At 72.8% G+C, this 56,227-nt stretch carries 50 protein-coding genes (2 of these 50 only partly in view); 19 read left to right on the top strand and 31 right to left on the bottom strand.

Annotation, left to right across the window (positions count from 1 at the left end; all coding sequences use genetic code 11):
- On the top strand, positions 1-145 hold the 3' end of the coding sequence (cmk, locus tag BJ981_RS25665; RefSeq protein WP_239139622.1) for a (d)CMP kinase. 512 nt of this gene lie to the left of the window's left edge; only the last 145 of its 657 coding nucleotides appear in the window; the start codon falls outside the window, past its left edge; the stop codon is at positions 143-145.
- A 105-nt stretch (positions 146-250) separates the two neighbouring features.
- Entirely contained in the window at positions 251-1,675 is a 1,425-nt protein-coding gene (gene der / locus BJ981_RS25670) for a ribosome biogenesis GTPase Der (protein ID WP_184614512.1), read from the top strand.
- 37 nt (positions 1,676-1,712) lie between these two features.
- Here der and BJ981_RS25675 read toward each other — a convergent pair whose 3' ends face one another.
- From BJ981_RS25675 to BJ981_RS25685, 3 genes are all read right to left on the bottom strand, one after another.
- A complete protein-coding gene (locus tag BJ981_RS25675; RefSeq protein WP_184614514.1) occupies positions 1,713-3,257 on the bottom strand; it encodes an MFS transporter in 1,545 nt (514 codons plus the stop codon).
- 300 nt (positions 3,258-3,557) lie between these two features.
- On the bottom strand, positions 3,558-4,280 hold the full coding sequence (locus BJ981_RS25680) for an LppX_LprAFG lipoprotein (protein WP_239139620.1): 723 nt from the start codon (positions 4,278-4,280) through the stop codon (positions 3,558-3,560).
- Positions 4,281-4,356: 76 nt separating this feature from the next.
- Complete coding sequence (locus tag BJ981_RS25685) at positions 4,357-4,851, bottom strand: MarR family winged helix-turn-helix transcriptional regulator (RefSeq protein WP_184614524.1); 495 nt, start codon at positions 4,849-4,851, stop codon at positions 4,357-4,359.
- A 133-nt stretch (positions 4,852-4,984) separates the two neighbouring features.
- Between BJ981_RS25685 and BJ981_RS25690 the strand changes: the two genes are divergently transcribed.
- Positions 4,985-5,977: a cation diffusion facilitator family transporter gene (locus BJ981_RS25690; protein WP_184614526.1), complete on the top strand. Its 993-nt coding sequence runs from the start codon at positions 4,985-4,987 to the stop codon at positions 5,975-5,977.
- A gap of 52 nt (positions 5,978-6,029) precedes the next feature.
- Here BJ981_RS25690 and BJ981_RS39385 read toward each other — a convergent pair whose 3' ends face one another.
- Both BJ981_RS39385 and BJ981_RS25700 read right to left on the bottom strand, forming a co-directional pair.
- Complete coding sequence (locus tag BJ981_RS39385) at positions 6,030-7,388, bottom strand: amidohydrolase family protein (RefSeq protein ID WP_184614528.1); 1,359 nt, start codon at positions 7,386-7,388, stop codon at positions 6,030-6,032.
- A gap of 148 nt (positions 7,389-7,536) precedes the next feature.
- Positions 7,537-8,931, bottom strand: coding sequence for an aminopeptidase P family protein (locus BJ981_RS25700; protein WP_184614530.1), 1,395 nt, complete (start codon positions 8,929-8,931; stop codon positions 7,537-7,539).
- 181 nt (positions 8,932-9,112) lie between these two features.
- On the opposite strand from BJ981_RS25700, the gene BJ981_RS25705 reads away from it, so the two are divergent.
- The gene (locus BJ981_RS25705) at positions 9,113-9,541 is read left to right on the top strand and encodes a CBS domain-containing protein (protein WP_184614532.1); all 429 of its coding nucleotides are present in this window, start codon (positions 9,113-9,115) and stop codon (positions 9,539-9,541) included.
- A gap of 175 nt (positions 9,542-9,716) precedes the next feature.
- The gene (locus BJ981_RS25710) at positions 9,717-9,926 is read left to right on the top strand and encodes a hypothetical protein (RefSeq protein WP_184614534.1); all 210 of its coding nucleotides are present in this window, start codon (positions 9,717-9,719) and stop codon (positions 9,924-9,926) included.
- A 69-nt stretch (positions 9,927-9,995) separates the two neighbouring features.
- On the opposite strand, the gene BJ981_RS25715 is transcribed toward BJ981_RS25710, so the two are convergent.
- The 10 genes from BJ981_RS25715 to BJ981_RS25760 all read right to left on the bottom strand — a co-directional run bounded on the left by BJ981_RS25715 (position 9,996) and on the right by BJ981_RS25760 (position 21,059).
- Positions 9,996-10,892, bottom strand: coding sequence for a trypsin-like serine peptidase (locus BJ981_RS25715; RefSeq protein ID WP_184614536.1), 897 nt, complete (start codon positions 10,890-10,892; stop codon positions 9,996-9,998).
- A 10-nt stretch (positions 10,893-10,902) separates the two neighbouring features.
- Complete coding sequence (locus tag BJ981_RS25720) at positions 10,903-15,402, bottom strand: caspase, EACC1-associated type (RefSeq protein ID WP_184614538.1); 4,500 nt, start codon at positions 15,400-15,402, stop codon at positions 10,903-10,905.
- Positions 15,395-15,772 (bottom strand): effector-associated constant component EACC1, encoded by a 378-nt coding sequence (locus BJ981_RS25725; protein WP_184614540.1) that lies wholly within the window; start codon positions 15,770-15,772, stop codon positions 15,395-15,397. Before BJ981_RS25725 ends, BJ981_RS25720 begins: the two co-directional genes overlap by 8 nt.
- Before the next feature lie 230 nt (positions 15,773-16,002).
- Positions 16,003-16,704, bottom strand: coding sequence for an MBL fold metallo-hydrolase (locus BJ981_RS25730; RefSeq protein WP_184614542.1), 702 nt, complete (start codon positions 16,702-16,704; stop codon positions 16,003-16,005).
- A 10-nt stretch (positions 16,705-16,714) separates the two neighbouring features.
- On the bottom strand, positions 16,715-17,431 hold the full coding sequence (locus BJ981_RS25735; protein ID WP_184614544.1) for a DsbA family oxidoreductase: 717 nt from the start codon (positions 17,429-17,431) through the stop codon (positions 16,715-16,717).
- Between the two features lie 76 nt (positions 17,432-17,507).
- The gene (locus BJ981_RS25740; protein WP_184614546.1) at positions 17,508-18,005 is read right to left on the bottom strand and encodes a TIGR03618 family F420-dependent PPOX class oxidoreductase; all 498 of its coding nucleotides are present in this window, start codon (positions 18,003-18,005) and stop codon (positions 17,508-17,510) included.
- Between the two features lie 188 nt (positions 18,006-18,193).
- The gene (locus tag BJ981_RS25745; RefSeq protein ID WP_184616462.1) at positions 18,194-18,760 is read right to left on the bottom strand and encodes a hypothetical protein; all 567 of its coding nucleotides are present in this window, start codon (positions 18,758-18,760) and stop codon (positions 18,194-18,196) included.
- 214 nt (positions 18,761-18,974) lie between these two features.
- On the bottom strand, positions 18,975-20,009 hold the full coding sequence (locus BJ981_RS25750; protein ID WP_184614548.1) for an SMI1/KNR4 family protein: 1,035 nt from the start codon (positions 20,007-20,009) through the stop codon (positions 18,975-18,977).
- Positions 20,010-20,019: 10 nt separating this feature from the next.
- Positions 20,020-20,241: a DUF397 domain-containing protein gene (locus tag BJ981_RS25755; protein ID WP_184614550.1), complete on the bottom strand. Its 222-nt coding sequence runs from the start codon at positions 20,239-20,241 to the stop codon at positions 20,020-20,022.
- Entirely contained in the window at positions 20,232-21,059 is an 828-nt protein-coding gene (locus BJ981_RS25760) for a helix-turn-helix domain-containing protein (RefSeq protein ID WP_184614552.1), read from the bottom strand. Before BJ981_RS25760 ends, BJ981_RS25755 begins: the two co-directional genes overlap by 10 nt.
- Positions 21,060-21,365: 306 nt before the next feature.
- On the opposite strand from BJ981_RS25760, the gene BJ981_RS25765 reads away from it, so the two are divergent.
- Complete coding sequence (locus BJ981_RS25765; RefSeq protein ID WP_204070617.1) at positions 21,366-21,815, top strand: ATP-binding protein; 450 nt, start codon at positions 21,366-21,368, stop codon at positions 21,813-21,815.
- Between the two features lie 47 nt (positions 21,816-21,862).
- Here BJ981_RS25765 and BJ981_RS39390 read toward each other — a convergent pair whose 3' ends face one another.
- Positions 21,863-25,249, bottom strand: a complete 3,387-nt coding sequence (locus BJ981_RS39390) for a S8 family serine peptidase (RefSeq protein ID WP_204070616.1) — start codon at positions 25,247-25,249, stop codon at positions 21,863-21,865.
- 308 nt (positions 25,250-25,557) lie between these two features.
- Here BJ981_RS39390 and BJ981_RS25775 point away from each other — a divergent pair, with 308 nt between their 5' ends.
- Positions 25,558-25,812: a Smr/MutS family protein gene (locus tag BJ981_RS25775; RefSeq protein ID WP_184614554.1), complete on the top strand. Its 255-nt coding sequence runs from the start codon at positions 25,558-25,560 to the stop codon at positions 25,810-25,812.
- Between the two features lie 19 nt (positions 25,813-25,831).
- Here BJ981_RS25775 and BJ981_RS25780 read toward each other — a convergent pair whose 3' ends face one another.
- The 3 genes from BJ981_RS25780 to BJ981_RS25790 form a co-directional block, all read right to left on the bottom strand.
- The gene (locus tag BJ981_RS25780) at positions 25,832-26,467 is read right to left on the bottom strand and encodes a pyridoxamine 5'-phosphate oxidase family protein (protein WP_184614556.1); all 636 of its coding nucleotides are present in this window, start codon (positions 26,465-26,467) and stop codon (positions 25,832-25,834) included.
- A gap of 150 nt (positions 26,468-26,617) precedes the next feature.
- The gene (locus tag BJ981_RS25785; protein ID WP_184614558.1) at positions 26,618-26,881 is read right to left on the bottom strand and encodes a DUF6343 family protein; all 264 of its coding nucleotides are present in this window, start codon (positions 26,879-26,881) and stop codon (positions 26,618-26,620) included.
- Positions 26,882-26,997: 116 nt separating this feature from the next.
- Complete coding sequence (locus tag BJ981_RS25790) at positions 26,998-28,221, bottom strand: MFS transporter (protein ID WP_204070615.1); 1,224 nt, start codon at positions 28,219-28,221, stop codon at positions 26,998-27,000.
- Between the two features lie 132 nt (positions 28,222-28,353).
- On the opposite strand from BJ981_RS25790, the gene BJ981_RS25795 reads away from it, so the two are divergent.
- Complete coding sequence (locus BJ981_RS25795) at positions 28,354-28,686, top strand: ArsR/SmtB family transcription factor (RefSeq protein ID WP_184614562.1); 333 nt, start codon at positions 28,354-28,356, stop codon at positions 28,684-28,686.
- A 266-nt stretch (positions 28,687-28,952) separates the two neighbouring features.
- On the opposite strand, the gene BJ981_RS25800 is transcribed toward BJ981_RS25795, so the two are convergent.
- A complete protein-coding gene (locus BJ981_RS25800) occupies positions 28,953-30,371 on the bottom strand; it encodes a dihydrolipoyl dehydrogenase family protein (RefSeq protein ID WP_184614564.1) in 1,419 nt (472 codons plus the stop codon).
- A gap of 97 nt (positions 30,372-30,468) precedes the next feature.
- Positions 30,469-30,861: a dihydroxyacetone kinase phosphoryl donor subunit DhaM gene (dhaM, locus tag BJ981_RS25805; RefSeq protein ID WP_184614566.1), complete on the bottom strand. Its 393-nt coding sequence runs from the start codon at positions 30,859-30,861 to the stop codon at positions 30,469-30,471.
- An 842-nt stretch (positions 30,862-31,703) separates the two neighbouring features.
- On the opposite strand from dhaM, the gene BJ981_RS25810 reads away from it, so the two are divergent.
- Genes BJ981_RS25810 through BJ981_RS25825 form a run of 4 tightly spaced genes read left to right on the top strand, consistent with a single transcriptional unit; the run spans position 31,704 to position 36,335 of the window.
- Positions 31,704-32,720, top strand: coding sequence for an FkbO/Hyg5 family chorismatase (locus BJ981_RS25810; protein ID WP_184614567.1), 1,017 nt, complete (start codon positions 31,704-31,706; stop codon positions 32,718-32,720).
- Positions 32,717-34,291: an AMP-binding protein gene (locus BJ981_RS25815; RefSeq protein WP_184614568.1), complete on the top strand. Its 1,575-nt coding sequence runs from the start codon at positions 32,717-32,719 to the stop codon at positions 34,289-34,291. Before BJ981_RS25810 ends, BJ981_RS25815 begins: the two co-directional genes overlap by 4 nt.
- Entirely contained in the window at positions 34,288-35,229 is a 942-nt protein-coding gene (locus BJ981_RS25820; protein WP_184614569.1) for a DMT family transporter, read from the top strand. Before BJ981_RS25815 ends, BJ981_RS25820 begins: the two co-directional genes overlap by 4 nt.
- A gap of 26 nt (positions 35,230-35,255) precedes the next feature.
- Positions 35,256-36,335 carry a 3-deoxy-7-phosphoheptulonate synthase gene (locus BJ981_RS25825; protein WP_184614570.1) on the top strand — a complete coding sequence of 360 codons (1,080 nt, stop codon included), beginning with the start codon at positions 35,256-35,258 and terminating at the stop codon, positions 36,333-36,335.
- Here BJ981_RS25825 and dhaL read toward each other — a convergent pair.
- Together dhaL and dhaK are read right to left on the bottom strand one after the other, a co-directional pair.
- Entirely contained in the window at positions 36,327-36,962 is a 636-nt protein-coding gene (gene dhaL / locus BJ981_RS25830) for a dihydroxyacetone kinase subunit DhaL (protein WP_184614571.1), read from the bottom strand. The genes BJ981_RS25825 and dhaL overlap by 9 nt on opposite strands.
- Positions 36,963-36,999: 37 nt before the next feature.
- Positions 37,000-37,992: a dihydroxyacetone kinase subunit DhaK gene (gene dhaK, locus BJ981_RS25835; RefSeq protein ID WP_184614572.1), complete on the bottom strand. Its 993-nt coding sequence runs from the start codon at positions 37,990-37,992 to the stop codon at positions 37,000-37,002.
- A gap of 174 nt (positions 37,993-38,166) precedes the next feature.
- On the opposite strand from dhaK, the gene BJ981_RS25840 reads away from it, so the two are divergent.
- Genes BJ981_RS25840 through BJ981_RS25850 form a run of 3 tightly spaced genes read left to right on the top strand, consistent with a single transcriptional unit; the run spans position 38,167 to position 41,061 of the window.
- Positions 38,167-38,940, top strand: coding sequence for a cyclase family protein (locus tag BJ981_RS25840; RefSeq protein WP_184614573.1), 774 nt, complete (start codon positions 38,167-38,169; stop codon positions 38,938-38,940).
- Positions 38,937-40,583, top strand: a complete 1,647-nt coding sequence (locus BJ981_RS25845; protein ID WP_184614574.1) for a thiamine pyrophosphate-binding protein — start codon at positions 38,937-38,939, stop codon at positions 40,581-40,583. The genes BJ981_RS25840 and BJ981_RS25845 overlap by 4 nt, the downstream gene beginning before the upstream one ends.
- Before the next feature lie 52 nt (positions 40,584-40,635).
- The gene (locus tag BJ981_RS25850) at positions 40,636-41,061 is read left to right on the top strand and encodes a PPOX class F420-dependent oxidoreductase (RefSeq protein WP_184614576.1); all 426 of its coding nucleotides are present in this window, start codon (positions 40,636-40,638) and stop codon (positions 41,059-41,061) included.
- Positions 41,062-41,089: 28 nt separating this feature from the next.
- On the opposite strand, the gene BJ981_RS25855 is transcribed toward BJ981_RS25850, so the two are convergent.
- Positions 41,090-41,833: a TetR/AcrR family transcriptional regulator gene (locus BJ981_RS25855; RefSeq protein ID WP_184614578.1), complete on the bottom strand. Its 744-nt coding sequence runs from the start codon at positions 41,831-41,833 to the stop codon at positions 41,090-41,092.
- An 88-nt stretch (positions 41,834-41,921) separates the two neighbouring features.
- Between BJ981_RS25855 and BJ981_RS25860 the strand changes: the two genes are divergently transcribed.
- Positions 41,922-43,694, top strand: a complete 1,773-nt coding sequence (locus BJ981_RS25860) for an ATP-binding cassette domain-containing protein (protein ID WP_184614580.1) — start codon at positions 41,922-41,924, stop codon at positions 43,692-43,694.
- A gap of 754 nt (positions 43,695-44,448) precedes the next feature.
- On the opposite strand, the gene BJ981_RS25865 is transcribed toward BJ981_RS25860, so the two are convergent.
- The 4 genes from BJ981_RS25865 to BJ981_RS25880 all read right to left on the bottom strand — a co-directional run bounded on the left by BJ981_RS25865 (position 44,449) and on the right by BJ981_RS25880 (position 49,649).
- On the bottom strand, positions 44,449-46,131 hold the full coding sequence (locus BJ981_RS25865; RefSeq protein ID WP_184614582.1) for an alkaline phosphatase D family protein: 1,683 nt from the start codon (positions 46,129-46,131) through the stop codon (positions 44,449-44,451).
- Between the two features lie 169 nt (positions 46,132-46,300).
- Positions 46,301-46,891, bottom strand: coding sequence for an NUDIX hydrolase (locus BJ981_RS25870; protein WP_184614584.1), 591 nt, complete (start codon positions 46,889-46,891; stop codon positions 46,301-46,303).
- Positions 46,892-47,043: 152 nt separating this feature from the next.
- A complete protein-coding gene (gene pruA / locus BJ981_RS25875; RefSeq protein WP_184614586.1) occupies positions 47,044-48,723 on the bottom strand; it encodes an L-glutamate gamma-semialdehyde dehydrogenase in 1,680 nt (559 codons plus the stop codon).
- 8 nt (positions 48,724-48,731) lie between these two features.
- Positions 48,732-49,649, bottom strand: coding sequence for a proline dehydrogenase family protein (locus BJ981_RS25880; RefSeq protein WP_184614588.1), 918 nt, complete (start codon positions 49,647-49,649; stop codon positions 48,732-48,734).
- 95 nt (positions 49,650-49,744) lie between these two features.
- On the opposite strand from BJ981_RS25880, the gene BJ981_RS25885 reads away from it, so the two are divergent.
- Positions 49,745-50,830: a PucR family transcriptional regulator gene (locus tag BJ981_RS25885; protein WP_239139619.1), complete on the top strand. Its 1,086-nt coding sequence runs from the start codon at positions 49,745-49,747 to the stop codon at positions 50,828-50,830.
- On the opposite strand, the gene BJ981_RS39395 is transcribed toward BJ981_RS25885, so the two are convergent.
- On the bottom strand, positions 50,808-51,869 hold the full coding sequence (locus tag BJ981_RS39395) for a glycoside hydrolase family 16 protein (protein WP_184614592.1): 1,062 nt from the start codon (positions 51,867-51,869) through the stop codon (positions 50,808-50,810). The two genes, BJ981_RS25885 and BJ981_RS39395, sit on opposite strands and share 23 nt — an antisense overlap.
- A 110-nt stretch (positions 51,870-51,979) precedes the next feature.
- Here BJ981_RS39395 and sthA point away from each other — a divergent pair, with 110 nt between their 5' ends.
- Both sthA and BJ981_RS25900 read left to right on the top strand, forming a co-directional pair.
- Positions 51,980-53,383, top strand: coding sequence for a Si-specific NAD(P)(+) transhydrogenase (gene sthA, locus BJ981_RS25895; protein ID WP_184614594.1), 1,404 nt, complete (start codon positions 51,980-51,982; stop codon positions 53,381-53,383).
- Positions 53,384-53,479: 96 nt separating this feature from the next.
- Entirely contained in the window at positions 53,480-54,346 is an 867-nt protein-coding gene (locus BJ981_RS25900) for a neutral zinc metallopeptidase (RefSeq protein ID WP_184614596.1), read from the top strand.
- 65 nt (positions 54,347-54,411) lie between these two features.
- Here the strand turns inward: BJ981_RS25900 and BJ981_RS25905 are convergent, their stop codons facing one another.
- Positions 54,412-55,587: a glycosyltransferase gene (locus tag BJ981_RS25905; protein ID WP_184614598.1), complete on the bottom strand. Its 1,176-nt coding sequence runs from the start codon at positions 55,585-55,587 to the stop codon at positions 54,412-54,414.
- Between the two features lie 179 nt (positions 55,588-55,766).
- Positions 55,767-56,227 carry the end of a SpoIIE family protein phosphatase gene (locus BJ981_RS25910; RefSeq protein WP_184614600.1) on the bottom strand. The gene runs 1,441 nt beyond the window's last position, so the window shows 461 of its 1,902 coding nt (coding positions 1,442-1,902); its start codon lies off the right edge, out of view; the stop codon is at positions 55,767-55,769.

Below are 56,227 nucleotides of genomic sequence, written 5' to 3' on the forward strand. Positions count from 1 at the left end.
GATGGCCCGGCGCGACACCCTCGACTCCACCCGCAAGGCCGACCCTCTGGTGATGGCGGCCGACGCGGTCGAACTGGACACCACGGAGCTCAACCTGGACGAGGTCATCTCCGAGGTGCTTCGACTCGTGAAGGAGCGCACCTGACCCGTGGCCCGCGCGGGCCCCGTCAGGGCGCCCCGGCCCGCCGGTGAACCGGCGCGCCGAGGGCTGCGCCAAGGACTGTGCCAAGGACAACGGAACGGACGTGACGTGACGGGGGAGTACGAGGACGAGGGCGGCTGGATCGCCGCCCACCTCGCCGAATTCGAGGAGGACGGCGCCACGCCGGAGGCGGAGCCGGATTCCGGCCCCCTGCCGGTCGTCGCCGTGGTGGGCCGCCCCAACGTGGGCAAGTCCACTTTGGTCAACCGCATCATCGGGCGCCGTGAGGCCGTCGTCGAGGACGTCCCGGGCGTCACGCGCGACCGCGTGACCTACGAAGGGCTCTGGCGGGGCCGCAGGTTCACGCTGGTCGACACCGGTGGCTGGGACCCCGAGGCCACCGGCATGGGGCTGCGCATCGCCGAGCAGGCCCAGGTCGCGGTGGAGCTGGCCGACGTGATCCTGTTCGTGGTGGACGCCACGGTCGGGGTGACCGACGCCGACGAGACCGTGGCGTCGGTGCTGCGCCGCTCGGGCAAGCCGCTCGTGCTGGCCGCCAACAAGGTGGACGACCAGCGGCAGGAGCTGGAGGCCGCGGCGCTGTGGTCGCTCGGCCTCGGCGAGCCACAGCCGGTCTCGGCCCTGCACGGCCGCTCCAGCGGCGACCTGCTGGACGTCCTGCTGGACAAGATGCCCGAGGCGCCGCCGCAGCGGTTCGCCGCCGAGCGCGGCCCGCGCAGGATCGCCCTGGTCGGCAAGCCGAACGTCGGCAAGTCGTCGCTGCTCAACAAGCTCGCCGGCGAGGAGCGCGTGCTGGTCGACCCCATGGCGGGCACCACCCGCGACCCGGTGGACGAGCTGGTCGAGCTGGGCGGCAAGACCTGGCGTTTCGTCGACACCGCGGGCATCCGCCGCCGGGAGCGCCAGCTCCAGGGCGCCGACTTCTACGCGGGCATGCGCACCAAGGCCGCGCTGGAGCGGTCCGAGGTCGCCGTCGTGCTCATCGACGCCTCCGAGGTGCTCACCGAGCAGGACCTGCGCATCATCAGCATGGTGATCGAGTCGGGGCGCGCCATGGTGGTGGCGTTCAACAAGTGGGACCTGGTGGACGAGGACCGCCGGTACTACCTGGAGAAAGAGATCGACCGCCAGCTCGTCCGCGTGCCGTGGGCGCTGCGCGTGAACATCTCCGCCAAGACCGGGCGGCACGTCGACCGCCTCGTCCCGGCGATCGAGCGCGCCCTGGAGTCGTGGACGACCCGCGTCCCCACCGCCCGGCTCAACGCCTTCCTGTCGGAGCTCATCGCGGCCACTCCGCCGCCCGTGCGCGGCGGCAAGCAGCCCAAGATCCTGTTCGCGACGCAGGCGTCGACCGAGCCGCCCAAGTTCGTGCTGTTCACCTCCGGCTTCCTGGAGGAGACCTACCGGCGCTTCCTGGAACGCCGCATCCGCGAGGAGTTCGGCTTCGCGGGCTCGCCGCTGGAGGTCACCATGAGGATCCGCGACAAGCGGGGCGCCGCGAAGAAGAAGTGACGCCGACCGCGCCCCCCGCGAAGGGGGGCGCGGGCCTTCACGTCCGCTCGCGCCGCCGTCCCGGCAGGGTGAGGGCCGCCAGCGCGCCGGCCGCGCAGACGACCGCGGTGAGCAGGAAGATCTCGGTGTACTCCTGGTGCAGCGCCCGGGTGACCTCGGCGGTGTAGGCGGCCAGGCGCCGGGCGTACTCGGCGGGTTCCACGCCGAACGGCAGCGGCGTGTCCAGCCCGGCCGTCAGCGACTGGAAGCGGTGGAACCCCCACGCCGACAGCGCGGCGACGCCGAGCAGCATGCCCATCATGCGCGCCACCACCACCGCCGCCGAGACCAGCCCGTGCCGGTCGGCCGGGCTGAGGCGCAGCACGGCCGAGGACACCGGCGCGATCACCAGGCCCAGCCCGAGCCCGGCGACGGCCAGGTCCACATCGGTGCGGGCCAGGCCCAGGGGATAGTGGGCGTCGGCGAGCGCCACCGGCCACTGCGAGATCAGGACGTACCCGGCGGTGGCCAGCGCCATCCCGGCCACGGCCACAGCCCGCTCGCCGAAGCGGCGCACCAGCGGGCCGCCCGCGAACGCCGTCACGGCCAGCGCGACCAGGAACCGCGACAGCACCAGGGCTCCGCCCACGGCGTCCCTGCCGAGCAGGGTCTGCGCGACGAGCTGCGCGTCCACCAGCGTCACCAGCAGCGCGGCCCCGGCCAGGAAGCTCGTCACCAGGGCCCCGGAGAACGGCAGGCGCCGCACGCCGCTCATGTCCAGCAGCCGGACCGGGGCGCGCCGCTCCCACAGCACGAACGCCACGCCCACCGCCAGGCCCGCCCCGATCGCGGCCGGGCCCCACGCGGGCAGGGCCGCCTTGTCCGGCTCGGGGTTGTAGAGCCCGGCCACGAGCAGGCCGAGGGCCAGCGCGAGCAGCAGTCCGCCGACCACGTCGATCCGGACCCGGCCCGCGCCGCGTCCACCGGTCTCAGCGCCGGTCCCTGGGCCGGTCTTGGCGCCGGACCCGGGGCCGGTGCCTGGACCGGTCTTGGCTCCCGATCCGGGGCCGGTCCCGGGCAGCGTCCGGTGGACGGCCACGGCGGCGAGCAGGGCCAGGGGGATGTTGATCCAGAAGATGCCGCGCCAGCCGATCGCGGCGGCGACCCCGGCGCCGTACAGGGGGCCGAGGACGCTGCCGAGCTCCTGGGCCGCGCCGACGGCGCCGAGCGCGATCGGGCGGGCGCGCTCGTCCCACAGGTCGCCGATCAGCGCCATGGTGATCGGGAGCAGCGCGCCCCCGGCGATGCCCTGCAGGGTGCGGCCCGCCGTCAGCAGGGGGATCGAGCCCGCGAGCGCCGTCACGGCCGAGCCCGCCGCGAAGCCCGCCAGGCACGCCTGGACGAGCGGCCTGCGGCCGTACCGGTCCGACAGGCGGCCGAGCAGCGGCATCGCGGCGACGTACCCGAGCAGGAAGCCGGTGACGACCGGGGTGACGCGCTCCAGGTGGTTGACCGGCACCCCGGCGTCCTTGGCGATGTCCACCAGCACGGTGACCACGACGTAGGCGTCCAGGGCGGCGAGCAGCACCGCCGCCCCGCCCACCCCGAGCGCCGCCCGCCGGGCCGCGGCACGCGAGGGGAAGCCGTCCCCACGAGGCGGCTCACCCTGCGCGGAAGGCTCACCCGGCGTGGGGGGCTTACCCTGCGCGGAAGGCTCACCCGGCGTGGGGGGCTTACCCTGCGCGGAAGGCTCACCCGGCGTGAGCGGACCATCGTGCGGGGGCGTGCCCTCCTGAGGGAGTGTGCCCTCCTGTGAGGGCAGGCCGTGCTGCGGGGCCGGGTCGCCGGAGGGGCGGACGGCGTCGTGCGGGGCGCCGCCCGGTGCGGAGGGGCTCGTCATCGGCTACGTCGCCGGCGTGGCGATCGTGACCGGCGCGTCGTAGTCGGTCAGCGTGACCAGGACCGTGCCGGAGTTCGCCCCCTCGGAGATCGGCAGGCTCGCCTTCACCAGCCGCCCGCTCGCCGTGTCCACCCACAACGTGCCCTTGACCTCCTGCCGCACGCCCGGCACCACGGCGGTGACCACGTCCCGGGGCAGCGTGGCCGCGACCCGGTAGGCGCGCGAGCCCTCGACGTCCTCCGCGGCCTCGGTGGTGGCCCCGGTCGCGCCGGACAGCAGCCGCGCCACCCCCTTGTCGGGGTCGAGGATGGCCGACGGGTCGTAGATCTGCGCGAGCTGCGCCCGGGTCATGGTCTGGTACCCGCCGGTCGGGCCCTTGAAGTAGACGGTGTCGCCGGTCAGCACGAACGCGAGCTCCTGCAGCATGCCGAGCACCTCGATCTGGACCGTGCCCTTGGCGTCCCCCTTGGTGATCAGCGAGCCCTCGGCGCGCTTGAGCGGGACGGGCGGCTTGCCCTCGGTGGCGATCGCGAACGCCACGCTCTTGACCGACCGCATGGCCTCGGCCGACCTCTTCATGAGGTCGGGCCCGGCGGGCAGCTCGGCCTGCGACGAGCAGGCGGCGGCCAGGCAGAGCGCGGCCAGCAACGTCACGAGCGCGCGGACACGAGGAGTGCGCCGCCTGGCTGCGGGCGACGTCGGCGATTCAGCGGACCTGTTCGACACAGCCGGGATGCTAGCCACCATTCCCGGGTCCGCAGCCCTGTTCGCGGGTATCGGTTCGGGATCGCTCCAGGACCGGCTAGGCGCGCTCCTCGGCCCGCAACTTCAGCAGATGCGCCACGACCGGGGCGTAGGCGGCCTCCAGGGCCTCGATCAGCTCGGGGGCGAGCCGGTCGATGAAGTGGTAGCGGACGTTGGCGACGTGCGTGGGGGCGACCCGCTGGATCGTCTCCCAGCCGTGCTCGGTCAGCACGGCGAACGTGCCGCGCCGGTCGTCGGCGCAGCTCTCCCGGCAGACCAGGGAGGACGCCTCCATGCGGGCGATCTGGTGCGACAGGCGGCTCCTGGACTGGATCGTCGCCTCGGCCAGGTCGCTCATGCGCATGCGGTGCCCGGGGCTCTCCGACAGGTTGACCAGGATCTCGTAGTCGTTGATCGACAGCCCGAACTCCTGGAGCTCCCGGTCGAGCCGGTGTTCGAGGAGCTTGTGCGCGGACAGGTGCGCCCGCCAGGCACGCTGCTCACCGCTGCTCAGCCAGTGGTGGTCGAGTTCATCGGATTCCGCCGTGCTCATAGATGATCTATCTCTCGGGACTCCGCGGAACGAAGTGCGGTGGGTGGTGCGCTGCTTACCCCATTGTGACTGATGGAGGAGCTTTTCCGTGCCGAACAGATAACGAACGACAGCGCGGGGCAGGAGCCGCGAAATGAACGACGGACAGACCGCCGGCGCGGCGCGGCGGAACGGCGGCAAGGAAAGCTTCCTCACCGTTCTGGTCGCCGCCGGTGTCAACCTGGCGATCGCGGTGGCCAAGTTCGTGGCCGGGCTGCTCAGCGGCTCCTCCGCGATGCTGTCGGAGGCGGCGCACTCGGCCGCCGACACCGTGACCGAGATCCTCCTGCTGCTGTCGGTGCGGCGCGCCGAGAAGCCCGCCGACCCCCGCCACCCCTTCGGCTACGGCAAGGCCGGGTTCTTCTGGGCGCTCATGGCCGCCGGGGCCACGCTGGTCATCGGCGCCGGGTTCTCCATGACGCACGGCGTGCAGACGATCAGGGAGGGCGAGGAGCTCGGCGACCTGCGCGTCTCCTTCGCCGTCCTCGCCATCTCGTTCGTCCTGGAGGCGATCTCCTTCCTGCGCGCCCTGCACCAGGTGCGCGGCGAGGCGCGCCGCCTGCGCGTCAGCCCCGGCCGGTACGTCGCCCGGACCGCCGACACCGCCGTCAAGGCCGTGGTGTTCGAGGACGCCGCGGCGCTGGCCGGCATCCTGATCGCGGCGCTCGGCCTGGTCGGCGCCCTGCTCACCGGGTCCGCGCTGTGGGACGGCCTGGCCTCGGTGGTGATCGGCCTGCTGCTGCTCGGCGTCGCGCTGCACCTGATCCGCGCCAACGCCTCGCTGCTGATCGGCCAGGCGGCCTCGCCGCGGCTGCGCGAGGCGATCGAGGACGAGCTGACCTCCCACGACGAGGTCAGCCAGGTGGTCGAGCTGCTGACGATGATGCTCGGGCCCAACGACGTGCTGGTCGCCGCGAAGGTCGACTTCGTGGACGAGTGCACGGGCGCGCGCCTGGAGGCGGCGGCCGACCGGATGGAGAGCCGCCTGATGGAGCGCTTCCCCCGGGTCAGCCACGTCTTCCTCGACCCCACGCCCGGCCGCGCCGCCGGCACGGTCTCCCCGCCGCTCGCCGGCGGGGAGACCTGACCGGCGCCGCGCCGGCCTCACCGGTGGCCGGGGACGGCTTTCCTGGCGCCGGTCACGCCTGCTCGTCGCCGAAGCCGGACGCCATGCCGTCCAGTTCCGCGCGGTCGAAGAGCCTGCCGCCGTGGACGAGCGCCCGGATCCTCCGCGTATTCCCGATCTCGCGCAGCGGGTCGCCGTCCAGGAGGAGCAGGTCGGCGGCCTTGCCCGCCTCGACGCTGCCGAAGGCGCCGGTGACCCCGAGGAAGCGGGCCGGGTTCCAGGTGGCCGCGCGCAGCGCCGCGAGCGGCGTCAGGCCCGCGCGGACCAGCAGCTCCAGCTCGTCGTGCAGGCTGAACCCGGGCACGAAGGTGTCGGTGCCCGCCAGCAGGTCCACCCCCGCCTCGTCCAGGTCGCCGGTCACCTGGAGCTGGCGGTCGAAGAGGTCCCGGTTGCGCGCCCGCCGCTGCGGGTCGCCGCCCCACGCCCGGTGCGAGGTCCACGCGTCCCGCAGGCCGGGCTCGATGTAGGGGAGGTAGCCCTCCAGCGGGAAGTCGTCGCCGCCCGCGAAGGCCATCGCCTGGAGCGCGGCCAGCGTGGGGACGTGCCAGGTCTCGTTCCCGGTGAACGTCTCGTACAGGGCGGCGGCCCGCGCCGGGTCGGTGGAGGCGGCCGCGGCCGGGAGGACCTCGGAGAAGACCCGGAAGATCGCGGCCATGTCCGTGCCGTCGACCGCGGCGACCTCGCCGCGCAGCTCGGCCGCCCGGGCCGAGGTGTCCAGGAAGATCCCTTCCAGGTGTTCGATGCTGCGCTGCCCGGCGGAGGCCGCCTCGGCGGCCGTGACCCCGAACGGCACGTGCCCGGCGAAGGTGATGCCGAGTTTCGCGGCCTCGTCGGCGAGCGCGAAGTAGGCGTCCCGCGGCAGGAGGCTGTAGACCTTGAGGAAGTCGGCGCCTTCGTCCACGCTCGTCCGCACCGCCTCCCTGGCCTCCCGCTCGGTGCCGGCCGCGATCGAGTTCGGCCGCATCGGGTTCGGGCCGTCGATGATGCGGCTGGCGACCACCGTGCGCGGGGCGAGCAACTCTCCGCGCGTGAGCCGGTCGCGCCATTCGGTGTGGACGGGCGCCGCGCCCATGTGGCGGATGCCGGTGACACCGTTGGCGAGGAACAGCGGCAGGCGGCTCTCGTCGAACACGTGGACGTGCATGTCCCACAGGCCCGGGATGACGTGCGCGCCGCGCGCGTCCACCACGCGCGTGCCGGGCGGGAGCGGGGGCCGCGTGCCCACCGCCGTGATGAGGCCGTCCGCCACGACCACGGTCGTGTCGGGGAGGGACGGGCCTCCGGTCGTGTCGACCACCGTGACCCCGGTCAGGGCGAGCGGGGCGTCAGGGGCTCCGCTCTGCGACAGAAGCGATTGCTGTAAGGAGTTCACGAAGATTATTTGATCATTCTCGGGCCGGTACACCGACGCCACCGGGCCCGTACGGCCGCCGGCCGGCGCCCCCACGGCGTCGCCGGCCGGTGAACCGCCGCGAACAGGCGGGGACCGGGGCGGACGGCGCCCCGGTCCCCGCGTCCGCTCAGCCGCTCAGGGCGGCCATCCAGGACTCGATCTCGTCCGGGTGGCGCGGCAGGCCGGACGACATCAGGCGGGCGCCGTGCTCGGTGATCACCAGGTCGTCCTCGATGCGCACGCCGATGCCGCGCAGCTCCGGCGGCAGCGTCAGGTCGTCCGGCTGCAGGTACAGGCCCGGCTCCACGGTGAGCACCTGGCCCGCCTCCAGCACCCCGTCCAGGTACGCCGAGGCGCGGGCCTTGGCGCAGTCGTGGACGTCCAGGCCGAGCATGTGCCCGCTGCTGCACAGCGTGTACCGCCGGTGCAGGTCGCCGTCCGCGTGCGGTAGCACGCCCCACTCGCGCAGCCCTTCGGCGATCACCGCCATCGCGGCCCGGTGGAAGTCGCGGAAGCGCGCGCCCGGCCGCAGCGCCGCGATGCCCGCCTCCTGCGCCGCGTACACCAGCTCGTACACCTGCCGCTGGACCGGGCTGAACCGGCCGGACAGCGGCAGGGTGCGGGTGATGTCGGCGGTGTAGAGCTCGTCGGTCTCCACGCCCGCGTCGAGCAGCAGCAGCTCGTCCCGGTTCAGCCGCCCGTCGTTGCGGATCCAGTGCAGCACGCAGGCGTGCGCGCCGGAGGCGGCGATGGTCTCGTAGCCGGTGGCGTTGCCCTCCAGCCGGGCCCGCAGCCCGAACACGCCCTCGACGTAGCGCTCGCCGCGCGGGTGGGCGAGCGCCTGCGGCAGGGCGCGCACGACGTCCTCGAAGCCGCGGACCGAGGCGTCCACGGCGTGCTGCAGCTCGGCGACCTCCCACTCGTCCTTGACCAGGCGCGTCTCCGACAGGAACGCGGCCAGCTCGCCGTCCCCCTCGTGCGGGGTCACCCGGGCGTCCACGGAGTCGTCCACGCCGCGCAGCACCCGCGCGGGCCCGGTCAGCGCCTCGGACAGGCGGCCGATCGGCGCGCACTCGATCTGGTACAGCGTCTCGGCCTCGGCGAGGGTGGGCCGCGCGCCGACCCAGAACTCGCCGTACCTGCGGTCGCGGAAGAACTCCTGTCCGGCCGCGCCGTCGGCGGAGCGCGGCGAGCGGGGGCGGGTGAACAGCGTGGCGTGGCCGTCCGGGGCGATGACGAGCACGTCGTCCGGCTCGCGCCCGGCGGTGAGGTAGGAGAACGCGCTGTGCGTGCGGAAGCGGTAGTCGGAGTCGTTGCTGCGCACCTTGAGCGTGCCCGAGGGGATGACGAGCCGTTCGCCGGGGAACCGCTGGGCCAGGGCGGCGCGCCGCTTGGCGGTGTAGGCGGCGAGGGGGAGCGGGGCGTGGGTGGTCTCGCTCTCCTCCCAGCCGGTGGTCATGAACGCGGCCAGAGCATCGGAGAAGGGCAGGTCGTGGCTGCCGGTGTTCAGCTGATCGCTCATCGCAGTCCTTGGGAGAGGTAGTGGTATGTGGCATGTTACTCATGGCGGGCCTTCCGGGAAGAGCCCCTGATTTGGGTCCCCCTCACCCTCGCGGCTTTACCGCGCCGCGCGCTTAACGTTGACCGCAGGTGGGGAAGTCAGAGGTACTCTCCGGGTTCCCCAGCATCACGAGGTGATGTCGATGCTCATCAGCGCGATCCTGCGGCACAAGGGAAGCACGGTCGCCACCGTCCGCCCCCAGGCCACGGTGACCGAACTGCTCGCCACCCTCTACGACAACAACATCGGCGCCGTGGTGGTGTCGGAGGACGGCATGTCCATCCTCGGCATCGTCTCCGAACGCGACGTCGTGCGCCGCCTCCACCAGAACGGCCCCGAGGTCCTCGCCGAGCCCGTGTCCGCCATCATGACCACTCCCGTCCGCACCTGCGAGCCGGACGCCGACGCCGGCGACCTCCGCAAGACCATGACCGACCACCGCATCCGCCACGTCCCCGTCCTCAGCGACGGCCGCCTCGCCGGCATCGTCAGCATCGGCGACGTCGTCAAGAGCGCCATCGAGGAGCTGGAGGCCGAAAAGGCCCACCTCGTCGACTACCTCCACGGCTGACCCCCGCCTCCATCCACACCGCCTCGCGGCACCGCCCCATCGACACCGCCGGTAGGTGACGCCCCGTCGGTACCCCGGTACATGACGCCTTGCGGTACCGGCCCGTCCGTACCGGCCGACCCCGCCGACGCGGCCTCCCGAAAACCCGTGAGGCCGCGAGATGAAGGAGCGTGCGGTGACCAGAACCGCTTTCATCGTCGGCATCTCCATCCCGATGCCCGACTTCCGCGCCCACCTGACCACCGTCCCGGGCGCGGAGTTCCTCCGCGAACTCCCACCCGCCCGCGCCGTCGTGGCCGTCCCCTCGCGCGAAGCGGCCAGGGCCCTGGCCCGCCTCGACGGCGTCACCTGGGTTCGCGAGGACCGCCCGGAGCGTCTCCTGTGAGTCGATCGGGCGCGGGGTCGCGGGGAAGGGCCGGACGGTGCGCGGTCAGGGTCGCGGTCAGGGTCGCGGTCAGTCGTCGAACGTTTCGGGGAACGTGGAGAGGGATGGACGCCCGCTCCATTCCTTGGTGGCGCTCAGGTAGAGGTCGTGCGCCTCGTCGTCGAAGTAGGGATACAGCATCGCGTCCACGCGATGGTCTTCTGTGATGTCGACGATGCTCCCCATCACGCCCGTGACGTATCCGCGTCCGGTCCCAGGGGTGTAGCGGACGAGCACCGGTCCGCCGATCGCCTGCCGGCTCAGGTCGCACTTGATTCCCACTGCCACTTCGACGGCGGGGAAGCTTTGGCCGTGGCATGCTTGGAGCCGCCCGCCGGGAAGCAGATAGGGCTGGCCTTGCGGGCTTTCGGCGTAGCCGAACCCGGAAACGGGTTCGGCTAGTCTGCGATCCCAGGTGAATCCCAGACCTCCTACGTTGTCCCCGAGCCTTCCTACGTCCTTGGGGCGTCCCGCGGCATCGGCATCTATTCCATCGTAGACGGTGACGAAGGCGTAATTATAGGTGGCCTTTCTCGGATTTCGAAGGAAGCGGTGGTGAACGTAGACGCTCTTGAGCACGTACTGCCCATAGGGCGCCTTACCGGCGTCGTACCCTGGAACGAAGATCATATTGTCGAATGTCCTGCCGCTCCTGAAGTCGAAGACGCAGTCCGCCGTTGTGATGATCAGGTTCTTGTTCGGCGAGGACAGAGAGCTCGCCATGCAGCTCAGCTCTTGTCTCCCCTGCGTGCCGAACAGCCGTCCGACGGCGGGCAGTTCCCCGAAGCCATGGGCGGTGGGAGAGACGGCGGCCCTCGGCTCGCTCGACGCCCCGGACCGTGGGACGCCCGCGGACGGGATGGACATCACAGATATCAGGGCGCCGAGCGCCCACAAGAGCGAGGCGACTTTGTGCCGGTGCCGCATGTGCGTCCTTTCATGACCCCGACTTCGTGCCACAGGATTCCTGAACCGGTTCTCCGGAAAGGTATTGGTTCCACTCGTCTTCTCTGAGCGAACGCCCGGTGATCGCGCAGATGGCCGCGTACGGATGGGCAGGCAGGCCGACGTCCCACAGACGGACGGTCCCGTCCCGGCCCGCCGTGGCGAGCCTGCGCCGGTCCGAGCCGAACGCGACCGCCCACACCGTCCCGTGGTGGCCGCGTAGGGGTGGGCCGATCTGCTGGTGAGTGGCGGTGTCCCACAATCGCGCTGTTCCGTCCTTCCCCGCGGTCGCGAGCAGGGGGGCGTCGGCCTCTCCACGGTCTGGTGACCCTTGGCTCGGGCCGAACGCCACCGCCGTGACCGCCTTGTCATGACCGACGAGGGGCTGGAGTGTTTGGACGTATGTCCGCGTGTCCCAGAGCCGGACGGTGCCATCGGCGCTCGCGGCCGCCAACAGACGTCCGTCCGGGCTGAACGCGATCGCCGTGACACTCTGCAGGCCCTGCCCGGCCAGGGTGGTCAGCAGCCGGGGCGTCGCCACGTCCCACATCTCCACCCGGTCCTCGACGGCGACCGCCAGCACCCGTCCGTCGGGGCGGAATGCGAGGCCGCTGACCATTCCTGTGCGGGAACTCAAGGCTTCGCCGATCATGGTCCGGGTCGCCACGTCCCATAACCGCGTGCTGTCGTTGCTCGCCGCCGCCAGCGTGCGCCCGTCGGAGCTGAAGGCCACGGCGACGACTGAGCCGCCGCCCCGGGCCAGCACTCCGAGCGACCGGCGGGTGGCGACGTCCCACAGTCGCACGGTGTTGTCGTCGCCGGCGCTCGTGACCGTGCGTCCGTCCGGGCTGAACGCCACCGCCCGCACGCGGTCCTCGTGGCCGGCGATCGTCACGTCGCGCCGGTGGAGAACGTCCCACAGATGGACGGTCCCATCGGTGCCCGCCGTGGCCAGCGTGCCGTCCGGGCCGAACGCGAGACCGTTCACCGTGTGGCCGGTCAGCGGCCGGTCGATCTGGCGCAGGATCGCCACGTCCCACAGTTGGACGTCGTTGCCCGCGAGCGTCGCCAGGGTCCGGCCGTCAGGGCTCAGTGTCAGGCCGGCGAGACCGGATCTCCATTCGAAGGCAGGCGTCAGAGGCCGTGAGGTTCGGGCGTCCCACAGTTCGACGTCCTCGCCCCGGCCGGTGTTGACCACCACCTCCCCACCGGGACTTGTGGTCATGGACTCACGGAGGGCCCTCTCGCCGGGCAGGTCCCGCCCTGCCCGGCGGCCGTCGAGGCGCCAGAGGCGGGTCACGCCGCCGTCGGTGGCGGCGAGGGTCCGTCCGTCGGTGCTGAGCGCCACGGACGAGACCGCCTCGCCGCGCATGCGAAGGGGGTGCCCGACGGCACGCCCTGTGGCGCGGTTCCACAGCCGGATCTCACCGCTCCGGTCGCCGGCGGCCACCACGTCGCCGCTGAGGGCCACGGCCGTGAACGGCCGCGAGCCGGTGAGCGGCTCGCCGGTCTCGACGCGGGCCGTCGTGTCCCACAGGCGCACGGACTGGTCCGCGCCGGTGCTGGCGAGAACGCCGTCGCGGTCGAACGCGAGCGCGTAGACGGGAGCCGTGTGACCTTTCAGGGTCCCGGTGAGCGTTCGGGTGGCGGTGTCCCAGAGCCGGATGGTGACGTCCTCGCCGTTCTGGCCCCCGTCGGCGGTGGCGAGTGTCTGGCCGTCCGGGCTGAACGCGATCGCCCACACCGCGCCCGCGTGACCGGTGAGCGGGGGGTTCAGCACGCGATGCGTGGTGATGTCCCAGAGGCGGGCCGTGCCGTCGCGGCTCGCGGTGGCCAGATAGTGGCCGTCGGGGCTGAAGGCGGTCTGGGTCACCGGGGCGGTGTGGCCGGTGAGCGTCTGGCGCATGGGGCGGGCCAGGGCGTCGAGCATGCTGTGCCGTGCCTCGGGGGTGTGCGCGAACTTCCAGCCCGCCGCCGCGAGGAGCTGGGCGGCGCGGGGGTCGCTGACGGCGAGGCCGTCGCTCTTCGCCGAGAGTTGTCGGGACAGGATCGCCGCCTTCTGCGCCTCGACCTCGCCGCGGGCCTCGGACTCCTGGACGGCCGCGCGGACGGCGGCGCCCGCGCCCGCCAGGGCCGCCAGCAGGAGCCCGACCAGGCTCACGATGACCCCTCTGCGTATCCGTGCGGCGCGGCTCGCGGCGGCTTCGCTCGCGGCCAGGAACTCTTCCGTCAGCTCGTGCAGGGGCACGTCGTGCAGAGGAGGGCCGTCGAGGGACGGGCCGTCGGGGCGCGGGTCGTTCAGAGAGGCGTCGTCGAGGGGACGGTCGTGCAGGGGTGCGTCTTGGAGGGGCGGGGCGTTCAGCGGTGCGTCGTGACGGGGTGGGGTGCCCGTGAAGGCGGCCGTCCAGCTCGCACGGTTGGACGCCAAGGCCTCCAGCCGTCCGCCCGAATACAGGTAGTCCGGCTTGCGGTCCCTGTCGCGCCACGTGGCGGCGTCCTCGGACACCTGCTGGTAGGCGAGCAGGTCGCCGCGGCGGGCGTCGATCCAGTCGCGCAGCCGCGGCCAGTGGCGGAGCAGCGCCTCGTGGGTGATCTCGGCCGTGTCGTCGTCCACCGTGACGAGGCGCGCGGCGACCAGCTCGGCCAGGACGTGCCGGGCGGCGGCGCTCCCGGCGTCCGCGGGGGACGGCATCAGATCCGTGAGCCGCGCCTTCCGCCGGGTGTCCTCCGTTCCCTCGCCGAGCCGTACCAGGCGCAGCAGCAGGCGCCGGGCGATCGGCTCGCCCGAGGGGCCGAGACGGCGGACGGTGGCGTCGGCCGTCTGGGCGAGGGCGCCGGCGAGGCCGCCGGTCGCCTGGTACCCGGCCAAGGTGAGCACGCCACGCCGTCTGCGCTGCCAGGTGGCCAGCAGCGCGTGCGACAGAAGAGGCAGGACGCCGCCCGGCCCCGTGGCGGTCTTCCCCATGCCTCCGCAGTCCCGCAGGAGGAGGTCGGTGAGCCCGTCCTCCAGGACCAGACCCGCCCGCGCGGCGGGTCGCTCGATGACGGCCCGCAACCGCTCGCCGGTCATCGGCGGCACGACCTCGGCGTGTTTCAGCGCCTCGATGAGCTCTGGGTACGGGGCGCAGTGCCCGAAGAAGTCCGAACGCAGTCCGAGCACCACCGATACCTGCTCCGCCTCGCAGATCGCGCACAGCGCGCGGATGAAGGCGTCCCTCCCCACCTCCTCGGCTGGAGTGAACACGTCCTCGAACTGGTCGACGACCACCGCCAGGCGTGCAGGCCTGGCCCGTCGCCGGCCGCGGTCCCGCAGTGTCCCGGCCAGCGTCTCGGCGAGGCCGCCGGGCTCCCACACGATGGCCGCCCGCGCGTCCGCCTCAGGCATCCCGGCCATCGGTGAGAGCCGGCGGGCGAGTCGGCCGACGCAGTCCGGGCCCGGCGTCAGGTACAGCCACGCCACGTCGGCGCCGAGGTCGGCGGAGCCGAGGGCGGGCAGCAGGCCGGCGCGGAGCAGGGACGACTTGCCGGAGCCCGATGGGCCGGTGACGAGCAGGGGGCCCACGCCGGGGGCGTGCCGGGCGAGCCGCTCGACCAGGGTGCGGGTGAGGTCCTGGCGGCCGTAGAAGTACGGCGCGTCGCGGGGGCCGAACGACGACAGGCCCTGGTAGGGGCTGAATCGCTCGCCACCGGGAGCCGGGTCGGGGTCCTCCGGGTCGTCCGGCTCCGGAGGCCGGTAGGCCGCGTTCTCGACCAGTGGACGGCGGTCGATCCGGTCGGCCGCCTGGCGGCGCGGTGCGGGGAGCCCCGTGCCGTCCAGCTTCCTGACCAGGCAGTCGTAGACGTCGTCGATGGTCAGCGCGGCGGGTGCGGCGGGGTCGCCCTCGGTGAGGAGCCGGATGAACGCGCCGGAGAACGCCGTGTGCCGGGCGCCCGGCTCGGCGTACGCGCTCTCGTAGGAGTTGGTGGCGGTCAGCAGGTAGGCGCCCTCCCAGCGCGCGCCGGTGAAGGCGTCGGCCGCGCCGCCGCCGACATCGCCGTCCGCGAGCCCGGAGAAGCAGCAGTCGAGAATGATCACGATGAGCCGGGCCGGGCACTGGGACAGGACCTCCCGTACCACCGAGTAGGGGAGGGCCTGGTAACCTGCCGCGCCTTCGGTCAGGTCCATCGTGGCCGCGGTGGCCAGGTGGAGCTCCCCTGCGGGGCTGATGAGGCCGTGGCCGACGTAGTAGAACAAGAAGACGTCGGAAGCGTCCCGGGAGGCCGAACGCAGTACGGCGGCGAACTCCGCGGGGGTCGGCGCGTCCACCGAGGTCGAGATGTTCTCCGGGGCCGTGCCCGCGAGGGAGGTCAGGCAGTCGGCCAGGTCCGCGACGGTCGTCGGGACGGCGGGCAGGGAAGTGAGGCGTGATCCGGGGCCGTACGTGCCCGAGCCGGTGATCAGGATCCTGCTGGCCGTTGACGACAATAATCGCGTTTGTCCGGTGTCAGCCATCTTCGGTTTTTCGGGAAGCGTCAAGGGCTTCCGTGATCTGGGTGATGAGCGCGCGCAGTTCTTCGGGCGACAGTGATTTCACGCCTTTGCTGGTGATCTCCAGATGGTCCTCGCCTCGGGTCAGTTTGACCGTCACCTCGCCCGGCCGTGAATTGAGCCAGGCGATCACCATGCCGGACAGGCCGGCGAGCGCGCCGCCCGAGCCCACGACGACCTGGAGGATCTCGGGGATCGGGCCGAGCCTGCCCGGTGCGGGCGCCGCCTCGATGATGCGGGTGAGGCCCCGGAGCGCGGGTTGCCGGCCCGTCCAGGCGTGCAGGTCGCGGAGATGACCGGCGTCGCCGGTCTCGACCTCGATGATGAAGCTCATGTCCCTGGGTTTCCTCCCGTCGGCGCGTCGTCATTGTGACGGGGGAAGGCGTGACCGGGATGGCGAATCCGGGATATCGATCTGGTCACTCGATGAACCGGCGTCCGCCCTAAAAGGCGGAATAAAAGGGCGTATCACCGGAATAACGGGATGGGCGAAATGCCCGCCGACGCTGCCGATAAGGGAACACGCGCCGGCCGTACCGGCAGCCGGTCCCGCCGTCCCCGGGCTCACCAGCCGCGGGCGGTCCAGGTCTCCAGGTGCGGGCGTTCGGCCGCCACGGTGGTGTCGGGGCCGTGGCCGGGGTGGATCCGTGTCGGGCCCGGCCAGGTCAGGAGCCGCCGGACGGAGCCGATGATGGTCGGGAAGTTCGAGAGGGGAGGGCCGGTCAGGCCGGGACCGCCAGGGAAGAGGGTGTCGCCGGTGAGCAGGTGGCCGTCAACCGAGAGGGTCAGGCCGCCCGGGGTGTGGCCGGGGGTGTGCAGGGCCGTGACCTCCAGCGGCCCCACCACGAGCGCCTCGCCGTCGGCGACCGGCGTGTACGCGCCGTCCCAGCGGGCCGCGCTCGCGGAGAAGGCCAGCGGCGCGGGGTCGCGGGCCAGCAGGTCGGCGGTGGCGGTGCCCGCGTCCCAGTGCCCGGCGCGGCGCGCGGCCTCGACCTCGTGCGGCCAGACCGGCGCCTCGGCAGGGTGCGCGAGGACGGGGACGCCGAGCGTCCCCGTCACGTCCGGGACCGCGAGCACGTGGTCGAAGTGGGCGTGGGTGAGCAGGACGGCCACCACGTCCAGGTCCGCGACGGCGGCCAGCACCCGGCCGGCCTCGTCCCCGGGGTCCACGACCAGGGCGCGGCGGTCGCCGCGGGCGTGCAGGACCCAGCAGTTGGTGTCCAGCACGCCCACGACGACGCGCCGCAGCACGGCCTCGGCGGCCATCAGGGCGCGGTCACGAGGCGGCGCGCTTGAGCAGGCCGTCGTACACGTCCGGGTCGTGGGACTCCACGACGGGGTAGCCCGACGCCCACGGACCCTCCCAGCGGACCGTGATGCCGGGATTGGCGACCGTGGTCCCGTCGGCGAGGCGGAAGGTGGGGCTGGCCGTGACGGCGTCCGTCCGCGCGACCGCGAAGTCGCCCATGACGGCGGACCGGTGCCGTCCGTCGTCCAGCGCGGCGGCCAGCGCCGCCACGTCGACCACGCCGTCCGGCAGCTCGCCCGCCACGTCCAGGATGACCTGGCGGTGGCTGATCGACCGGGAATGGGACCAGAACGCCCGGCGCAGCGCGAAATCGAGCTCTTCCCCGGCGTGCAGGCTCTGCGCGCTCGCGGCGTGCACGGCCTCGGCGGCGAGCAGGACGGTGTGAGGGTAGAGGGCCTCGTCGGCGGTCCAGACCCGGAACTCCGCCGCGGGCTCGATCTGCCCGAGCCCGACGGCCTCGGTGTCGGTGCCGCGGCGGGGGTGCGGGCCGTTGAAGAGTTCGAGGGGGAACGTCCGGTGCTCCAGCCGGACGGCCCCGCCGAGCCCGAGGCGCTCCCGGGTCCGGCGCAGGCGCACCAGGCCGACGTAGGCGAACGGGCACAGCAGGTCCGACCAGACCTGGATCGTGCCGCTCCGCACGGGTGGCACGGGGGGCACGGCCGGGACGTCGCCGGGGGTCGTCATCCCTGCTCCTCCGCTCGGTTCTCCGGCCGTTTCTTCGCCCGGCGCCGCGGGGGCCGGTCGTGGGCGATCGTCATCGTCACTCCTGGTGTTCGGCGCCGCGCGGGTTGGTGGTGAACCGGTCCGGGCGCAGCAGCACGGCGGTGCGCCGGTCGGCGGCCATCGCCCGGTCGTACTCCTCCAGGTCGGGATGCTCGCCGCCGGCCGCGTGGTAGATGTCGCGCAGCAGGCCGGGCACGCGATCGGCGTCCAGCCCGGGCAGGGGATCGTCCGGCCCGGCCAGCTCGGCGGGGCCGCGGACGGCGACCCATTCCCACCCGGCGCGGAAGACCAGCGTGGCGCGCGGGTCCCCGCGCAGGTTGTCCAGCTTGGCCGTGCCGCCGCGCGAGACGAACGCGACGGCCGGCGCGCCGGTCAGCGGGTGCGGCAGCACGCCCGCGTTGACCACGCTGACCGAGGGCTGCCCGTCCGGGCGCGTGGTCACCAGCACCGCGAGCCAGTTGTCCGCGCCGCCGTACGCGCGGACCAGCCGCAGGCCCTCCTCGGCGGAGACCCGCGGGCCGCCGGGCACCGTCATCTTCCCTCCCGATCGCTCCCCTGGGGACGGACCGTGATCCGATCCGTCTCTCACGATACGGACCTCGGTCCGGTTACGTCAATCGGGACATCCCGCGCGAGGACCGCCCGGAGCGGCTGCACGTCCGGGCGGATCCTGCGCCGTCCCGACCCGTCGAGGTGACGGGTCAGAGCGTGGCGGCGCTGCTCTCAGTACCGCCTTTCACTCTCTCGGCTCCGCCGGGGGCTGATCTCGCGGCCGCGCTCCATTTCCCGGCTACGCCTGGGGCTGATCTCCCGGCCGCGCTCTAGCTCTCGGCCGCGCCTGGGGCTGATCTCGCGGCCGCGCTCCATCTCGCGGCGTTCCATTTCCCGGCCGCGCCGGGGGCTGATCTCGCGCTCGCGCTCGGAGATCCTGCCGCGCCTGGAGCTCTCGCCGCGGTCGCGGTCACGGTCGCGGTCCCAGTCGCGCCTGCTCTCGCGGCCGCGCTCCATCTCGCGGCGTTCCATCTCGCGGCCGCGCCGGGGACTGATCTCGCGCTCGCGCTCGCGCTCGGAGATTCTGCCGCGCCTGGAGCTTTCGCCCCGGTCACGGTCGCGGTCGCGGTCCCAGTCGCGGTCTCTGTCGCGCCTGGAGCTGCCGTCACGGTCCCAGTCGCGGTCGCCGTCGCGGTCTCTGTCGCGGCCCCAGTCGTCCCCATCGTCCGCGGGAATCGACGTGGTGATCGGCTGCGTCGCCTTGTGCGTCGCCTGAGCGAAGGCCGGACTCGCCGCCATCTGAACCATTCCTGCGAGGCAACAGGTTCCCACGGCACCGGCGAGCACCCGGCGCACGGACTTTCTCGTCATCGCTGTCTCCCGTGTGAGCGCGTCTGGCTGACCTGCTTCTTTCGATCCCTTCTTCCGTGGACAGGGGGCATGCCCATCATCAGAAGCAGAGCGTCACTTCGGCGTGACGTGGATGTGATGACTCCGCGGCGCGCCGGGTACTTCACGACCAGCGTCGGTGCGAGGGTGCGGCGGGCGTAGGGGACGGCGTGGGAGGCGGACCTCCGGCGCACCCGCCGCGCTGCGGGCCGCCCGGATTCCTCGCCCAGCCGAGCTCGCACCCCGCCGTCACCACCGGATACCACCCGCGCAGCGGCCCGCCGCGTTCCAGCGCGTCCGCCAGCCCCTCCAGCAGGTCGGCGTACGACGGCCAGCCCATGGGCTCGCCGTAGTTGACCCGCGACAGCCACGACGCCTGACCGACGCGGCCGGTGCGGGGGTCGATGAAAAGGTTCCTGCCCTCGATCGAGTCCGCGAACGGCACCAGGCTGCCGTGCCACCTTCCGTTCTCCGCGTCGGCGTCCCGCGCGTCGCTCCAGAGGATGAGTTCCTGGCACCTTCTCCACAGCGCCGAGTCGATGGAGTACAGATCCAGCAGGTCATAAGCCGGTGGCGCCTGGAGTCCCAGGTTGGAGCCGGGCGATCCGTTGTGTCGCCGGAACGAGGCGTACAGGGCGTCGGGCAGCCGGCGTCCGCGGGTGGCCTCCCACTGGGCGAGATCTTCGGGCTTGGCCGGGTCGCCGAGCTTGCGGAGCGTCGCGGAGGCGTGCGCGCCCAGCCAACGTTCGATCCGGTCCCACGATCGGGCCACCCGTGCGGTGACGGCCGGATCGGGGGTCCGTGGCGCGTAGGTCGCTTCCGGCTCTCCGGTCGCGACCATCTGCGGCATGACGACGGCGTCGTCCGCTTCGCCGCCGTCCGCTTCCCAGTCGTCCGAGGCCCTCGTGATCGTGATGGGATCACAGCCGGCCGCCCGGGCCTGGGCGGGGGTCAGCATCCGATCGATGATGTCCGTCTCGACCGCGGGATCGCTACACGAGATGGACAGATGAGACCCGCCGCCCAGGTAGCTACAGGAGACGTACGACGCCCCTTCCCAGAACGCGCTGAACCCGGTAGAACTCCCGTTCGCCCCGCCCAGCACCATCACCACTATCAGAGCGCCCGATACCAGGCGGAGCCCTCGAAACTTGATCACTCACCGCACGCTAGCGGCGAACACCGACACCGGTGACGTCGAGCCGTCCCGCCTTGATGGCCTCGGTGAAGGCGCGCCATGCCCCCGGGGCGGTCAGGACGGCAGGAACGCCGGTGTCCTTGCTGTCGCGAACCGCGACCACTCGAGGCAGGTTGCTCGCCACCTCGACGCACTGTCCGCCGTTGTCGGATGAACGAGATGACTTTCGCCATTCCGCAGCGTTCAGGTCCATTCCCGCCTCGCTTCCTCGATCATTCGTCGCGATACGTGCTCAGGGTATGCCCACGCTCGTACCGATTCATATCGATTGCGGATGGATGTAACGAATTCGGAATCGCTGGTAATCAGCCCTTGGACCGGGGAATCCGCGTGGATCGTGTCCGGTTGGCCGTGTGGCAGTTCGGCGATCATGAATGCCCCCGCCAGCCCGGCGAGACATTCGGGATCGACGACTTGAATGGTCACCTTGGGGCGCCGCGACATCTCCAGAAGGTGGTCGAGCTGTTCACGCATCACCTCTGGGCCGTCCACGCGGCGCCGCAGCACTCCCGCGTCCATGAGCACGAGTACCAGGGGGGCGGGCTCTCTGTTCAGGACCTGCTGACGGCGTAGGCGGGCCTCGACCCGTCGCTCGACTTCTTCGGAGCTGATTCCGGGGCCACGGCTGAAGAGTTCGTGAGCATAGCGTTCGGTCTGGAGAAGGCCGGGGATCAGGAGTGGGTCCCAAGAGCGGAGGACCAGGGCGTTCGGCTCGATCTCTTCCGCCCAGCCCCTGAACCATATCGGCCCGCCCCGGCGCGTGCCGATGCGCCGGTACAAGCTCGCGAAATGGGTGCCGCCCGCCGACGCGAACAGGCGGTCCAGTCTTTCCGCGTCGGACTTCGACGGGGTGCGCGTGGCGGCCTCCAGGCGGCTGACCTGGGTCTGGGTGCAGCCGAGGCGGGCGGCCACGGCGGCCTGGGACAACTGGGCGGCCTCGCGCAGGCGGCGCATCTCGGCGCCGAAGAGCGCGCGGGGGGAACCGGGGTCGGGAAACGGTTCGACGCTCATTGCCTTTCCTCCCGAAACAGCGAAAAACGGGCCATTCGTATGCGGCTCGGTGATGTCGAAAGGCGGTTTCGATATACCGGAGTTCGGTATCGCGGGTCATCTTATGGATCGCCGATCGGTCGTGGATTCACCGGTCACGAGAGCAATCTAAGCACACGCCTTCTTTATTCGAACGCGAAATCAAAGCGGAGTGCGTGCCGCCGTAGCGAGGGACGGATGCGTGTGATGCCTCATCGAAAAGACGATCCTTTCCCGCCCGGTCGTGCCCTGTCCGGGTCGGGAGAAATGCGGCCTCAGGGGGATGACATGACCACGGGCGACCAGGTCGTGCGGCACGGCGGGGAGGTGGCGGCGGGAGGGTGGCGCAGGGCGTTGCCGGCGGTGGAGGCGTCGGTGCCGGTGGCCCGGGCCTGGGCGCGGGACCTGCTCGCGGTGTGGATCGTCGCGCCCGCGCTCGACGACGTGCTCCTGCTGCTGAGCGAGGTGGTCACCAACGCGGTGACCCACTCGGACTCGGGTCGTTCGCCCGACGGGCGGGTGAGGCTGCGCGTCGCCTTGCTGTCGCGGGTCCGGGGGGTGCACGTCGAGGTGGCCGACGACGGGGCGGCGGGAGAAGCGCCGGTCGCCCGTCCTGCGGAGGTCGGTAGCGCCGGTGGCCGGGGACTCTGGCTGGTCAGCGAGATCGCGTCGGCCTGGGGATCGTCGCCTCGGGACGACGGGCCGGGCCGGTCGGTGTGGTTCCAGGTGGTGGAGTAGGAAAGCGAAAGCGGGGCCGGTGGAGGCCGGCCCCGCATGGTGCTGTGTTACTGAACGGTGATCTTGTCTACTTCGACGGTGATGCCCTTCACCTCGGCGGTGGAGGTCGCCGTGGTGAGGGAGCCGACGCCGGGGGAGACGCCCTTGACCTTCAGGGTGTAGGTGAGCTTGCCGCCGGGGGCGCCGGGGGTGCTCTGGACGCGGTAGTCCTCGGTCGGGGGACCGGAGATCTGGCCGCCGGCCGTGCCTTCCGCGTTCTCGGCGCCGACGGTCAGGCCGTAGGAGGGACCGGGGTCACCGGGCAGGGCGGTGGGGTCGTAGGCGTAGGTGATGTCCTCGGACCCGTTGACGCCGATCCACTGCTGGAAGACCTTCAGGCCGGTCTGCCCGTACAGGTGGACGCGCCATTCGAGCACGAGCCAGGTGTCCACGCCGTCGGTGAGCGTGCCGGCGAGGATGCCCGGCGCGCCCGTGCCGTCCAGGTCGGTCCAGTAGGACGCCAGGACGTTGTTCGGCGGGGAGACGTTCGGCAGGGTCTGCGGCGTGAGGCTGACGTCGCCGGACCCGGAGCTGCCGCCGGGGATGCTGTAGCCGTTGGAGACGACGCCGATGCGGTTGTACGACTTGCCCGCGTAGACGAAGGGCGGAACGGTGAAGTTGATCGCCTCCTCGTCGCCGATCGGGGTCGGCGCGATGCCGAACACGTCGAGCGGGATGTAGCCCGCCGGGCCGACTCCGGGGGCGATGCCCGGCGTGTCGGGCTGGCGTGCCGCGAGCGTGGTCTTGGTCGTCGCGATCTGGGTGCCGACCTTGGTCGCGCCCGTCACGCTGTTCAGGCGCAGCTTGGCGTCGAGCGTGGTGAGCGCGGTGACCTCGGTGTTCTTCAGCGTGGTGTTCTCGACGGTGACCGTGCAGGTGGACTCGCCGGTGTTCCGCTGGATGGTGGCCGGGGCGCAGGTCTGGTCGACCGGCACCACGCCCTCCTTGCGGTAGAACGCCACAGGCAGGTGGAGGTCACGGGCGCCGCCGACCTGCTTCAGGTCGACCTGGCCGAAGTACTGACCGTCCGGCAGGTCCGCCGCGGTGATCACGACGCTCAGCTCGGCGGTCTTGCCGGGCTTGACGGTGAACAGCGGCGGCAGCACCGTCACCGAGGCGCCCTTCGGGGCGGTGCCGGTGGCGGTGTAGACGAGCGTCTTGTCGCTGACGTTGGTGACCTTGCGCTTGGCCGTGATGATGCCCGGCATGACCGGCGCGTTCACCGACGGCACGTTCAGGTCGATCCGGTTGAGCGGGTCGTTCGAGCTCGCCGCGTAGTTGGCCGCGGTCTCGTCCAGGGTCAGGCCCGGGTCGCCGGCCTTGGTGAGGTCGATGCGCCCGCCGCCGTAGTCGAACGGGTCGGCCGGGGTCGTGCGGTCCTCCTTGGTGACCCCTGCCGTCTTGGCGGTGGTCTCCAGCGCGGACTTGACCTGGCCCGGCGTCCAGTCGGGATGCAGCGCGAACAGCAGCGCGCCGGCCCCGGCCACGTGCGGCGCCGACATCGAGGTGCCCGCGATGACCTGGTAGTAGTTGCCCGGAGGGCCTTCGAGCGGCGACTCGGGCGTGGGCGTCGTGCCGGCGAGGATGTGCAGGCCGGGCGCGGTGACGTCCGGCTTGAGGAAGTCGCCGCCGGGACCGCGCGAGGAGAACGAGGTGATCACGTCGCCCTGCCACGTGGTCTTGGTGCCCTGGGTGAACTTCGCGGTCGCGGTGGGGTTGGCGGCGAGGAAGTTCAGCAGGGTCGTGCTGTCCGGCTGATCGATGTGGACGGTCGGCAGCCAGTGGTTGTCGGTCATCACGTCGAGCGGCGTCGAGTTGTAGAGGATCATGCCGGCCGCGCCGCCCTGCCGGACGGCGAAGCTCTTCAGGACCCGGTTCGGGCCCCGCTGGCATGCGACGATCTTGCCGGAGAACAGGCCCGGGGGAGCCGGGTTCTGGCACAGCGGGTCGGAGTACGGCGGCGCCGCGGCCGACACGATCCGCAGCGGGGAGTCGAGGCCCGCCGTGATCGAGGCGCCGGAGACGGTGGCCGTGGCCCCGCCCGTGCCGGTCAGCGTGACGGTCGACCGGTACGTCCGGGTCTGGGAGGAGGCGGCGACCGTGGTCACCCACGGGCCGCGGTGGTCGGTCGTGCCCGCGCCGGGGCCGGAGTTGCCCGCGGAGGCCGACACGAACACCCCGGCCGCGTACGCGTCGAGGAACGCGAGCTCGACCGGGTCGCTGTAGGGGTCGCCGCCGCCGGAGATCGAGAAGTTGATCACCCGGACGCCGTCCAGGATGGCCCGGCCCACGGCCGCGGCCGAGTCGGACGGGAAGCAGCCGTCCGCGCCGCACACCTTGTACACCGAGACCGCGGCGGCCGGGGCGATGCCGTGGATCGGTCCCCGGCTGATGCCGAGCGGGTTCGCGTCGGCCACGGGGCCGCCCGCGGTGGTGGTGGCGGTGTGGGTGCCGTGCCCGTTGGAGTCACGGGCGCTGTCGGGGTACACCTCGCCGCCGAACACGGCGTTGTAGGTGTCCAGGAACGGCCTGCCGCCGATCAGCTTGTTGTTGCAGACGAAGACGTCGGTGGCGGGGGTCAGCGGGTTGTCGCCGAAGTTGCAGACGCGCGGCGTGCCGTCCTTGGTGGGCGGCGGGGCGGGCAGGTTGCCCGGATCCTTGAACGACGGGTGCTCGGGCCACGCGCCGGAGTCCAGGCTGCCGAAGATCACGCCCTTGCCGGAGGACGGGCTGCCGCCCAGCTTGTTGTAGATCGTCGGAGCGCCGATGAAGTCGGGGCTGGAGTCGGTCAGCGGCTGCTGGAGTCTGTCCTCCTGCACCGCGGCGACGCCGGGCAGTTTGAGCAGTTGCACGGCCTTGTCGGCCGGCACCTTCAGCGCGATGCCGCCGTACACCGTGCGGAGACGCTGGCCCGCCTTCGCGCCGGGAACGTTCCTGGCCAAGGCGGCGAGGAACTCGTTCTCGACGCCCTCGATGTGCTTTTCGTACTTCTTCGCGGCGTCGCTCTTGACGTCCAGGCTCTTGCCGGTCACCGACGGGCTCGTGCCCTTGAGGCCGTCCACACCGCCCTTGTAGGCGGCCAGTGAGTCGTAGTCGAGCTTGACCACCACGTTCACCGGTGCGCTTCCGGTGGCCTTGAACAGCGCGGTGTCGCTCTTGGCCAGCTTGCCGCTCGGCGACTTGGCGCCCTGGACGCGGTCGGCCGGCGTCAGCGCGGTGGCCTTCCACTTGCTGGTGGACGCGGTCGCCGGCCCGGGGGTCGGGGCCGCGGAGGCCGGGACGGCGGGGCTGATCGTGCCGACGACGACGAGGCTCGCTGCGACGGCCAGGGCCCGGCGCGTACGGGATGACCGGTGTGTACGGGATAAAGGGGTGGGCGGGGGATTGCTTGGCACGGCACCTCCTGGAGGACCATTGGGACGTGCCGCCGCAAAAGGGCATGGAGAAGCCGTGCCGCCCGCGTACGACGACACGGGAAGGTGACCTCACCCTCCCCGTTGGGCGACACGTGCCGGCCGTCCGGCCGCCGCCGGATGGCCGAACACAGGGGGAGTCTAAATGCCAGCGGATGTCCGGCCTAGATCGATTTACAGACTGATCTGCGGCAATATCTGACCAAAAGCGGACAGTTCGCGGTTAGTTCGTGCGATCGGCGCAGTTGAAAGAACGTTCCAACGCCGGAGACGTACGTAGAATCACGATCGTGAAGCTGAAGCTCGATCTCCACGACATCTACAACAGGGGCGCCGAGATCGACCGCGCGCTGCACGGCATCATCCAGGAGGCGATCCGGAAGAAGGCCACCGAGGTCGAGATCATCCCCGGCAAGGGCTCGGGCCAGCTCAAGAAGAAGGTCCTGCGCTTCCTGGACCAGAAGGAGATCAAGGCCCTGTACCACCGCATCGACAAGGACGCCAAGAACCACGGCCGGCTGTTCGTGTACTTCCGGCACAAGTGATCGGCGGGCGCGTCCGGGCTCAGGAGCTGTAGAGGCGGGTGGCGTACTGTGCGCCGTAGTACTTCTCCAGCTCTTCGAGGGTCTCCTCGGTCTGCTGCACGCTCTTGACGATGGTGGCGTGCGACGGCAGGGCGTCGGGGTTCCAGGTCTCCGGCTTCCACAGCGACGAGCGCATGAACGACTTGCCGCAGTGGAAGAAGATCTGCTCGATCTCCACGACCAGCGCGAGCGCGGGGCGATGGCCCTTGACGATCATCTCGTCGAAGTACGGCGCCTCGCGCACCAGCCGGGCGCGGCCGTTGACGCGCAGCGTCTCGTTGCGCCCGGGGACCACGTAGAGCAGGCCGACGTGCGGGTTGGCCAGGATGTTCAGGAACCCGTCCACCCGCCGGTTCCCCGGGCGGTCCGGGATCGCGATCGTGGTGTCGTCGATCACGTGGGTGAAGCCGGGAGGGTCGCCCTTGGGGGAGACGTCGCACGCGCCGTCCGCTCCGGAGGTCGCCACCAGGCAGAACGGGGACGCCGCCAGCCACTCGCGGTCCCGCGCGTGCAGCGCCACCCGCTCCTTCGCCAGGGCCCGGGGAATCGGCGCGCCGAGCAGCGCCCGCAACTCGGCCTCCGAGGTGACCTCCACGACCGCAGGTCCCTCCGTCATGACGACTCCTCACCTCGCCCGATGATCATTCGCCGAATCAGCATACTTGCCACATTTCCCTCACCGAAGCCCACCTCCGGGCACGGCACTTCCCAACGACGCCCCAAGCCCCTTTCAGTCCGGCCTGGGCGGTCGAATGGGTGGGTGGGGTCAAGGAGGCGGGGGTTGGTCCTGGTGAGAACGCCGGCGGGCTCTGTGGCGGATCACCATGAGGTCTGTGGCGGCGATGAGGGCGACGGCGAAGGCCACGGCGGCCTCGGCGTACCAGATGCCGGCGCCGGTGCTGTTCCCCGCCACGATGAAGGCGACGCCGACGGCCATCGCCAGGGGCAGGGTCACGCCGGAGAGGATGGCGCGCAGGCCGAGCGGGCTGCGCGCCGTTCTCGGCTCGGTTCCTGATCGGTTCCCCCACATGGCTCTCACCTCGCCCGTGGCCGACGTCGTCGCTGGGCTCCGCCTTCGCGCCCTTCCTCCTCAGGGGCCCTACCCGCTGCGTCGAACGCGATTCGGCGGGCGGTCGGAAGGGTGTTTCAGACGGGTTCGGTGGCGGGGGCGGCCTGGGGCAGGGATTGGTCGGCAGTGGGGAGAGGGCGCTTCAGGAGGGGGCCGGCGGCCACGGCGACGAGGGCCAGGACGATGATCAAGACGCTGTACGCGGTGGCCGTCGTGGCGAGTCCGAGGACGGGGACGAGTTCGCCCGCGAGGACGGCGGGGAGGCTGAAGGCGAGGTAGCTGACCACATAGACGGCGGCGAACAGCTCCGCGCGCTCGCGGGGGGCCGCGAGGGCGGCGAGTGAGCGCAGGGTGCCGAGGAACGAGGCGCCGAAACCGGAGCCCGCGACGGCGGCGCCGGCGAAGAACAGCGGCGGCGACGTCAGGGCCAGGCCGGTCAGGGTGATGATCGTGCCGGCCGCCAGGGCCGCCGAGCCGCCGATCATGACCCGCCGCGGCGCGAGGTCGCGGGCCAGCACCGAGGCGACGGCCCCCGCGCCCGTGATCACGGTCACCAGGAGCCCGCCGACCAGACGGCCGGGGACGTGCAGGACGCCGACCACGAGCGAGGGCCCGAGCGACAGGTACAGCCCGCCCAGGGCCCAGGTGGCGATCAGGCACGGGACGGCCCCGAGGAACGCGCCCCGTGCCTGCCGGGGGACCCGCGCGCGGGGGCGCAGCGAGGCCAGGGCGCCCGGGCGCGGCGTGACCGTGTCCGGGAGCAGGGCGATCGCGGCGGTGATCAGCACGAAGACGGCCGTGAGCAGGGCGAACACGAGCGTGGTCGGCGCGGGCGCGTACTGGGCGAGCAGTCCCGTGCCGAGGGCGCCGATGGCGAGGCCGGTGGTCGGCGCCGCGGTGTTCACCAGCGGGCCGAGCCGCGAGCCGGGGGAGGGCTGCAGGTCCACGAGTCCCGCGCTGATGGTGCCGGTGGCCGCGCCGGTCGCGAGCCCCTGCAGGACGCGCGCCGCCAGAAGCTGCCCGACCCCGTCCGCCGTCAGGAAGGTCACCATGGCCACGATCTCGCCGATCAGGGCGGCCAGCAGCACCGGGCGGCGTCCCACGAAGTCGGAGAGCCCTCCGACCGTGAGCAGCGCGACCAGCAGGGCGAGGGCGTAGACGGCGAAGACGGCGGTCAGCGTGCCGGAGGAGAAGGCCCATCGCGCCTGGTACACGACGTAGAGCGGCGACGGCGCGCTGGACGCGGCCATGAACGCCAGTAACGTGCCCCCGAGCGTCCAGAACCCCGCGCGCCGTGACATTCGCGGCACGGGCCTGGCCCCCGGTGCGCGCTCGTTCCGTCTGGTCCTCATAGAAGCCCCCAATCGTTCCAGAATTTTCGAACGGTTAGAGGCTACGCCCGCCCGGGCGCACTGTTCAACTATTATCGAACCATGGTGTCCTCGACGCGGGAACTGGCGCACCCCGAAGCCGCCGACCTGGTGGTGACCGACGTGCTCTTCGCCCTGAGCGACCCCGCGCGGCTCGCGCTGGTGCGGCGGCTCGCCGAGGGGCCACTCGAAGTGGCCGCCTGCCAGCCCATCGAGGGCGAGATCCCCAAATCGACCCTCTCCCACCACCTCAAGACGCTCCGCGAGGCGGGGGTGATCCGCAACGTCCCGGCGGGCCGACAGCGCTACGTGAGCCTGCGCCGTGACGACCTGGAGGGGCGCTTCCCCGGCCTGCTCGCCGCCATCCTCGCCACGCCCGCGCCCTCGGACGTCTGACGGGCCCACCGGCGACGTCCCGCGCGGGCCGTCGATCGTGCCACGCTGGGCCGGGTGACCAGGGGTTATGCTCGGAGGGAGGAAGCGATCGAACGCCTGAACGCCTTTGGCCTCGCCGCACTCCTCCTCGCCGAGTTGTGCACGGACCCGGCCCTGCGCATGGCCGACCGCTTCCTCCCCTATGCCGTGAGGCTCCTCTCCCGTGATGTCGCACGCTTCACGGCCGTACGGCTCGAGGCCCCCGCGGGCTCACCTCCGGTCGCGGCTCACAGGCCGTACGCCTCCAGCAGGTGCAGCCAGAACTCGCTCATCGTCGGGAACACCGGGACGGCCTGCCAGAGACGGTCCAGGGGGACCTCCGCGGCGACCGCGACCGTGGCGGCGTGGAGGTGGTCCAGGACGGCGGGGCCCACGATGGTGGCGCCGAGAAGGACGCGGCGCTCCTCGTCGACGACGATCTTCACCCGGCCACGGTAGTCGGCGGCCTGGAGGCGCGCGGCCGCCACCGTGGCGAGGTCGTCCTCCACGACCCGCACCGGCAGGCCGGCCTCGCGCGCCTGCGACTCGGTGAGACCCACCGCGCAGACCTGCGGGTCGGTGAAGATGACCTGCGGGGCGCCCGCGTGGTCGGCGGTGTCGCGCGCCGGGTCGCCGGGCAGGTCCCGGGCGCGGGCGGCGATCGCGTCCCCGCACACCCGGGCCTGATATTTGCCCATATGGGTGAGTAGGTTCAGCCCGTTGACGTCCCCGGCGGCGTAGAGCCAGCCGTCCGGGACGGCGGTCGCCCGCATGGTCGCGTCCACCTCGATCGGACCGTCCGCCGGCACGCCCACCGTCTCCAGGCCGAGGTCGGCGACGGCGGGCCGGCGCCCGGTCGCCACGAGGATCTCGTCGGCCTCGATCCGCCCGCCGTCGTCGAGGTGGACGGTCACCGGGCCGTCGGGGAAGGGGCGTTCGACGCGGACGGCGGAGCGGCCGAACCGCACGTCCAGGCCGTCCCGCCGCAGCGAGTCCGCGAGAAGCTCCCCGGCGAACGGCTCGAACCGGCTCAGCAGGCGGTCGCCGCGCACGAGCATCGTCGTCTCCAGCGCCCCGAGCGCGTACAGGGCCTGCGCCATCTCGCAGCCGACGGCGCCGCCGCCGATCACGACCAGCCGCTTCGGCACCTGCTCGGCGACCGTGGCCTCCCGGTTGGTCCACGGCCGCGCCTCGCGCAGCCCGGGAACGCCGGGGACGCGGGGGTCACTGCCGGTGGCGACGACGACCGCGTGCCGGGCCCGGAGCGTCCTGACGTCCCCGTCCGGCCCGGTCACCTCGACGCGCAGCGGCCCCGCCAGGCGTCCCCGGCCCCGGAGGAACGTCGCCGGCACGTCCTCGATCCAGCGCACCTGGCCGGCGTCGTCGAGGTGTGACACGACCTCGTCCCTGCGGGCCAGCACCGCCGCCGCGTCGATCGGGCCGCGCAGCTCCACGCCCGGCAGCCTGCGCACCTCGGCGGCCAGCTCCACCGGCCGCAGCAGGGCCTTGCTCGGGATGCACGCGTAGTAGGCGCACTCGCCGCCGGCCAGGCGCTCCTCGACGACGGCCGCCGTCAGGCCGTCCCGCACGGCCCGCTTGGCGGTGATCTCCCCGACCGGGCCCGCGCCTATCACGATCACGTCGAACGCGTCGCCATCGTCAGCCATGGACACGCGGCCCCCCGTCGTCGCAGGTCGAACGCCTACGGGTGGCCTGCCCAGTCTTCACGCCGCCGACACGGGAGAACGAGGCCGGGGCGGCTCGTCAGAGCTTGCGGTAGACGCGGGCGTCCTCGGCGGCGGCCAGGACGTCCTGGAGGGTGCCGCCGATCCCGGCCTGGACGGCGGCGGCGATCGCGCCCTCGACGAAGGGGACGTCGGCGATGGCGACCCGGCCGGGCGATTCGAGCAGGCGGGCGGTGAGCACCGAGCTGCCGAGGTCGGGGATCAGCACCACGCCGGCCCCCTGGTCGACCGCTTCGATGGCCGCGGCGACCTTGTCGGGGCTGGTGCCGAGGCCGCCGTCCTCCGTGCCGCCCGCCGGGGCCACGCGCACGTCGGGCCCGGCGATCTGCACGGCGAGGGCCGCGGCCGAGGACGCGAGCGTGTCACTGTGCGAGACCAGGACGATTCCAACCAGACGCTGAGGGGTGCTCATCGGCGGAGGGTCTCCCGCTGTTTCGCTCCGGACCTGCCGGCCTCGTCTTCGAGGTCGCGCCGACAATACCCCGTGATCTCCGGCCGAACCTTGTGCCTGGTACCGGGCACGCGAGGCGGCCGCGCGCCGGCGAAGGGCGCGGACCCCGTTCCGTCGTGCCACCCGAGTCCGGCGGGCGGGTGCCACCCCTGTCCGCCGGGCGGGCGGCGATGGTTCGACTTTCAGAAGCTCGATGACTGTAACTTCTTGTTTCCGGACAGGTTATAAATTCATGACCTACGTGCCGCCCCTGTACCCGAGCCGTTGATCCATCCGGTCCGGCACCGGAGGTGGTGGCCGATTTCGCCGTGCCATAGGTGTCTCCGCCCGACGGCGATCGTCCGCTTTCCAGGGTCACGTACGCGTTTTCCGGATGTCCTCATCGGCTATGAAAGGCGTCCGGAAAATCCGCGCAGGTCAGACTCGCCCCATAGGGGTCGGCAACTTGGGGTTTGACATACATTACCTACCTGTATTACATGTTATTCGCGCATCGCGTTAAGTCCGGCCGCGCTCCTCCCGGCACCCCCTCACGACAAGGAGTGGTCGATTGCCCTGAGTGCGGGCGTTTCTCACCGGTGACACCCCATTCGCCGCGCACAGACCATTCCGCCGTGTGACCCCCCTCGACACCCCCTCGACCGCCATTCCCGCCTTTTCTCGTCTTGCGCCCGCACGGGCGGCCACGCCGTGACCCGGCCATCGCGGCCCCCTGTGGAAGGCGAGCATTCCCGAAATCCGGCGCGAAGGACGCACCCCCGTCCCGCGCTCGTCCATTCCCGGATCCAGAGAAAAGGAATGCCGTGCGTCAATCACTCCATGCCTCCGATCGTGGCCTGCGGTGCTTCTTCGACAAGTCCCTTTCCTCCGGCGTCGGCCACGCCGCGGGGAACGTGCTCGGGCGCGTCCACTACGGGCACGGCAGCGCATCCGCGCTCGACCAGGGCACCCCCCTGCTGTCCGTCCACATGGCCGGCCCCGGCACCGACCCCTTCACCGAGGTCTGGGTCACCGACCGGCCCGTGCGCGCCGGCGCCAGGGGAGACCTGCTCTACGCCGAGGACGGCGAGCACATCTTCTGCGCCACGCGCGTCCCGGCCAGGGACGTCTACCGGGACGCGGTCCACGAGGCGTACCACGAGGCCTTCGCGCTGATCGCCGGGCTGGGCTACACCCGGCCGTTCCGCATGTGGAACCTCGTCGGCTCGATCACCGGCGGCAACGCCGACGACATGGAGATCTACCAGGACTTCTGCGTGGGCCGTGCCAAGGCGTTCGAGGAGTGGTCGGACCGGATCGGCCCGATGCCCGCCGCCACCGGCATCGGCACCCTGAGCCCCGGCATCGACCTGTACTTCCTCGCCTCCCGCGACGGCGTGCCCCAGCACCTGGAGAACCCCCGGCAGACCCCCGCCTACAACTACCCCGACCGGTACGGGCCCAAGTCGCCGAGCTTCGCCCGGGCCACCTACCTCAGGGGGACCGGCGGCGACCCGGACACCCTCTACGTCTCCGGGACCGCCAGCATCGTCGGCGACGACACCGTGCGCCACGGCGACATCGCCGGGCAGTGCGAGGTCACGCTGGCCAACATCGAGGCGCTGATCGGGGCGGAGAACCTGCGCCGGTACGGCGTCGAGCACGGATTCCGGCTCACCGACCTCGACCACGTCAAGGTCTACGTCCGCGACGCCGAGCACCTGCCCGCCGTGCGCGCCCGATGCGCCGAGGCCTTCGCGGGCCACGCCGAGGTCGCCTACCTGAACGTCGACGTGTGCCGCCGCGACCTGCTGGTGGAGATCGAAGGGATCTGCCGATGACGGCGCGGCCGGCGACCCTTCGCCCCCTCCCCGAGCGGCCCGCGGGCCACCCCACCCCTGAGCGGCCCACCGGCCCGAGCGCCAACCTCGTCGAACGCCTGGAGGAGGCGGCACGGGACGGCGGCCGGCTGGACCGGCCCGCCTACATCGTCCAGGGCCGCGTCTTCCGGCACGCGGACGTCTACGAGGGCGCCGCGCGGGCCGCGGCGGCGTACGCGGCCCGCGGGCTCGGGCGCGGCTCGCGCATCCTGATCGCCCTGCCCGACGGCGTGGACTTCGTGTGGGCCTTCCTCGGGGCGCTGCGCGTCGGCGCGGTCGCCGTCCCGGTCAACTCGCTGCTGCATCCCGACGAGCTGCGGCGCGCCGGGGAGATCGCCGAACCGCACGCCGCCGTGGCCACCCCCGAGCTCGCCGGCCACTTCGCGCCGCCCGTCGTCCTCACCCCGGACGACCTGGACGCGGACCCCGCGCGGGCCGGCTCGGCGCCGCCGTACGCCGCGTGCTCCCCGGACACGCCGGCGTTCGCCGTGTTCACCTCCGGGACCACCGGCGACCCGCGGCTGTGCTTCCACACCCACGGCGACCCGGAGGTCTTCGACCTCGCCATCGGCACCGCGGTCGGCGTGGGCCCCGGCGACGTCTGCTTCTCGGTGTCGCGCCTGTACTTCGCCTACGGCCTCGGCAACTCGCTGTTCCTCCCGCTGCTCCGCGGCGCCACCACGATCCTGTCCCCGCCGAGGGCCACCGAGGACGACGCGGTCACCGTCATCAAGGAGCACGGCGTCACCGTCTTCTACGGCCAGCCGAGCTTCTACGCCCGGCTGCTCGGCCACCCCGGCCACGACGTGCTCGGCACCCTGCGGACGGCCGTCGTCGCCGGGGAGGTGTTGCCGGAGGCGCTGGAACGGCGGCTGCGCGGCATACTCGGCGAGCGGCTGCTGAACGTGTTCGGGACCACCGAGATCGGCCACGCGATGCTGGCGAACGGCCCCGGCGTGGTGCGGGAGCACACCCTGGGCAGGGTGCTGCCGCCCTACCGGGTGAGGGTCGTCGACGACGACGGGCGGGAGGTCCCCGCGGGCACCGAGGGAAGCCTCCAGGTCGCCGGGCCGACGATCGGCCCCGGCGTCGCGCGCGGCGGCGACGCCCCGGCGCGCCTCACCCCCGACGAGTGGTACACCACCGGGGACGCGGCCACCGTGGACGGCGACGGCTTCGTCCGCGTGCACGGCCGGCTCGACGACATCGAGATCGTGGGCGGCGCCAACGTGCACCCGTCCGAGATCGAAGATCTCCTCCTGGAGCATCCGGGCGTCCGGGAGGCGGCGGTGTGCTCGGTGCGGCGCGGCGCGGGCGTGTCGGGCCTGCGCGCCTTCGTCGTCCCGGCCGAGGGCGCGGGCGACCCCGAACGCCTGCGCGCCGAGCTGCTCGACACCGCGCGGGCCAGGCTGACCTGGTACAAGGCGCCGGAGGACGTCGTCTTCGTCCCGGAGCTGCCGCGCAATCCCACCGGCAAGCTGCTGCGCCGCAAGTTGCGGCTGATGGCAGGAAAGGAAGGGCTTCGTCCATGACAGGAACCGCGGCCTCGGACCGCGTGATCGATGTGAAGGCCGCGCTGGCGGTCGGCGTCACCATGGTGCTGTGGTCCTCGGCCTTCGTCGCGATCCGGTACGCCGGGGCCGACCTGCACCCCGGCTCGCTCGCGCTCGGCAGGCTGGTGATCGGCGCCGTCGCGCTCGCGGCCCTGCTCGTGGTGCGCGGCGAGGGGCTGCCGCCGCGCGCCGCCTGGCCCGGCATCGTCGCCGTCGGCCTCTTCTGGTTCGGCGTCTACACCGTGGCCCTGAACTGGGGCGAGCGGCACGCCGACGCGGGCACGGCCGCGCTGATCGTCGGCATCGGCCCCATCCTGGTCGCGCTGCTCGGCGGGCGGCTGCTGAACGAGGGCTTCCCCCGGCCGCTCCTGGCCGGGCTCGCCATCGCCTTCGCCGGGTCGGCGGTGGTCGGGCTGGCCGGCGGGGGAGGGGAGAGCTCCCTGTGGGGCGTGCTGCTCTGCCTGGTCGCGGCCGTGGGGTACGCCATCGGGGTCGTCGGGCAGAAGCGGGCGCTCGCCCACGCCTCGGCCCTCCAGGTGACCACGTTCGGCTGCGCGCTCGGCGCGGCGGCCTGCCTGCCGTTCGCCGGGCAGCTCGTCTCCGACGTGCGCGCCGCGCCGGGCGGGGCCACCCTGGCGATGGTCTACCTCGGCCTGCTCCCCACCGCCGTGGCGTTCTGGACGTGGGCCTACGCGCTGACGCGCATGACGGCCGGGAGGCTCGGCGCCACCACCTACGTGGTGCCCGTGCTGGTGGTGCTGCTGTCCTGGGCGCTGCTGGACGAGGTTCCCACCCCGCTCGCCCTGGCGGGCGGCGCCCTGTGCCTCCTCGGCGTCGCGGTGTCCCGGCGGCGCCCGCGGCCCCCCGCGCCCACCCCGGCGGCGACCGTCCCGGCGACCGGCCGAAGTTCCGTCTAGGCACCCACGTCAGGAGACTCGCCGACATGCTGCAAGACCTCGACACCCGCATCGACCGCCCCACGCGGCGGGCCACCCTCCCGCGGACCGTGGCCCTGCCGGCCCCGGGGCGGCTCGGCGCCGAGATCCCGCTGCCCCCGGCCGCGGCGGACCGGGTCCTGGCGCACCGCGCGGCTGCCGGGCGGATCCTGGACGGCGCCGACGACCGCCTGCTCGTCATCGTCGGGCCCTGCTCGATCCACGACCCGGTCGCCGGGCTCGACTACGCGCGCCGCCTGGCCGACGCGGCCGCCGGCCACGACCGTGACCTGCTCGTCGTCATGCGGGGGTACCTGGAGAAGCCGCGCACGGTGCTCGGCTGGAAAGGGCTGGTCCACGACCCCGCGCTCGACGGCAGCGACGACCTCCCCACCGGCCTGCGCGTCGGACGGCGCTTCCTCAGGGACGTGGCCGCGCTCGGGCTGCCGCTCGCCGCGGAGTTCGTGGACCCCTTCCTGGCCCCCTACTTCGCCGACCTCGTCACCTACGGCGCCCTCGGCGCCCGCACGGTCACCAGCCAGCCGCACCGGCAGCTCGCCTCCTGGCTGCCGTTGCCGGTGGGATGCAAGAACGCGGTCGACGGCGACCTCACCACGGCGGTGGAGGCGATCCGCGCGGCCCGGGCGCCCCACGTCTTCCCGGGGGTGACGGAGGAGGGGACGCCGGGCGTGCTGCGCGGCGCGGGCAACCCCCACGCCCACCTGGTGCTGCGCGGCGGAGCCTCGGGACCGAACTACGACCGGGAGTCGGTGGCCGGGGCGCTGCGGCGGCTCGGCGAGGCGGACCTGCCCGGCCGCGTCGTCATCGACGCCTCCCACGGCAACAGCGGCAAGGACCACCGCAGGCAGCCGCACGTGGTCGCCGACATCGCGGCGCAGGTCGCCGGCGGTGGACGCGGCGTCGCCGGCGTCATGATCGAGTCCTTCCTGGAGGAGGGCCGTCAGGAGGCGCCCCTGCGGTACGGGGTGAGCATCACCGACGCCTGCGTCGGATTCCCCGACACCCTGGCCGCGCTCGACCTGCTCGCCACGGCGGCGCGCCGCCGCCGGCTCACCGGCTCACCGTGAGCCGCAGGACGCCGCCGCGCGCAGGGCGGTGACGATGAGGACGGAGGACGCGGCGCCGGGGTCCTCGTGGCCGGCGCTGCGTTCGCCGAGGTAGCTGGCGCGGCCCTTGCGCGCCCGGAGCGGGATCGCCGCGCGGGCGCCCTCCTGCGCGGCGGCCACGGCCGCGTCCAGCGCCTCCTCGAACGCGGACCCGGCGCGCACGGCGTCGGAGAGCGCCCGGGAGGCGGGCGCCAAGGCGTCGATCATGGTCTTGTCGCCTTCACGGGCGCCGCCGAGCCGCTCCACGGCGGCCACGGCGGCCGCCAGGGCGTCGGCGAGCGCGTCCGGGGTGGTCTCTGCGTCGGACCCGAGAACGGCGCCCATCTGCCGGAACACGGTGCCGTACAGGGGGCCGGACGCGCCGCCGACCTTGCGGATCAGCGTCGTGCCCGTGAGGGTGAGCGCCCGTCCCGGCGTGGCGGGCGGATCGGCGGCGAGGGCCTCGCGCACGGCGGTGAAGCCGCGGTCCAGGTTGACCCCGTGGTCGGCGTCGCCGATCGCCGCGTCCAGCTCGGTCAGACGCTCCCGCCCGGCGGCGACGGCCCGCGCCGCCGCCTCGATCCAGGCGACGAAGAAGCCGGTGTCCATGGTCAGCGGCCCCGGGCGAAGAAGCCGTCGTCCATGGTCAGCGGCCCCATCGGAGGGCGGGGGTGGCCACGGGGGCGTCCCACAGGGCGGTGAGGTCGCCGGTCAGCCGGCAGACGGTGACCGAGAAGCCCTGCATGTCCAGGCTGGTGACGTAGTCGCCGACCAGGGACCGGGCCGGTGTGGCGCCCTTCTCGCGCAGGAAGGCGGCGACCTCGGCGAACACGATGTACAGCTCGGCCAGCGGGGTGCCGCCCATGCCGTTGACCATCACCAGGACGTCGCCGGACAGCGGCATGTCGGCGTGGACGGCGTTCATGGCGACGCGGGCCAGCTCGCGCGCCGGCGCGGCGGCGGCCCTGGCACGGCCCGGCTCGCCGTGGATGCCGATGCCGAGCTCGACCTCGCCGGGCCCGAGCTCGAACGTCGGCCGTCCCGCGGCGGGGACCGTGCAGGGGGTGAGGGCCACGCCGAAGGACCTGCTGCGCGCGACGACCTCCTCGCCCGCCTTGGCGACCTCGGCCAGCGGCGCGCCCGCCTCGGCCAGGGCTCCGGCGATCTTCTCGGCGAACACGGTCGCGCCGGTGCCCCTGCGCCCGGCGGTGTGGAGGGAGTCGGTGACGGCGACGTCGTCGTCCACCAGCACCGACGCCACCCGCACGCCCTCCTCGGCGCACAGCTCCGCGGCCATCTGGAAGTTCAGCACGTCGCCGGTGTAGTTCTTGACGATGTGCAGCACGCCCGCGCCGCCGTCCACGCCCTTGGTGGCCTCGACCACCTGGTCGGGGACCGGCGAGGTGAAGACCTCGCCGGGGCAGGCGGCGTCGAGCATGCCGTGCCCGACGAAGCCGCCGTGCAGGGGTTCGTGGCCGGATCCGCCGCCGGACACCAGCCCCACCTTGCCCCGGACGGGCGCCGCGCGCCGGTAGACGATCCTGTTCGCGGCGTCCACCCGCAGATCGGGGTGGGCCAGGGCCATCCCGGCGAGCGCCTCGGTCACCACGTCGCCCGGGTCGTTGATCAGCTTTTTCATGATCTGGTCCTCCGGCGGTCGGCGGTCCCCCGGCCAATCTCTCCTGCCAGGAGGGTGTTGGCAAGTTCGACTCCTCGCGGTGAAGTGCCGTTCGGTACGCCCGGGTGGTGGCGGACCGCCCGGTGGGCGCGGGAGGATCGAGGCCGAACGACCCGAGAACGTGAGGTGCGGCAGATGTCGGTGTTGAGCAGTCTCGTCGAGAGCATCAGGAACGGGGCCATCGAGGTGGTCGACCTCACGGCGCCGCTGAGTTCCTCGACGCCGGTCCTGCGGTTGCCCGAGCCGTTCGGGAACACCGTCCCCTTCCGGCTCACCGAGATCAGCCGCTACGACGACCGCGGCCCCGCCTGGTACTGGAACGACATCACCACCGGCGAGCACACCGGCACCCACTTCGACGCCCCCGTCCACTGGGTGACCGGCCGGGACGGCGAGGACGTCGCCGCGGTCCCGCCCGCCCGCCTGATCGCGCCCGCCGTGGTGCTCGACTTCGCCGCCCACGCGGCCGCCGACCCCGACTTCCTCCTGCGGATCGAGCACGTCCAGGAATGGGAGAAGGCCAACGGGCCGCTGCCCGAGGGCGGCTGGCTCCTCTACCGCACCGGCTGGGACGCGCGCGCCAACGACCAGGAGGGCTTCCTCAACGCCGACGAGACCGGCCCGCACACCCCGGGCATCTCCGTCGAATGCGCCAGGTGGCTGGCCGAGGAGACGCCGATCGTCGGCATCGGCGTGGAGACCGTCGGCACCGACGCCGGGGCCGCCCACTCCTTCGACCCGGCGTTCCCCTGCCACTCGTTCCTGCTCGGCGCCGGCAAGTACGGCCTCACGCAGCTGCGCAACCTGGACCGGCTGCCCGTCACCGGCGCCGTCGTGCTGGCCCCGCCGCTCCCGATCGTGGGCGGCTCGGGCAGCCCCGTCCGCGTCCTCGCGCTCGTCGAGCGATGATCGTCGCGCGGGCCGTCGGCGCCGTGCTGGCACGGCTCGGCGTGACGGCGGCGTTCGGCGTGGTCGGCAGCGGCAACTTCCACGTCACCTACGCCCTGGCCGAGCACGGCGTGCGGTTCGTCGCCGCGCGCCACGAGGGCGGCGCGGCCACCATGGCCGACGCCTACGCCCGCGTCAGCGGCACGGTCGGCGTGCTCAGCGTCCACCAGGGGCCGGGGCTGACCGGCGCGACCACCGGCATCGCCGAGGCCGCCAAGAGCCGCACGCCGCTGATCGTGCTCGCCGGCGAGGCCATGGAACCGAGGTCCAACTTCCACATCGACCAGTTCCGGCTGGCCGAGGCCGTCGGCGCCGTGCCCCTGCGCGTTACCTCCGCGGAGACCGCCGTCGCCGAGACCGTGCGGGCCTTCCGCCTGGCCGTGGACGAGCGCCGCACGGTCGTGCTCAACCTGCCCCTGGCCGTGCAGCGGCTGACGCTCGCCGAGGACATGCTCGCCGTCCCCGCCCCGACCGAGCGCGTCTTCCCGGACCCCTCGCCGCAGCGGGCCGCCGAGCTCGCCGGCGCCCTGGCCGCCGCCCGGCGCCCCGTCTTCGTCGCCGGGCGCGGGGCGCGGCACGCCCGGCGCGAGCTGGAGGCGCTCGCCGACCGCACGGGCGCCCTGCTGGCCACCTCGGCGGTCGCCCGCGGCCTGTTCGCGGGCAGCCCCTGGAACCTGGACGTGAGCGGCGGGTTCGCCTCGCCGCTCACCGCCGCGCTGATCCGCGAGTCCGACCTGATCGTGGGGTGGGGCTGCGCGCTCAACATGTGGACCATGCGCCACGGCAGGCTCGTCGGCCCGTCCGCCATGATCGCCCAGGTCGACCTGGAGCCGGGGGCGCTCGGCGCGCACCTGCCCATCGACATCGGCGTGGTCGGCGACGCCGCCGCCACCGCCCGCGCCGTGACCGCCCTGGTCGAGGGCGAGAAGCGTCCCCCCGCCGGACACGGCAGGCGCACGCCCGCGCTGGCGGAGCGGATCGCCCGCGAGGTCTCCTGGCGCGACGTCCCCTACGCCGACGAGTCGGCCGCGGGCCGTATCGACCCGAGGACGCTGACGATCGCGCTGGACGGCCTGCTGCCCGCCGAGCGGATCATCGGCGTCGACTCGGGGAACTTCATGGGCTACCCGTCCATGTTCCTGTCCGTCCCCGACGAGAACGGCCTCTGCTTCACCCAGGCGTTCCAGTCCGTCGGCCTCGGCCTCGCCACGGCGATCGGCGCGGCCGTCGCCCGGCCGGACCGCCTGCCCGTGGCGGCCCTCGGCGACGGCGGCGCGCTCATGGGAGCCTCGGAGCTGGAGACCGTCGTCCGGCTCGGGCTGCCCATGGTGATCGTGATCTACGACGACGAGGCGTACGGCGCGGAGGTCCACCACTTCGGGCCGGACGGCCATCCCCTGGACCAGGTGCGGTTCCCGCCCGTGGACTTCGCCTCGATCGGGCGCGGCTACGGGTGCGCGGCGGTCACCGTACGGGAGCCGGGCGACCTCGCCGCGGTGACGGAATGGCTGGACGGGCCGCGCGACCGGCCGCTGCTCGTCCACGCCCGGGTGACCCGCGAGCGGGGCGCGTGGTGGCTGGAGGAGGCGTTCCGCGGCCACTGACGCCCGCCCCCCGCCGGGTGGGGCGCCGGTGGCGGTGCCGTAGCGTGACCTCATGAAACGGATGAGTGACGACGAGTGGCGCCGGTTCGTGCGGGAAGGCACGCGCACCGGCAAGATCGGGGTCACGCGCGCGGACGGCCGCCCGCACGTCACCCCCGTCTGGTTCACCTTCGACGGCGACGACTTCGTGTTCACCACCGCCCGGAGCGGCCAGAAGGCCCGCAGCATGCGCCGCGACCCCCGGGTGTCGATCTGCGTCGACGACGAGCGCCCGCCGTACGCGTTCGTCATGATCGAGGGCACGGCCACGCTGTCGGACGACCTGGACGAGCTCAGGAAGTGGGCCACCGTCCTCGGCGGCCGCTACATGGGGCCGGACCTGGCCGAGGAGTACGGCCGCCGCAACGGCGCACCGGGCGAGGTGGTGGTGCGCGTCCGCCCGGGACGGGTGATCGCGGCGAGCGACATCGCGATCTGACCGCCGCGCCGTTTCACCCGCCGGGCCGTCAGCCGCGGGGGCCGTGCGCCGTCATGCCGTCGAGAAGGTAGCCGAGTCCCAGGGCGAAGGTGGAGTCCCAGTCGGCGGCCGTGGGGTCGGTCGCGGCGAGGGTCGGGTAGCGGTCCGCGTTCTCGCGCAGGTGGCGCGCGGTCGCCTCGCGGGTGCGCGCCTCGTCGCCCGCCTGCGCGATGACCTGCATCACCGTGGAGCCGATGACGTAGTTGAACAGCCCGTAGGCCGCCGCGGTGAGATGGGGCTCGCGAAAGCCCGCCCCGGCCAGGGTGGCGTGCAGGAACTCGGTCCTGCCCAGGACGTTCGGCCCGAGGAGCGGACGGCCCAGCGCGGCCGTCGACCACGGATGCGCCAGCAGGACGGCCCGCCAGCCGTTGATCAGGACGGTGATCCGGTCCCGCCAGCTCGTGTCCCTGGCCGCCGGGGGCGGCGCGCCGCCGTCCGAGCCGGGCCGCTCGGGTTCCGTCGCGGGGAGCGGGACCGCGGCGAAGATGGTGTCCAGCGCCAGGTCAAGGACGTCGTCCTTGGTCTTGACGTGCCAGTACAACGTCGTCGAGCCGGTGCCGAGGCGCTCGGCCAGCCGCCGCATGGTCAGCCCGCCGATGCCCTCCTCGTCCAGCAGCGCGACGGCCTCGGCGGCGATGCGCTCGGGGCTCAGCGGGGCCGCCGCGCGCCGCGCCCTCGCCGGGCGCAGCCACACGTTGCCCGCCGTGTCCGAGCCCGTCGTGTTCGCGTTCATGGACGCACAGTCTAGTATGACGTTCCGGTACCGGACCAACGATCCGGTACCAGAACGTCGGTCCAGTCGGGAGTGAAGGCGGGCGGTCATGGGACATGTGGAGGTGGACGGCCTCACCTACGTGCTGCCCGACGGGCGGCTCCTGCTCCACGAGGTGTCCTTCCGCGTCGGCGAGGGCGTCACCGCCGGGCTGGTCGGCCCCAACGGCGCGGGCAAGACCACCCTCCTCGGCCTGATCGCCGGCGACCTCACCCCCGCCACGGGCCGGGTGGCGCGGTCCGGCGGGCTCGGCGTCATGCGGCAGTTCATCGGGGCCGTCCGCGACGGCCGCACCGTCCACGACCTGCTCCTGTCGGTCGCGCCCGAACGGCTGCGCGGCGCCTCCGCCGCCCTGCGCGCGGCGGAGGCGGCGCTGGCGGCGTGCGACGACGAACCCGCGCAACTCGCCTACGCCCACGCGCTGGCCGAATACGGCGACGCCGGCGGGTACGCCATGGAGGTCGTGTGGGACACCTGCGCGACCGAGGCCATGGGGCTGCCGTACGACGCGATCAGGGAGCGGCCGGTGGTCACCTTGTCGGGCGGCGAGCAGAAGCGGCTCGTGCTGGAGGCGCTGCTGCGCGGCCCCGACGAGGTGCTCCTGCTCGACGAACCGGACAACTACCTGGACGTCCCGGCCAAGCGCCGGCTGGAGGAGGCGCTGCGCGCGACCGCCAAGACCGTGCTGCTCGTCTCGCACGACCGGCAACTCCTGGCCACCGCCGCCGACCGCATCGTCACCGTCGAATCCCGTGGCGCGTGGGTCCACGGCGGCGGCTTCGCCACCTACGCCCAGGCCCGGCGCGACCGCGTCGCCCGCCTTGATGAGCGCCGCCGCCGCTGGGACGAGGAGCGCGCCAAGCTCGCCCGCCTCGTCCAGACCCTCCGCCAGACCGCCGCCAACAACGACGCCCTCTCGTCGGCCTACCGCGCGGCACGCACACGGCTGGAGCGCTTCGAGCAGGCGGGTCCGCCCGAACAGGCCCCCAGGGAGCAGAACGTGCGCATGCGCCTGCGCGGCGGGCGCACCGGCAAACGGGCGGTCATCTGCGAAGGGCTGACCATCACGGGCCTTACCCGCCCTTTCGACACCGAGATCTGGTACGGCGAACGCGTCGCCGTCCTCGGCGCCAACGGCTCGGGCAAGTCCCACTTCCTCCGCCTCCTCACCGAGGCGTCCCTCGAAGGCACCACGACACCGGCCACGCCGGCACTGGACGGAACCGTGCGGTCCGAGGAGGCGGCGCCGTATCAGCGCGCGGTGCGGTACGAGGGGGCGACGCGGCATCAGCGCGCGGTGGGGTCTGAGGGGGCGGCGCGGCCTCAGCACGCGGTGGGGTCTGAGGGGGCGGCGCGGCCTCAGCGCGGGGTGCGGTACGAGGGGGTGGTGCGGCTCGGAGCCCGGGTCGTCCCGGGGCACTTCGCCCAGACGCACCTACGCCCCGACCTGCACGGCCGCACCCCCGCCGACCTGATCACCGAACGGCACGGCCTCACGCTCAACGAGGCCATGGCCGCCCTGGCCCGCTACGAACTGGCCCCCGCCGGCCGGCAGCGCTTCGAGACACTGTCCGGCGGCCAGCAGGCCCGGCTGCAGATCCTGCTCCTCGAACTCCAGGGCGCGACCCTGCTCCTCCTCGACGAACCGACCGACAACCTCGACCTGGCCGGCGCCGACGCCCTCCAGCGCGGCCTGGAGGGCTTCTCCGGTACGGTCCTCGCCGTCACCCACGACCGCTGGTTCGCCACCGACTTCGACCGCTACTTGATCTTCCACCCCGACGGAACCGTCCACGAATCCCCCCAACCGTCCTGGGACTGAATCCCACCTCGAACAGCGCCTTCTCCATTACGGCTCGCTCGGCGTTCGCGTACCTGCCGGGTGGGCTCACGACGGCCCGCCACGACGGTGCCGCACGGGTGGGCCAGGTCACTTCGATCGTTCTGCGGTGTCGTCCAGATGATCTGCTGCACGGCGAGGGCAGGGTGAATGGTGGTTTGTGTCGGCTGAGGTGTGTTGAGCCCACCCGTGCGGCGCCGTCGTGGCCGGGCGCCGTGATCCCACCCACAACCGCGCGCCGGCGAGCCGGCGTTGGTGGTCGCAGATGTGCCTCCTGCGTCGTTCATTGCGGCTCGTTCTGGGGTTGCGTACCTGTCGGGGTGGGCTTACGGCGGCTCGCCACGACGGTGCCGCACGGGTGGGCTCGATCACTTCGATCGTTCTGGGGAGTCCCTAGATAAGCGGTTGCAGGGCGAGGTCAGGGTGGATGGTGGTTTGTGTCGGCTGAGGTGTGTTGAGCCCACCCGTGCGGCGCCGTCGTGGCCGGGCGCCGCGATCCCACCCACAACCGCGCGCCGGCGAGCCGCGCGGCCCGGAGACCTTCGTGCCGTGCAGTCCGGAGACCTTCGTGCTGCGCAGGCCGGAGTTCTCCGTGCCGTGCAGGCCGGAGACCTTCGTGCCGTGCAGCCTGGAGACCTTCGTGCCGCGCGGTAAGGGCAGCCGGGACGCCCGATGCCCGACGCCCGGTCCCTCGCGTGGGAGCCGGGCGTCGTCGCCAGGGGAGTGGAGGAGATGGTTACGGGCGGTCGGTTTCGAGTCGCACGGTGTCTTCGATGGTGGGGGCGCCGGTGGTTCTGAGGGCCGGGTCGGCCGGGCGGAGGTAGGTCTGGCGGACGCCGGGGACGCGGTCCTCGACGACGAAGGTGGCCTTGGTGTGGACGGCGGCGCCGGGCGTCTGGACGTGGGGGACGACGCGGAAGTCGGCGGTGAGCTGGTCGCGTTCGACCTTGGTGAGCACGTAGCCGCGCTGGTTGTTGTAGAACTTCAGGTGCGGGTTGATCTTGAGGAAGGGCTGGGTGGCGGGGTCGGAGTCGGCGCCGTCGCCGCCCGTGCTGATCGAGGTGGCGACCAGCTCGGAGCCGACCACGCGGCCGTCGGGGTCGTCGTAGTCGAGCTTGAGGTCGCCGGCCCAGTGCGCGTGCACGTCGCCGGTGAGGACGACGGCGTTGCGGACCTTGGCGTCCACCCAGCCCTGGGTGATCCTCTGGCGGGAGGCGACGTAGCCGTCCCAGGCGTCCATGCTGGTCACCTTGGCGGGGCCGGCGTTGTTGTCGCGCTGGCCGAAGAAGACCTGCTGGCCGAGGATGTCCCACTGGGCGCGGGACTGGCGGAATCCGTCGATCAGCCACGCCTCCTGCTCGGGCCCGGTGATGGAGCGGGCGGGGTCCAGGGCGGCCGGGCAGTCGCGGAAGCCGTCGCCGCAGGCCTGGTCGTCGCGGAACTGGCGGGTGTCGAGCATGTGGAAGGTGGCCAGGCGTCCCCAGCGGATCCGCCGGTAGAGCTGCATGTCGATGCCGCGCGGGACCGAGGTGCGGCGCAGCGGCATGTTCTCGTAGTAGGCGCGGAAGGCGGCCTCGCGCCGGGCCAGGAAGTTCGGCTGGGGGATGTCGGGCCGCTCGGGCACCTCGTCGGCCCAGTTGTTGTCGAGCTCGTGGTCGTCCCAGACGACCAGCCAGGGGGCGGCGGCGTGCGCGGCCTGCAGGTCGAGGTCGGCCTTGTACTGGGCGTGCCGCTGCCGGTAGCCGGCCAGCGTCTCGGTCTCGGGGCCCTCGTGGTCGCGGACGTTGCCGCCGGGGATCGTGTAGGTGTCCTTGGTGTACTCGTACTGGTAGTCGCCGAGGTGCAGCACGAGGTCGGGGTGGTCCTCGGCCAGGCGCCGGTAGGAGGTGAAGTAGCCGTGCTCGTACTGCGCGCAGGACACGAACGCCATGGACAGCGGCCCACCGAGGGTCAGCGGGTGGGGCGCGGTCCTGGTACGGCCGGCGGGGGAGACGTAGGAGCCGAGGCGGAAGCGGTACCAGTACTCGCGGCCGGGCTGCAGGCCGCCGACCTCCACGTGGACGCTGTGCCCCCACTCGGGCGAGGCGATCGCCACGCCGGCGCGCACGACGTGGCGCAGGCGCTCGTCGGCGTACACCTGCCACAGGACGGTGAAGGGGCGGGACGGCATGCCGCCGGCGCCGTCCTCGGCGAGCGGCTGGGGTGCGAGGCGCGTCCAGATCACGAAGCCGTCGTGGTCGGGGTCCCCGGAGGCCACTCCGAGCTGGAACGGGTCGGTGCGCAGCCCGCGGGAGGCGAGGCTCAGCGCGGTCTCGGCGGCGGGGTCGGGCTCGGCGAGGGCCGAGGCGGCGGGGACTGTGGCGATCGCTCCTGCGGCCAGTCCGGTGACGAGGAATGATCGTCGGTCGAGACGCTGCACGGGATCTCCCAGGTGTGATCTTGGGGTGGTCACCCGTAGCCTTACCGACGATCATGACAACGTAGTTAACGCCGACCATCATGAAAAGGGCATGGTTGCTGCCTCAGGTAGAGACGAGCACCAACCCGGCAGTCGATCCCAGACCTCCTGCGGCCTCGACCTGCGACCCTTACGCGTTGTCGGCGGCGTTGACGTACGGTGAACGACGCTCTAGAAGCCGGCCGACGCGGGCCAGGGTCTCGCGCAGGTTGTCCTCGGTGGTCAGTTCACGCGCCTCCGCGACGGACGCCCACCGCAGCCGCGCCTCGGGGTTCTCCGGCCGTACGGCCTCTGGCGTGGCGGTGGCGAGGACGAAGCGCAGGTCGGCGTGCTCGTGCGCGGGCTCGGCGGCCCCGGCGGCGACCGGGACGATGACGAGGTGGACGAGCGCCGCGTCCGGCCAGGGCGCGAGGTCGGCGAGCCCGGTCTCCTCGGCGCCCTCGCGCAGCGCGATCGCCAGCGGAAGCTCCTCGTGCGGGTCGGCGTGCCCGCCCACCTGCAGCCACGCCCGCTGCCGCGGGTGCCAGCGCAGCAGCACGCGGCGGGTCGGCGGGTGGACGATGAGGGCGGACGCCGTGAGGTGCAGCGGCGTGGACCTGTCCCAGGCGTTCTCGCCGGAGGCCAGCGCGCGGACCCGCCGCAGCTCGGCCGTCTCGCTCTGTGACGCCGGCGCGTACCCGCCGAGGACCTCCGCCAGTGTGGTGTGCGCGGCCGCGCTCATGTCGCTCCCCCTGTCGTCACCCGTACCCGGGTGATTCTGTCAGGAGCCGCGACCCCGCCGGGACCGCCGCACGCCCGGCCCTGGTGACGAGGACGCCCGGCCACGCCATTGGAGCCGGGCGTCCACGACAGGCGCCGCACGGGAACCGGATGTCACTCCGTGAAGCCGAGCGCCTCCAGGCCGGGCTGCTGCCAGCCGGTCTGGGGGATGTCGCCCCGGTAGGGCGGCGCGACGACCGGCGGCACGAACGTCTCCTTGATGGCGCGGGCGTTGACCCAGCGGATCAGGTTGAAGATCGAGCCGGCCTTGTCGTTGGTGCCCGAGCCGCGGGCGCCGCCGAACGGCTGCTGCCCGACGACGGCGCCGGTGGGCTTGTCGTTGATGTAGAAGTTGCCGGCCGCGAAGCGCAGCCGCTCGGTCGCCTCGGCGATCGCGTACCGGTCGCGGGCGATGACCGCGCCGGTCAGCGCGTACGGCGACACGCCCTCCAGCTGGTCGAGGACGGTGTCGTAGTCGCCGTCGTCGTAGACGTGCACGGCGAGGATCGGCCCGAAGTACTCCTTGACGAACACCTCGTCCTCGGGGTCGGCGCCGACCAGCACGGTGGGCTTGACGAAGTAGCCGGTGGAGTCGTCGTAGGAGCCGGTGAGCACCTCCACCGAGCCGGTGGCCCTCGCCCGGTCGATGGCCGCCTTGTTCTTGGCGAACGCGCGCGCGTCGATGACCGCGCCCATGAACGTCGACAGGTCGGCGGCGACGTCGCCCACGGTCAGGGACTCGGCGGTGGCCACGAAGTCGTCGCGGATGCCGTTCCAGACCGAGCGCGGCACGTACGCCCGGGAGGCGGCCGAGCACTTCTGGCCCTGGTACTCGAACGCGCCGCGGATCAGCGCCGTGGTGAGCGCGGCGGGGTCGGCGGAGGGGTGGGCGAGCACGAAGTCCTTGCCGCCGGTCTCGCCGACCAGGCGCGGGTAGCCGCGGTAGCCGGCGATGTTGGCGCCGACGGTCGCCCACAGGTGCTGGAAGGTCGCGGTGGACCCGGTGAAGTGGATGCCCGCCAGCCGCGGGTGGGTCAGCGCGGCCTCCGAGACGCCGGCGCCGTTGCCGGTCACCATGTTGATGACGCCCGGCGGCAGCCCGGCCTCCTCCAGCAGGCGCATCGTGAAGTGCGCGGCGAACTGCTGCGTCGGCGACGGCTTCCACACGACCACGTTGCCCATCAGCGCCGCGGAGGTCGGCAGGTTGCCGGCGATGGCGGTGAAGTTGAACGGCGTGATCGCCAGCACGAAGCCTTCCAGCGGCCGGTACTCCATGCGGTTCCACACGCCCGGCGAGGAGCTCGGCTGCTCGGTGAGGAGCTGCCGCGCGAAGTGCACGTTGAACCGCAGGAAGTCGATCAGCTCGCAGGCGGCGTCGATCTCGGCCTGCTGCGCGGTCTTGGACTGGCCGAGGATCGTGGCCGCGTTGAGCGTCGCCCGCCACGGGCCCGCCAGCAGGTCTGCGGCCCGCAGGAAGATCGCGGCCCGCTCCTCGAACGGCAGCGCCCGCCAGGCGGGGGCGGCCCGCAGCGCGGCGTCGACGGCGGCGCGCACGTCGGCGGCCGAGGCGTCGGCGGTGTGCCCGAGCACGTGGGCGTGGTTGTGCGGCTGCACGACCTCGATGGCCGGGCCGTCGGCCATGCGGCGCTCCCCGCCGATCGTCATCGTCAGGTCGATCGCCGTGCCGGACAGCTCCTTGACACGGCCCTCCAGCGCCGCCCGTTCGGCGCTGCCGGGGGCGTAGCCGTGGACCGGCTCGTTGGCCGGGACGGGGACGTTGGTGACGGCATCCATGACTGACCTCACTTGGAGCGGAGTGAACGCAGGAAGAAGGCGACGTTGGCGGGCCGCTCGGCCAGGCGGCGCATGAAGTAGCCGTACCAGTCGTCGCCGTAGGGCACGTAGACGCGGACGGTGGAGCCGGCGGCGGCGAGCGCCTCCTGCTTGTCGGTCCTGATCCCGTAGAGCATCTGGTACTCGAAGGTGTCGCGGCTCCTGCCGGCCCGGTCGGCGAGCAGCTCGGTGATCGAGATGAGCCGGTCGTCGTGCGTGGCCACCATGGGGTATCCCTTCCCCTCCATGAGGACCCGCAGGCACCGCACGTACGCCCTGTCCACCTCGGCCTTCTTCTGGTGGGCGACGGAGGCGGGCTCGCGGTAGGCGCCCTTGACCAGCCGCACCCGGGAGCCCTCCCGGGACAGCTCCCGCAGGTCCTGCTCGCTGCGGTGCAGGTACGCCTGGATCGCCACGCCGGTGGAGGGGTAGTCCTCGCGCAGGGCGCGCAGGATCGACAGCGTGGAGTCGACCGTGGTGTGATCCTCCATGTCCAGGGTCACGGTGGTGGCGGCGTCCCGCGCGGCGGCGCAGATCTCGCGGGCGTGGTCCAGGGCCATGCGGCCGTCCAGCATCTGGCCGACGGCCGAGAGCTTGACCGACACTTCGGCGCGGTCGCCGAGGCCGAGGGGGCGTAGCGTGTCCAGCATCGTGACGTACGCCTTCACCGTCTCGGCGGCGGCCCTGGCGTCCTTGGTCTCCTCGCCGAGGTGGTCGAGGGTGACCGTGAGGCGCGCGTCGGTGAGGCGGCGCACGGCGCGCAGCGCGTCCCCGGCGTCCTCGCCCGCGACGAACCGGTCCACCACATGCCGGGTGACCGGGAAACCCGATACGGCGCGGCGCGCGAGAGGGCTGCGCGATACCGCGAGAAGTAGGGAACCGAGCATGTCAACCACCCTAAGAGCTGCTCTTCAGCGGCCTCCATGGACATCCGCCACGGGCGGCGTCTACCCGGTTCATACAGATGTATGACAATGTGCGGGTGGATCTGCAGGAAACAGTCGATGAGATCGCGGGGATCCTGGACGCCTCCGCGACGCTGGAGGACCGCTCGTTCCAGATGCTCGCCTACGCGGCGCAGAGCGGGGACATCGACACCGTGCGCCGCGAGTCCATCCTGCGCAGGCGCGCCTCCGACGAGGTCCGCGCCTACTTCGAGGGGTACGGCATCGCCACGGCCGCGGGCCCGGTCCGCATCCCGGCCGACCGGGGTCTCGGCGTGCTGGCCCGCGTCTGCGTCCCGCTGCGCCACCGCGGCGTCACCTACGGCTACCTGTGGCTGCTGGACTCCGGCGCGCTCGGCGACGAGCGGCTGGCCCGGGTCGCGCCCCTGGTGGAACGCGCCGCCGCCGCCCTGGCCAGGGAGGCGCGCAGCCGCCAGGACCTCGGCGCCCGCCTGCGCGACCTGCTGTCGGCAGACCCCGAGCTGCGCGCCTCCGCCGCGATCGACCTTCCCGGGCCGTGCGCCGCGATCGCCGTGCAGAGCGGCACGGGCGGCGTCGTGCCGCTGTGGACGCTGCCGCGCGGCGTGATCGCCGACGCGGGCGACCCGGTCACCGCCGTCCTCGCCCCGGCCGCCCAGGCCGAGGCCGTCGCGGCCCGGGTCATCGGCATGTACGGCACGGCGGCGGGCGTCGGCGGCGTCCGGGACGACGTCGGCGAGGCGTGGCGGAGCTGGCGCGAGGCGACGCTGGCCCTGCGCGTCGCCCAGCGGGTGCCCCGGCACGCGCCCGTCGCCTGCTGGAGCTCGCTCGGCGTCCACCGCCTGCTCGCCCGGCTCTCCGCCGCCGAGCTGGCCGACCTCGCCGCCGAGGCCGCCATGCTGGACGGCGAGCTGGCCCACACCGTCGGCACCTACCTCGACCACGCCGGGCACGCCGGGGAGACCGCGGCGCGGCTCGGCGTCCACCGTCAGACGCTCTACTACCGGCTGGCCAAGGCCGAGCGCGCCACCGGGCTCGACCTCGCCGACGGAGAGGACCGCCTCGTGCTGCACCTCGGGCTCAAGGCGGCCGAGCTGCTGGACGGGCCCGCCCGCGCCCGGGTCAGGGCGCCCGGTAGATCTTGACCCAGTCCACGAACATCGACACGGTGGCGGGCGTGGTGGCGTCCCGGCACGGCGACCACTGGTTGCAGACGACGTCGTTCTGCAGGGTGAGGTGCATGGGCCGCGCCGCGGGGACGTTCGGCCCGGTGTAGTCCCAGGTCCGCCTGCCGTCGAGCCAGAACGTCAGCCGTCCGGGCGTCCAGTCGACGGCCGCCGTGTGCCAGCGCGTGAAATCGGCGCGCACCAGGCTCTGCGCCTGGGGCGACTGGCCCCGGTGGACGTAGATCCCCGCGCTCCGGCGGGTCGCGTCGATCACCTCGGCGAAGTCGACCTCGGCGTACTCGGGGCTCTGGCTCTCCGGCCACAGCAGCGTGACCAGCGAGTACCCGCGGCCCGGCTCGCCGCGGAACCGGACCTCCCAGCGGCCGTAGGTCTGCGACATCCGGCTCGCGACGCCGCCGGACAGGTCCTTGCCGTCGTAGAAGCCGCCGGTCATGTGGAGCATGCCGTCGTGGACGGTGGTCGCCTCGGCGGTGCGCGGGTTCACCGCGGCGCCGGGGGAGTGGTAGACCTCCCACCTGCTCTGGTCGATCCGGTCGCCGTCGAAGTCCTCCACCAGCACCGGCGCGCCCCACCGGGCGTCGGTGCGCTCGGGCACGGCGCCGCCCGGCGTCTCGGCGGGGCCGGGCGCGGCCGGCGGGGCGGGCGGACCTGGCGGGTCGCCGTCCCGGCCGGGCGAGGGGATCGGGACGGACGGCGCGGGGGCGCCGCCGTACCGGTGGTCGTAGACGGGAGGCGGGGGACGGTCGGGGCCGGAGCCGGCCGCACGGGCGGGCGGGGGAGCGGGGCGGCTCACCACCGGCGGGGCGTGGGGCGGGTACGACGGGGACGGCGTCCCCCGGCGGACCACCGGCGGGGACGGCACGGGAGGCGCGGGGGGCGTCTCGGGGCGGACGGCCGGCGGGGGAGCCGCGGGGGAGTGCCGGGCCGCCGGCTGCGGGACCGGGCAGAGGGTCAAGGTCGCCGCCGCCACGATCAGGTACGCGCTACGGATCGACATGCGCCCATGAAAACAGCCATCTGTCCGTGATCCCAGTGTTATGCCGAATTCGCGCCACGTATGTCAGGTAGGTATTCACCTATTCCAGGCTTCACCGCACACTTGGCGGTGTGTCCGATTTCGAGATCCTTGTTCTGGGGTCCGGCCCCGGCGGGCAGAAGGCGGCCATCGCGGCGGCCAAGCTGGAGCGCACGGTCGCCCTCGTCGAGCGGCGCGACATGGTCGGCGGGGTGTGCATCAACACCGGCACGATCCCGTCCAAGACGATGCGCGAGGCCGTCCTCTACCTCACCGGCCTCAACCAGAGGGAGCTGTACGGCCAGAGCTACCGGCTGAAGGAGGACGTCACCGTCGCCGACCTCACCATGCGCACCGCGCACGTGGTGGGACGGGAGATCGACGTCGTCAGGAGCCAGCTCTCCCGCAACCACGTCACCATGCTGCTCGGCTGCGGCCGTTTCCTGGACCCGCACACGGTCGAGGTGACCGACGAGCGCGGCAAGACCACCAAGGTCACCGCCGACAAGATCATCATCGCCACCGGGACGCGGCCCGCGCGCCCCGACAGCGTGGACTTCGACGACCGCACGATCATCGACTCCGACGGGATGCTGCGGCTGGAGCACGTGCCCGACTCGATGGTCGTCGTCGGCGCCGGGGTGATCGGCATCGAGTACGCCTCCATGTTCGCCGCGCTCGGCACCAAGGTCACCGTGGTCGAGCGGCGCGAGCGCATGCTGGACTTCTGCGACCTGGAGATCGTCGAGGCGCTCAAGTACCACCTGCGCGACCTCGCGGTCACCTTCCGCTTCGGCGAGACCGTGGCCTCGGTCGAGCGCCGGGCGCGCGGCTGCGTCACGGTGCTGGAGAGCGGAAAGAAGATCCCGGCCGAGACCGTCCTGTACTCGGCGGGCCGCAACGGCGTGACCGAGGGGCTCGGCCTGGACGCCGCCGGGCTGACCGCCGACGCCCGGGGGCGCATCGCCGTGGACGAGTTCTACCGCACGGCCGTGCCGCACATCTACGCGGTCGGCGACGTGATCGGCTTCCCCGCGCTGGCCGCCACCTCGATGGAGCAGGGCCGCATCGCCGCCCACCACGCCTGCGAGGAGCCGCTGCGGGGCATGTCGCACCTCCAGCCGATCGGCATCTACACGGTCCCGGAGATCAGCTTCATCGGCAGGACCGAGGACGAGCTGACCAAGGCGCTCATCCCGTTCGAGGTCGGGGTGTCGCGCTACCGGGAGCTGGCGCGCGGCCAGATCATCGGCGACACCTACGGCATGCTCAAGCTGCTGGTCTCGCCCGAGGACCACGCCCTGCTCGGGGTGCACGTCTTCGGCACCGGCGCCACCGAGCTGCTGCACATCGGGCAGACGGTCATGGGCTGCGGCGGCACCGTGGACTACCTGGTGGACGCGGTGTTCAACTACCCGACCCTCTCGGAGTCCTACAAGGTCGCCGCGCTGGACGCCATGAACAAGATCCGGAGAATGGCGCGCTTCGCCGACTGAGGCCCGGTTCCGGGCGGGCGATAAGGTTCCGCCCGACATGTGACGCAACATCATTTGATATCCGACATGCCGCTCGGTTCCCTATGATGCGCGATCATGCGCCGCATCCTCGCCGCGTTCAGCGTGTGCGTCTTCCTGGCCGCCTGTACCGCGCAGCCGCCGCGCGACGAGGTGCCTCTGGGCGTGGGACGGTGGCACGCCGCGCCCGCGCCCACACCCACGCCCTCCGGGGCGCGGGCCCCGGCCAGGACACCGGATCGCGTCATCCCGCCCCAGGGCCGGGACGCCGCCGTCAGGAGCCCCCTCTACGCCGCGCCGAAGACGCCGAGGACGGCCTGCCGCCTTCCCACGGTCCGATCGGGAAGCCTGGCCTCGATGCGGCGGTACGGCAAGGCCCTGTCCGCCTGCCTCGACCGGGTCTGGGCGCGGCAGTTCAGGGCGGCGAGGACGTACTTCACGCCCCCGCGCCGGGTCTTCGTGCCGCGCCCGGTCAAGGACCGCGAATGCGGGACGATGCCCGCCCGCGGCGCCGACGGCACCTACTGCCCGGACACCCGCGTCTACTACGTCCTGCTGGAGCCGGACGACCTGTCCCCGGACGCGACCTCCTCGGTGGCCGACATCATCGCCCACGAGTACGGCCACCACGTCCAGCACATGGTCAACATCCTCGACTGGGAAGGGGAGGCCGAGTACGGCGCCAAGCGCGCCGTCAGAGAAGCCCTGAGCCGGCGGCTGGAGCTCCAGGCGACCTGCCTGGGCGGGGTCGCGCTCCACGCCGTACGCGAGGCGCTCCCGCCGTGGAGCCGGTTCCAGGAGTCCTATCAGGGCACGCTCGAGGCGCGGTGGGTCCGCGACCACGGGCAGCTGGACACGCAGATGCGGTGGCTCGAACGGGGATTCTCATCGGCACGGCCCAAGGCGTGCGACACCTGGACCGTCCCCGCGCGCGCCGTCATCTGACCCCCCCGGCGCGGGAACGACGAAGCCCGTGCCACCCGGGGGTGGCACGGGCCCGGCGGGAGTGGTCAGGCGGCCTCGGCCTCGGCCTCGTCCAGCTCGGCGGGGCGGGCGCGGCCGGTCACGTTCTCGTACACGCGGACCAGCTCGCGGCCGATGCGCTCCATCGAGTACCGGGACCCGGCGCGGTCGGCGCCGGCGAAGCCCAGCGCCGTGCGGCGGGTGAGGTCGCCGAGCAGGGCCCGGGTGCGGCGGGCCAGGGTCGCCGGGTCCTGGGGACGCACCAGCAGGCCGGTCACGCCCTCGACCACCGAGTCCAGGTGGGCGCCGACCGCCGAGGCGATCACCGGGACGCCGCAGGCCATGGCCTCCAGCGCGACCTTGCCCTTGGGGGCGGCGACCGGCAGCGTGAGGACGACGTCCGCGCCGCGCATCAGCTTCGGCATCGCGTTGTGGGTGACGTGGCCGAGCAGCGTGACCCGGTCCTCCACGCCGGCCTCCTTGGCCAGCAGGGTCAGGCGCTCCAGGTCGCGCTCGGCCTCGGGGGCGTTGGGAAGGGGGCCGCCGGCGATCACCAGCTCCGCGCCCGGAATGCCGTCCAGCGCCCGGATCGCGATGTCGGCGCCGCCGCCCCGGCCGATGTGGCCGACGTGCAGCAGGCGGGGACGGTCGCCGCGGGCCCCGGCCGGGCCCTGGCGGCGGAAGCGCTCGACGTCCACGCCGTGCGGGACGACCGCGATGTTCCTGCGCGGCACGCCCAGCCGGATCAGGTCCGCCGCCTCGCTCGCGCAGGCCGCGACCACCGCGCCGGCCCGCCGCCCGATCGCCCGCTCCAGCTTGGTGCGCGCCGCGGCCTCGCGGTCGCCCGGACGGGCGCCGAGCGGGGTCCCGGCGTGGAAGGTCTGCACGATCGGCACGTCCAGGCCGTCGATCGCGGCGACCGCGGCCAGCCCGCCGGTCCAGGAGTGGGCGTGCACGACGTCGGGGTGGTCCTTGGCCCAGCGCTCGCGCAGGTGGGCGCTGAAGGCGGAGATGTGCGGCATGACCGCGCTCTCGGGGAGCGGCCGGGCCGGGCCCGCCTCCAGGTACTCGATCGCCACGCCGGTGGCCACCTTGCCGCGCGGCTTGCGGTCGGCGGCGTCGCGGCGCGTGTAGATGGTGACGCGGTGGGCAGCGCTCAACTCACGGGCGACGGCCAGGAGGTCGGAGGAAAGTTCGTGCACGGAGACGAAGGCGATTTTCACGGCACACCTCAGGGAAGCCGGGTCACGACGGACCCGCGAACGTACTGAGTTGTGCCTGCGTCTTAGGCACGAAATCTGTATGTCAGTGTACCGATGTCAGTTAAGCGGCAAACCCCTTTCGCGAAAAAATCTTGCAAACCCCTGCCCCGGATCCGCCCGGGCAGACCCCGCGGCGGGGATCAGCGGGCACGCCGCAGGGCCAGGACCGTCGTCTCGTCCAGCACCTGACCACCGGAGAAGGCCAGGTGGTCGTCCTCGACGGCCTTGACCACCGACGTCGCCGGCTGCCCCGCGCACCGGGCCAGCACCTCGGTCAGGCGGCCCTCCCCGTAGGCCAGCTCGGCCTGCCCCGACCTGCCGCGCGAGCCCGCGAGACCGTCGGAGTACAGCACCAGCGTGTCGCCGATCGCCAGCGCGACCTCCTCGACGGGGAACTTCGCGCCGGTCTCGATGCCGAGCGGCATGCCGCCCCCGGAGGTGTAGCCGACCTCGCCGTCCGCCTTCAGCACCGCGGGCGGGTGGTTGCCCGCCGAGGCCAGGCGGACGCGCCCGCCGCGCCGGCCCGGCGTGACGAAACCCGCGGCCACCATGACGAACATGCCGGTGTCCTGCACGACCAGGGCGTCGTTCAGCCGCGCGA

It is taken from the genome of Sphaerisporangium krabiense (genome assembly GCF_014200435.1).
Taxonomy (GTDB): Bacteria; Actinomycetota; Actinomycetes; order Streptosporangiales; family Streptosporangiaceae; genus Sphaerisporangium; species Sphaerisporangium krabiense.

Excerpts from the sequence above, each read along its gene's own strand:
- dhaM (WP_184614566.1), bottom strand. The coding sequence starts at position 30,861 with ATGAGCACCCCTCAGCGTCTGGTTGGAATCGTCCTGGTCTCGCACAGT.
- BJ981_RS25730 (WP_184614542.1), bottom strand. The coding sequence starts at position 16,704 with ATGGCCGCCGAGGCCGTGCTGCGGCGCGTCGTCGTGGGCGTGCTGGAC.
- BJ981_RS25825 (WP_184614570.1), top strand. The coding sequence starts at position 35,256 with ATGCTGCAAGACCTCGACACCCGCATCGACCGCCCCACGCGGCGGGCC.
- BJ981_RS25735 (WP_184614544.1), bottom strand. The coding sequence starts at position 17,431 with ATGACGACCCCCGGCGACGTCCCGGCCGTGCCCCCCGTGCCACCCGTG.
- BJ981_RS25860 (WP_184614580.1), top strand. The coding sequence starts at position 41,922 with ATGGGACATGTGGAGGTGGACGGCCTCACCTACGTGCTGCCCGACGGG.
- BJ981_RS25725 (WP_184614540.1), bottom strand. The coding sequence starts at position 15,772 with ATGAGCTTCATCATCGAGGTCGAGACCGGCGACGCCGGTCATCTCCGC.
- BJ981_RS25785 (WP_184614558.1), bottom strand. The coding sequence starts at position 26,881 with ATGTGGGGGAACCGATCAGGAACCGAGCCGAGAACGGCGCGCAGCCCG.
- BJ981_RS25900 (WP_184614596.1), top strand. The coding sequence starts at position 53,480 with ATGCGCCGCATCCTCGCCGCGTTCAGCGTGTGCGTCTTCCTGGCCGCC.
- dhaL (WP_184614571.1), bottom strand. The coding sequence starts at position 36,962 with ATGGACACCGGCTTCTTCGTCGCCTGGATCGAGGCGGCGGCGCGGGCC.
- pruA (WP_184614586.1), bottom strand. The coding sequence starts at position 48,723 with ATGGATGCCGTCACCAACGTCCCCGTCCCGGCCAACGAGCCGGTCCAC.
- dhaK (WP_184614572.1), bottom strand. The coding sequence starts at position 37,992 with ATGAAAAAGCTGATCAACGACCCGGGCGACGTGGTGACCGAGGCGCTC.
- BJ981_RS25705 (WP_184614532.1), top strand. The coding sequence starts at position 9,113 with ATGCTCATCAGCGCGATCCTGCGGCACAAGGGAAGCACGGTCGCCACC.
- BJ981_RS25845 (WP_184614574.1), top strand. The coding sequence starts at position 38,937 with ATGATCGTCGCGCGGGCCGTCGGCGCCGTGCTGGCACGGCTCGGCGTG.
- BJ981_RS25870 (WP_184614584.1), bottom strand. The coding sequence starts at position 46,891 with ATGAGCGCGGCCGCGCACACCACACTGGCGGAGGTCCTCGGCGGGTAC.
- BJ981_RS25715 (WP_184614536.1), bottom strand. The coding sequence starts at position 10,892 with ATGCGGCACCGGCACAAAGTCGCCTCGCTCTTGTGGGCGCTCGGCGCC.
- BJ981_RS25765 (WP_204070617.1), top strand. The coding sequence starts at position 21,366 with ATGACCACGGGCGACCAGGTCGTGCGGCACGGCGGGGAGGTGGCGGCG.
- BJ981_RS25755 (WP_184614550.1), bottom strand. The coding sequence starts at position 20,241 with ATGGACCTGAACGCTGCGGAATGGCGAAAGTCATCTCGTTCATCCGAC.
- BJ981_RS25850 (WP_184614576.1), top strand. The coding sequence starts at position 40,636 with ATGAAACGGATGAGTGACGACGAGTGGCGCCGGTTCGTGCGGGAAGGC.
- BJ981_RS25790 (WP_204070615.1), bottom strand. The coding sequence starts at position 28,221 with ATGTCACGGCGCGCGGGGTTCTGGACGCTCGGGGGCACGTTACTGGCG.
- BJ981_RS25800 (WP_184614564.1), bottom strand. The coding sequence starts at position 30,371 with ATGGCTGACGATGGCGACGCGTTCGACGTGATCGTGATAGGCGCGGGC.
- BJ981_RS25740 (WP_184614546.1), bottom strand. The coding sequence starts at position 18,005 with ATGACGGTGCCCGGCGGCCCGCGGGTCTCCGCCGAGGAGGGCCTGCGG.
- BJ981_RS25815 (WP_184614568.1), top strand. The coding sequence starts at position 32,717 with ATGACGGCGCGGCCGGCGACCCTTCGCCCCCTCCCCGAGCGGCCCGCG.
- BJ981_RS25840 (WP_184614573.1), top strand. The coding sequence starts at position 38,167 with ATGTCGGTGTTGAGCAGTCTCGTCGAGAGCATCAGGAACGGGGCCATC.
- BJ981_RS25880 (WP_184614588.1), bottom strand. The coding sequence starts at position 49,649 with ATGCTCGGTTCCCTACTTCTCGCGGTATCGCGCAGCCCTCTCGCGCGC.
- BJ981_RS25820 (WP_184614569.1), top strand. The coding sequence starts at position 34,288 with ATGACAGGAACCGCGGCCTCGGACCGCGTGATCGATGTGAAGGCCGCG.
- BJ981_RS25720 (WP_184614538.1), bottom strand. The coding sequence starts at position 15,402 with ATGGCTGACACCGGACAAACGCGATTATTGTCGTCAACGGCCAGCAGG.
- BJ981_RS25760 (WP_184614552.1), bottom strand. The coding sequence starts at position 21,059 with ATGAGCGTCGAACCGTTTCCCGACCCCGGTTCCCCCCGCGCGCTCTTC.
- BJ981_RS25685 (WP_184614524.1), bottom strand. The coding sequence starts at position 4,851 with ATGAGCACGGCGGAATCCGATGAACTCGACCACCACTGGCTGAGCAGC.
- BJ981_RS25795 (WP_184614562.1), top strand. The coding sequence starts at position 28,354 with ATGGTGTCCTCGACGCGGGAACTGGCGCACCCCGAAGCCGCCGACCTG.
- BJ981_RS25700 (WP_184614530.1), bottom strand. The coding sequence starts at position 8,931 with ATGAGCGATCAGCTGAACACCGGCAGCCACGACCTGCCCTTCTCCGAT.
- BJ981_RS39395 (WP_184614592.1), bottom strand. The coding sequence starts at position 51,869 with ATGTCGATCCGTAGCGCGTACCTGATCGTGGCGGCGGCGACCTTGACC.
- BJ981_RS25690 (WP_184614526.1), top strand. The coding sequence starts at position 4,985 with ATGAACGACGGACAGACCGCCGGCGCGGCGCGGCGGAACGGCGGCAAG.
- BJ981_RS25855 (WP_184614578.1), bottom strand. The coding sequence starts at position 41,833 with ATGAACGCGAACACGACGGGCTCGGACACGGCGGGCAACGTGTGGCTG.
- BJ981_RS25780 (WP_184614556.1), bottom strand. The coding sequence starts at position 26,467 with ATGACGGAGGGACCTGCGGTCGTGGAGGTCACCTCGGAGGCCGAGTTG.
- BJ981_RS25745 (WP_184616462.1), bottom strand. The coding sequence starts at position 18,760 with ATGGCGGCGAGTCCGGCCTTCGCTCAGGCGACGCACAAGGCGACGCAG.